This is a genomic window from Castellaniella sp., from assembly GCF_049650445.1.
Taxonomy (GTDB): Bacteria; Pseudomonadota; Gammaproteobacteria; order Burkholderiales; family Burkholderiaceae_B; genus Castellaniella.
The window spans coordinates 56,231-113,661 of the sequence record NZ_JBASAD010000017.1 but is presented as its reverse complement, the minus strand read 5'-3'; the positions used below and the strand labels follow the sequence as shown (position 1 = coordinate 113,661).

54 protein-coding genes and 1 tRNA gene (2 of these 55 running past the window's edge) are annotated in these 57,431 nt (G+C 65.8%); 37 read left to right on the top strand and 18 right to left on the bottom strand.

The genetic code is table 11. The annotated features are described in order from the left end of the window. The 5 genes in view from WA983_RS06140 to WA983_RS06120 are tightly spaced (at most 33 nt apart) and all read left to right on the top strand, a layout consistent with a single transcriptional unit that may run on beyond the window. Positions 1-502, top strand: partial view of a carboxymuconolactone decarboxylase family protein gene (locus WA983_RS06140; protein ID WP_424251195.1) — the 3' portion only. 41 nt of this gene lie to the left of the window's left edge; the window shows 502 of its 543 coding nt (coding positions 42-543); its start codon lies beyond the left edge, outside the window; its stop codon occupies positions 500-502. A 14-nt stretch (positions 503-516) separates the two neighbouring features. Next, positions 517-1,617, top strand: a complete 1,101-nt coding sequence (locus tag WA983_RS06135) for an acyl-CoA dehydrogenase family protein (RefSeq protein WP_424251197.1) — start codon at positions 517-519, stop codon at positions 1,615-1,617. 3 nt (positions 1,618-1,620) lie between these two features. Further along, positions 1,621-2,460, top strand: coding sequence for an ABC transporter ATP-binding protein (locus WA983_RS06130; protein ID WP_424311739.1), 840 nt, complete (start codon positions 1,621-1,623; stop codon positions 2,458-2,460). Continuing rightward, positions 2,457-3,677 carry an ABC transporter substrate-binding protein gene (locus WA983_RS06125; protein WP_424248224.1) on the top strand — a complete coding sequence of 407 codons (1,221 nt, stop codon included), beginning with the start codon at positions 2,457-2,459 and terminating at the stop codon, positions 3,675-3,677. Before WA983_RS06130 ends, WA983_RS06125 begins: the two co-directional genes overlap by 4 nt. A 33-nt stretch (positions 3,678-3,710) precedes the next feature. Then, entirely contained in the window at positions 3,711-4,487 is a 777-nt protein-coding gene (locus WA983_RS06120) for an ABC transporter permease (RefSeq protein WP_424248226.1), read from the top strand. A 33-nt stretch (positions 4,488-4,520) separates the two neighbouring features. Here the strand turns inward: WA983_RS06120 and WA983_RS06115 are convergent, their stop codons facing one another. The 5 genes from WA983_RS06115 to purN form a co-directional block, all read right to left on the bottom strand. Next, on the bottom strand, positions 4,521-5,090 hold the full coding sequence (locus tag WA983_RS06115; RefSeq protein ID WP_424248227.1) for a sterol desaturase family protein: 570 nt from the start codon (positions 5,088-5,090) through the stop codon (positions 4,521-4,523). Positions 5,091-5,214: 124 nt separating this feature from the next. After that, a complete protein-coding gene (locus WA983_RS06110; protein ID WP_424248229.1) occupies positions 5,215-7,512 on the bottom strand; it encodes a UvrD-helicase domain-containing protein in 2,298 nt (765 codons plus the stop codon). A gap of 8 nt (positions 7,513-7,520) precedes the next feature. Then, positions 7,521-8,720, bottom strand: a complete 1,200-nt coding sequence (locus WA983_RS06105; RefSeq protein WP_424248231.1) for a DesA family fatty acid desaturase — start codon at positions 8,718-8,720, stop codon at positions 7,521-7,523. A 109-nt stretch (positions 8,721-8,829) separates the two neighbouring features. Beyond that, on the bottom strand, positions 8,830-10,101 hold the full coding sequence (locus WA983_RS06100) for an RsmB/NOP family class I SAM-dependent RNA methyltransferase (protein WP_424311759.1): 1,272 nt from the start codon (positions 10,099-10,101) through the stop codon (positions 8,830-8,832). Positions 10,102-10,327: 226 nt separating this feature from the next. After that, positions 10,328-11,017 carry a phosphoribosylglycinamide formyltransferase gene (gene purN, locus WA983_RS06095; RefSeq protein ID WP_424250596.1) on the bottom strand — a complete coding sequence of 230 codons (690 nt, stop codon included), beginning with the start codon at positions 11,015-11,017 and terminating at the stop codon, positions 10,328-10,330. Positions 11,018-11,100: 83 nt separating this feature from the next. On the opposite strand from purN, the gene WA983_RS06090 reads away from it, so the two are divergent. The 12 genes from WA983_RS06090 (at position 11,101) to WA983_RS06035 (ending at position 26,195) form a co-directional block, all read left to right on the top strand. Further along, on the top strand, positions 11,101-12,066 hold the full coding sequence (locus WA983_RS06090) for a bifunctional riboflavin kinase/FAD synthetase (RefSeq protein WP_424250598.1): 966 nt from the start codon (positions 11,101-11,103) through the stop codon (positions 12,064-12,066). Beyond that, a complete protein-coding gene (gene ileS / locus WA983_RS06085) occupies positions 12,056-14,881 on the top strand; it encodes an isoleucine--tRNA ligase (RefSeq protein ID WP_424250600.1) in 2,826 nt (941 codons plus the stop codon). The genes WA983_RS06090 and ileS overlap by 11 nt, the downstream gene beginning before the upstream one ends. Beyond that, positions 14,874-15,437: a signal peptidase II gene (gene lspA / locus WA983_RS06080; protein ID WP_424311738.1), complete on the top strand. Its 564-nt coding sequence runs from the start codon at positions 14,874-14,876 to the stop codon at positions 15,435-15,437. Before ileS ends, lspA begins: the two co-directional genes overlap by 8 nt. Positions 15,438-15,448: 11 nt before the next feature. Beyond that, complete coding sequence (gene coaBC / locus WA983_RS06075; RefSeq protein ID WP_424248734.1) at positions 15,449-16,642, top strand: bifunctional phosphopantothenoylcysteine decarboxylase/phosphopantothenate--cysteine ligase CoaBC; 1,194 nt, start codon at positions 15,449-15,451, stop codon at positions 16,640-16,642. 122 nt (positions 16,643-16,764) lie between these two features. Next, positions 16,765-17,232, top strand: coding sequence for a dUTP diphosphatase (dut, locus tag WA983_RS06070; protein ID WP_424248688.1), 468 nt, complete (start codon positions 16,765-16,767; stop codon positions 17,230-17,232). Positions 17,233-17,625: 393 nt separating this feature from the next. Then, positions 17,626-18,771, top strand: a complete 1,146-nt coding sequence (locus tag WA983_RS06065; RefSeq protein ID WP_424248690.1) for a branched-chain amino acid ABC transporter substrate-binding protein — start codon at positions 17,626-17,628, stop codon at positions 18,769-18,771. A gap of 157 nt (positions 18,772-18,928) precedes the next feature. Further along, entirely contained in the window at positions 18,929-19,831 is a 903-nt protein-coding gene (locus WA983_RS06060) for a branched-chain amino acid ABC transporter permease (protein ID WP_424248692.1), read from the top strand. Between the two features lie 3 nt (positions 19,832-19,834). Further along, on the top strand, positions 19,835-20,833 hold the full coding sequence (locus WA983_RS06055; protein ID WP_424248694.1) for a branched-chain amino acid ABC transporter permease: 999 nt from the start codon (positions 19,835-19,837) through the stop codon (positions 20,831-20,833). Continuing rightward, positions 20,830-21,678 carry an ABC transporter ATP-binding protein gene (locus tag WA983_RS06050; RefSeq protein ID WP_424248695.1) on the top strand — a complete coding sequence of 283 codons (849 nt, stop codon included), beginning with the start codon at positions 20,830-20,832 and terminating at the stop codon, positions 21,676-21,678. Before WA983_RS06055 ends, WA983_RS06050 begins: the two co-directional genes overlap by 4 nt. Next, the gene (locus WA983_RS06045) at positions 21,675-22,385 is read left to right on the top strand and encodes an ABC transporter ATP-binding protein (RefSeq protein ID WP_424248697.1); all 711 of its coding nucleotides are present in this window, start codon (positions 21,675-21,677) and stop codon (positions 22,383-22,385) included. The genes WA983_RS06050 and WA983_RS06045 overlap by 4 nt, the downstream gene beginning before the upstream one ends. 55 nt (positions 22,386-22,440) lie before the next feature. Next, the gene (locus tag WA983_RS06040) at positions 22,441-24,828 is read left to right on the top strand and encodes a xylulose 5-phosphate 3-epimerase (RefSeq protein WP_424248699.1); all 2,388 of its coding nucleotides are present in this window, start codon (positions 22,441-22,443) and stop codon (positions 24,826-24,828) included. Positions 24,829-24,836: 8 nt separating this feature from the next. After that, complete coding sequence (locus tag WA983_RS06035; protein ID WP_424248701.1) at positions 24,837-26,195, top strand: MBL fold metallo-hydrolase RNA specificity domain-containing protein; 1,359 nt, start codon at positions 24,837-24,839, stop codon at positions 26,193-26,195. A 31-nt stretch (positions 26,196-26,226) separates the two neighbouring features. Here the strand turns inward: WA983_RS06035 and WA983_RS06030 are convergent, their stop codons facing one another. Next, positions 26,227-26,538 carry an AzlD family protein gene (locus WA983_RS06030; protein ID WP_424248703.1) on the bottom strand — a complete coding sequence of 104 codons (312 nt, stop codon included), beginning with the start codon at positions 26,536-26,538 and terminating at the stop codon, positions 26,227-26,229. Then, the gene (locus WA983_RS06025) at positions 26,535-27,245 is read right to left on the bottom strand and encodes an AzlC family ABC transporter permease (protein WP_424248705.1); all 711 of its coding nucleotides are present in this window, start codon (positions 27,243-27,245) and stop codon (positions 26,535-26,537) included. Before WA983_RS06025 ends, WA983_RS06030 begins: the two co-directional genes overlap by 4 nt. Before the next feature lie 134 nt (positions 27,246-27,379). On the opposite strand from WA983_RS06025, the gene WA983_RS06020 reads away from it, so the two are divergent. Beyond that, on the top strand, positions 27,380-27,661 hold the full coding sequence (locus WA983_RS06020; RefSeq protein WP_043682991.1) for a peptidylprolyl isomerase: 282 nt from the start codon (positions 27,380-27,382) through the stop codon (positions 27,659-27,661). A gap of 136 nt (positions 27,662-27,797) precedes the next feature. On the opposite strand, the gene putA is transcribed toward WA983_RS06020, so the two are convergent. The 6 genes from putA to clpS form a co-directional block, all read right to left on the bottom strand. Beyond that, complete coding sequence (gene putA / locus WA983_RS06015) at positions 27,798-31,586, bottom strand: trifunctional transcriptional regulator/proline dehydrogenase/L-glutamate gamma-semialdehyde dehydrogenase (RefSeq protein ID WP_424248708.1); 3,789 nt, start codon at positions 31,584-31,586, stop codon at positions 27,798-27,800. Between the two features lie 109 nt (positions 31,587-31,695). Further along, on the bottom strand, positions 31,696-32,337 hold the full coding sequence (locus WA983_RS06010) for a PqiC family protein (protein WP_424248710.1): 642 nt from the start codon (positions 32,335-32,337) through the stop codon (positions 31,696-31,698). A gap of 27 nt (positions 32,338-32,364) precedes the next feature. Next, positions 32,365-34,080: an intermembrane transport protein PqiB gene (locus tag WA983_RS06005; protein ID WP_424248712.1), complete on the bottom strand. Its 1,716-nt coding sequence runs from the start codon at positions 34,078-34,080 to the stop codon at positions 32,365-32,367. Then, positions 34,070-35,311 carry a paraquat-inducible protein A gene (locus tag WA983_RS06000; protein WP_424248714.1) on the bottom strand — a complete coding sequence of 414 codons (1,242 nt, stop codon included), beginning with the start codon at positions 35,309-35,311 and terminating at the stop codon, positions 34,070-34,072. Before WA983_RS06000 ends, WA983_RS06005 begins: the two co-directional genes overlap by 11 nt. Before the next feature lie 30 nt (positions 35,312-35,341). Beyond that, complete coding sequence (clpA, locus tag WA983_RS05995) at positions 35,342-37,660, bottom strand: ATP-dependent Clp protease ATP-binding subunit ClpA (protein WP_424248715.1); 2,319 nt, start codon at positions 37,658-37,660, stop codon at positions 35,342-35,344. A 169-nt stretch (positions 37,661-37,829) separates the two neighbouring features. Beyond that, positions 37,830-38,153, bottom strand: a complete 324-nt coding sequence (gene clpS / locus WA983_RS05990) for an ATP-dependent Clp protease adapter ClpS (protein ID WP_424248717.1) — start codon at positions 38,151-38,153, stop codon at positions 37,830-37,832. Positions 38,154-38,287: 134 nt separating this feature from the next. Here clpS and WA983_RS05985 point away from each other — a divergent pair, with 134 nt between their 5' ends. After that, complete coding sequence (locus tag WA983_RS05985) at positions 38,288-38,527, top strand: cold-shock protein (RefSeq protein ID WP_424248719.1); 240 nt, start codon at positions 38,288-38,290, stop codon at positions 38,525-38,527. A 260-nt stretch (positions 38,528-38,787) separates the two neighbouring features. Further along, positions 38,788-39,129: a DUF192 domain-containing protein gene (locus tag WA983_RS05980; RefSeq protein WP_424311737.1), complete on the top strand. Its 342-nt coding sequence runs from the start codon at positions 38,788-38,790 to the stop codon at positions 39,127-39,129. 52 nt (positions 39,130-39,181) lie between these two features. Here WA983_RS05980 and WA983_RS05975 read toward each other — a convergent pair whose 3' ends face one another. The 3 genes from WA983_RS05975 to xseA form a co-directional block, all read right to left on the bottom strand. Next, positions 39,182-40,417 (bottom strand): MFS transporter, encoded by a 1,236-nt coding sequence (locus WA983_RS05975; RefSeq protein ID WP_424248723.1) that lies wholly within the window; start codon positions 40,415-40,417, stop codon positions 39,182-39,184. Between the two features lie 272 nt (positions 40,418-40,689). Further along, entirely contained in the window at positions 40,690-41,268 is a 579-nt protein-coding gene (gene sodB / locus WA983_RS05970; RefSeq protein WP_424248725.1) for a superoxide dismutase [Fe], read from the bottom strand. Between the two features lie 10 nt (positions 41,269-41,278). Then, entirely contained in the window at positions 41,279-42,580 is a 1,302-nt protein-coding gene (xseA, locus tag WA983_RS05965; protein WP_424248727.1) for an exodeoxyribonuclease VII large subunit, read from the bottom strand. Between the two features lie 475 nt (positions 42,581-43,055). On the opposite strand from xseA, the gene WA983_RS05960 reads away from it, so the two are divergent. From WA983_RS05960 to rpsT, 9 genes are all read left to right on the top strand, one after another. After that, a complete protein-coding gene (locus WA983_RS05960; RefSeq protein WP_424248729.1) occupies positions 43,056-43,664 on the top strand; it encodes a MotA/TolQ/ExbB proton channel family protein in 609 nt (202 codons plus the stop codon). Continuing rightward, the gene (locus WA983_RS05955) at positions 43,661-44,074 is read left to right on the top strand and encodes an ExbD/TolR family protein (protein ID WP_424248731.1); all 414 of its coding nucleotides are present in this window, start codon (positions 43,661-43,663) and stop codon (positions 44,072-44,074) included. The genes WA983_RS05960 and WA983_RS05955 overlap by 4 nt, the downstream gene beginning before the upstream one ends. A 123-nt stretch (positions 44,075-44,197) precedes the next feature. Then, positions 44,198-45,283: a tetraacyldisaccharide 4'-kinase gene (gene lpxK / locus WA983_RS05950; RefSeq protein WP_424311758.1), complete on the top strand. Its 1,086-nt coding sequence runs from the start codon at positions 44,198-44,200 to the stop codon at positions 45,281-45,283. 102 nt (positions 45,284-45,385) lie between these two features. Further along, positions 45,386-45,565, top strand: coding sequence for a Trm112 family protein (locus tag WA983_RS05945; RefSeq protein WP_424251108.1), 180 nt, complete (start codon positions 45,386-45,388; stop codon positions 45,563-45,565). Between the two features lie 32 nt (positions 45,566-45,597). After that, positions 45,598-46,380 carry a 3-deoxy-manno-octulosonate cytidylyltransferase gene (kdsB, locus tag WA983_RS05940; RefSeq protein WP_424251106.1) on the top strand — a complete coding sequence of 261 codons (783 nt, stop codon included), beginning with the start codon at positions 45,598-45,600 and terminating at the stop codon, positions 46,378-46,380. A gap of 72 nt (positions 46,381-46,452) precedes the next feature. Then, positions 46,453-47,121: an adenylate kinase gene (gene adk, locus WA983_RS05935; RefSeq protein WP_424251104.1), complete on the top strand. Its 669-nt coding sequence runs from the start codon at positions 46,453-46,455 to the stop codon at positions 47,119-47,121. A gap of 25 nt (positions 47,122-47,146) precedes the next feature. After that, positions 47,147-47,905, top strand: coding sequence for a 3-hydroxyacyl-CoA dehydrogenase (locus WA983_RS05930; protein ID WP_424251102.1), 759 nt, complete (start codon positions 47,147-47,149; stop codon positions 47,903-47,905). Continuing rightward, complete coding sequence (gene murJ / locus WA983_RS05925; protein WP_424311736.1) at positions 47,906-49,462, top strand: murein biosynthesis integral membrane protein MurJ; 1,557 nt, start codon at positions 47,906-47,908, stop codon at positions 49,460-49,462. Between the two features lie 45 nt (positions 49,463-49,507). After that, a complete protein-coding gene (gene rpsT, locus WA983_RS05920; protein ID WP_424251098.1) occupies positions 49,508-49,771 on the top strand; it encodes a 30S ribosomal protein S20 in 264 nt (87 codons plus the stop codon). A 131-nt stretch (positions 49,772-49,902) separates the two neighbouring features. Here the strand turns inward: rpsT and argF are convergent, their stop codons facing one another. Next, positions 49,903-50,853: an ornithine carbamoyltransferase gene (gene argF, locus WA983_RS05915; protein WP_424251096.1), complete on the bottom strand. Its 951-nt coding sequence runs from the start codon at positions 50,851-50,853 to the stop codon at positions 49,903-49,905. Positions 50,854-51,043: 190 nt separating this feature from the next. Here argF and WA983_RS05910 point away from each other — a divergent pair, with 190 nt between their 5' ends. After that, the gene (locus tag WA983_RS05910; protein WP_424251094.1) at positions 51,044-51,379 is read left to right on the top strand and encodes a DUF3579 domain-containing protein; all 336 of its coding nucleotides are present in this window, start codon (positions 51,044-51,046) and stop codon (positions 51,377-51,379) included. 125 nt (positions 51,380-51,504) lie between these two features. Here WA983_RS05910 and argG read toward each other — a convergent pair whose 3' ends face one another. Next, positions 51,505-52,848 carry an argininosuccinate synthase gene (gene argG, locus WA983_RS05905; RefSeq protein ID WP_424311735.1) on the bottom strand — a complete coding sequence of 448 codons (1,344 nt, stop codon included), beginning with the start codon at positions 52,846-52,848 and terminating at the stop codon, positions 51,505-51,507. Between the two features lie 188 nt (positions 52,849-53,036). Between argG and WA983_RS05900 the strand changes: the two genes are divergently transcribed. The 7 genes from WA983_RS05900 to WA983_RS05870 form a co-directional block, all read left to right on the top strand. Continuing rightward, positions 53,037-53,112 (top strand) — tRNA-Ala (locus tag WA983_RS05900). Positions 53,113-53,275: 163 nt separating this feature from the next. Beyond that, complete coding sequence (locus tag WA983_RS05895; RefSeq protein ID WP_424248422.1) at positions 53,276-53,707, top strand: sugar dehydrogenase complex small subunit; 432 nt, start codon at positions 53,276-53,278, stop codon at positions 53,705-53,707. A gap of 34 nt (positions 53,708-53,741) precedes the next feature. Further along, on the top strand, positions 53,742-55,367 hold the full coding sequence (locus WA983_RS05890) for a GMC family oxidoreductase (RefSeq protein WP_424248420.1): 1,626 nt from the start codon (positions 53,742-53,744) through the stop codon (positions 55,365-55,367). A gap of 117 nt (positions 55,368-55,484) precedes the next feature. Continuing rightward, complete coding sequence (locus tag WA983_RS05885; protein WP_424248418.1) at positions 55,485-55,838, top strand: class I SAM-dependent methyltransferase; 354 nt, start codon at positions 55,485-55,487, stop codon at positions 55,836-55,838. A 67-nt stretch (positions 55,839-55,905) separates the two neighbouring features. Continuing rightward, positions 55,906-56,094 carry a hypothetical protein gene (locus WA983_RS05880; RefSeq protein ID WP_424248416.1) on the top strand — a complete coding sequence of 63 codons (189 nt, stop codon included), beginning with the start codon at positions 55,906-55,908 and terminating at the stop codon, positions 56,092-56,094. Further along, positions 56,028-56,345 (top strand): cupin domain-containing protein, encoded by a 318-nt coding sequence (locus WA983_RS05875; protein ID WP_424248414.1) that lies wholly within the window; start codon positions 56,028-56,030, stop codon positions 56,343-56,345. Before WA983_RS05880 ends, WA983_RS05875 begins: the two co-directional genes overlap by 67 nt. A gap of 205 nt (positions 56,346-56,550) precedes the next feature. Further along, a protein-coding gene (locus WA983_RS05870; RefSeq protein ID WP_424311734.1) for a methyl-accepting chemotaxis protein crosses the window boundary here: on the top strand, positions 56,551-57,431 show its 5' portion. Its footprint extends 1,165 nt past the window's final position; 881 of the gene's 2,046 nt are visible here — the first part of the coding sequence; the start codon lies at positions 56,551-56,553; the stop codon falls past the right edge of the window.

The following is a 57,431-nucleotide window of genomic DNA, read 5'->3' as shown; positions in this document are numbered from 1 at the left end:
CGAAGCCCAGGACCGCCTGCGGGCCGCTGCTCAGGCCAACGGCTTCCTGCCCAACCTGCTGGGCGTCCTGGCCAACGCACCCACGGCTCTGGAAACCTACCAGGTCGTCGGCGCCATCAACGGCCGCAACAGCCTTACCCCCACCGAACGCGAAGTCGTGCAGATCACCGCCGCCACCTACAACGGTTGCGGCTTCTGCGTCGCCGGCCACACCAAGCTTGCCTACAAGAAGCTGCAACTGCCCCAGGAACTCGTCGAGGCCTTGCGCGGCACCCAGGCCCTGGCCGATCCCAGACTGAACGCCCTGGCGCAATTCACCCTGCAGGTCCTGGAACATCGCGGCCAGGTGCCCGACGAGGCCCTGACCAGCCTGCGCGCGGCCGGCTACAGCGACGCTCAAGCGCTGGACGTGGTACTGGGCGTGAGTCTGGCCACGCTGTGCAACTACGCCAACAACCTGGCCCGCACCCCCATCAACCCGGAATTGCAGGCCTACGCCTGATCCTGGAGATCCGCATGTCCACCGATCTGCTGCCCGCCGTTCACGGTGATGGCATCGACGCCCTGATCCAAGAATCCCTCGCGCCCCTGGCGAACGCCATCGACCAGGGCCAGTATCCAGGCGACTTCATGCGTGCGCTGGGCAGCCTGAGCGGCTTCGGCGCCGCCCTGCCTGCCGAATCGGGCGGCCTGGGGCTGGATCTCGCGGCCCAGATCGACGTCATCGCCCGGGTCGGACGCGTCTGCGGCTCCACCGCCTTCCTGGCCTGGTGCCAGTCGGCCTGCGCCTGGTATCTGCAGCAGACGGACAACGCCACTGCACGCGCACGCTATCTGGCCCCCATCGCCCGAGGAGAAATCCTGGCCGGCACCGGCATGTCCAACTGCGTCAAGCATCTGGCCGGCATCGAACGCATCAATCTGCGCGCACGGCGCGAGGACGCCGGCTACCGCGTGAGCGGTGCCCTGCCCTGGGTTTCGAACCTGGGGTCCGGCCATCTGCTGATTGCCGCCGCAGCCGTGGAAGAAGGCGGCTACATCATGTTCGCCATCCCGCCGGGCTCGGACGCGCTGACGTTGCGCCCCTGCCCGGCCTTCGCCGGCATGGAAGGCACCGGCACCTACGGCGTTCACCTGAAAAACGCCTGGATTCCAGCGGAAGACGTACTGGCCGAACCTTCGGCCTTCGAAGACTACATCAGCCGCATCAAGCCTGGTTTCCTGCTGATGCAGATCGGCATGGGCCTGGGACTGACGCAAGCCAGCCTGGAGACCATCCGCGCAAGCAACCAGCGCCTGAGCCACGTCAACACCTTCCTGGACGACCAGGACGAGTCATTGGAACAGGACCTGCAGGCGCTGCAGGCGGAAACCGTACGCCTGGCTCGCCAGGGGCTAGACGCGCTGTTGCTGGACATCCTGCGTGCTCGCGCCCGGGCGTCCGAACTCAGCCTGCGAGCCACACAATCGGCCGCGCTGCATGCAGGCGCCGCCGGTTATCTGATGAGCCACCCCGCCCAGCGCCGCCTGCGCGAAGCCCTGTTCGTCGCCATCGTGACGCCCGCTCTGAAACATCTGCGCAAGGAAATCCATGCGCTCGAGCAACAGGCAGCGTAAGCAATGAGTCTCGCCACGGCGCTGTCCGATCCGGCTGTCGAATCCGCCCCCGCCGGGACCGGCGTGCTCAGCGCGGCGGGCGTCGCCCTGGGCTATGCACGGCCCGGGTCCGGCATCCATCGTATCCTGCAGGACTTTTCCCTGGAGCTGCAGGCCGGCGAGATCGTCGCCCTGCTGGGCCCCAGCGGCGTCGGCAAGTCCTCGCTGCTGCAAGTGCTGGCGGGTCTGCAGCGCCCCCTGGCCGGCCAGGTCCGCCTGCACGGCCGGCCTCTGGCCGGCCCCGCGCCCGACGTCGGCTTCGTCTTCCAGGACCCCTGCCTGCTGCCCTGGCTGACCCTGGAGGAGAACGTCGCCTTCGGCCTGGATTTCCGCCACCAGCCCCGGCTGAACGACGCACTGCGCCACCAGCGCGTCCAGCAGGCCATCGCCGAAGTCGGCCTGATGCACGCCCGGACGCGCTACCCGGACGAGCTGTCGGGCGGCATGGCCCAGCGCACCGCCCTGGCCCGCAGTCTGGCGCGCGCACCCGAAATCCTGTTGCTGGACGAGCCCTTCAGCGCCCTGGACGAAGTCACCCGCAGCGAGATGCAGACGCTGCTGCTGGAAGTCAGCGCGCGCCACCACGCCGCCGCGATCCTGGTGACCCACGACATCGACGAAGCCCTGCTGCTGGCCGACCGCATCCTGCTGCTGGGCGGCCAGCCGGGCCGCCTGATCGGCCAATGGCGACCCGACCGCCCCCACCCCCGCGACGAAACCGATCCCCACCTGACGACGCTGCGCGTCGAGATCCTGCAATCCCTGCGCGCGGCCCGCCCCCCGAAACAAAACGCCACACCATGACCCTGAAGCTCATCGACCCCTGCTGCGGCGCCGCCGCCAGCGCCCAGGCCGGCCGCCGGCAATTCCTGAAACTGTCCTCGCTGTTCACGATGGCCGGTGCCCTGCCGCTGCTGCAGGCCGGCCAGGCCGCGCGCGCCGCCGAACCCGACGCGCCGGTGCGCATCGGCTACCTGCCGATCACCGACGCTACGCCGCTGCTGGTGGCCCACCACAACGATCTGTTCAAAAAGCGCGGACTGCAGGTCGAGAAACCCCGGCGCTTCCGTAGCTGGTCGCAGATCGTCGAGGCCTTCCTGAGCGGCCAGGTGAACGTGGTCCACCTGCTCATGCCCATGACCATCTGGTCGCGCTATGGCAGCAAGTCCCCCGCCAAGGTGGTCGCCTGGAACCACATGGAAGGCTCCTGCCTGACCGTGCGGCCCGACATCAACAGCCTGGCCGATCTGGGCGGCACCACGGTCGCCATCCCCTTCTGGTATTCGGTGCACAACATCGTCCTGCAGGCCATGCTGCGCGAGGCCGGGCTGGAATTCATCAGCGATGGCGAACCGACGAAGCAGCAGGTCAAGCTGGTGGTCATGTCGCCCGGCGACATGCTGCCCGCACTGGGCACGAAACGGATTTCCGGCTACATCGTGGCCGAACCGTTCAACGCCAAGGCCGAAGAGCTGGGCGTGGGCAAGGTCTGGCGCTTCACCGGCGACGTCTGGCGCAACCATGCCTGCTGCGTGGTCACGATGCACGAACGCGACCTGCAGGAGCGCCCCGCATGGTCACAGAAGGTTGTGGACGCCATCGTCGAGGCCCAGGCCTGGACGCGCGGCCACCGCGAGGAAACCGTGAAGATCCTGGAACGCGGCAACCCCGCCGACTACACCCCGCACGAGCATTCGACCCTGGCGCGCGTGTTGCTGGCTTCGCCCGAACGCGATGCGGAATACGCCCGCAGCGGTGCCATCCGCCATGCCGACTGGAAAGAACAGCGCATCGATTTTCAGCCCTACCCCTTCCCCAGCTATACGGAAAAGCTGGTGGAGCTGCTGAAGACCACCTACGTGCTGGGCGAAAACGCCTTCCTCAAGGATCTGGATCCCGCCGAGGTCGCCCGCGACCTGGTGGACGAGCGCTACGTGCGCAAGGCCATCGAAGCCCAGGGTGGTCCGGCCGCTTTCGGCATTGAAGGCTATACGCGCACGGAAACTTTTTCGGTCGCCTGAGCGGTCGGTCCCGCCGCACGAGATCCCCCGATCATGAAAACACGCACCGCACCACTGCCCGCCCCCAGCCGCCTGGCCCTGAGCCTGGGCGGTCTGCTGATCCTGCTGCTGCTCTGGGCCGCCGGCATCGGTCTGATCGGCGAAGACACGGCCATGGCCGGTCTGTTCTCGCCGCTGAAGGCCCTGCCCAGCCTGGCTCACCTGGTCCTGGACAACCAGTTGACGGCGCACACCCTGGTCAGCCTGCGGCGCGTGGCCGTGGGCCTGTTCTGGGCAATGGTCTTCGGTATCCCCCTGGGACTGGCCATCGGCGCCTCGCAAAAACTGGAACTGGCCACCAGCGGTGCTTTCCAGTTCCTGCGCATGGTCTCGCCCCTGTCCTGGATGCCGGTCGCCGTGATGCTGTTCGGCATCGGCGACGCCCCCATCTACTTTCTGCTCAGCTTCGCCGCCGTCTGGCCCATCATCCTGAACACCAGCGCGGGCGTGCGACAACTGGACGCGCGCTGGCTGATGCTGGCGCGCAGCCTGAGCGCCACGCGCCGGGAAATCCTCTGGAAGATCGTGATTCCCGGCTCTCTGGGCCACATGCTGACCGGGCTGCGCCTGGCCATCGGCATCGTCTGGATCATTCTGGTGCCCTGCGAGATGCTGGGCGTCAGTTCCGGCCTGGGCTATTTCATCCTGGACACCCGCGACCGACTGGCCTATTCAGAACTGATGGCCGTGATCGTGCTGATCGGCGCACTGGGTTTCCTGCTGGATGCGACCGCACAGCGGCTGCACCGGCGCTGGGGGCGGGGGCGCTGATCGTTGGTCACTGATCACGCCCTGACGATGTGATTACGATCTGCCGGCGGACTCGCCGGCAGATTCATCCGTCCCGAACACACGATCCCAGAACGGGGTAGTGACGCCGTACCAGCCTTCGGCGCCCGGCCGATGGTGCCGGGCATGGTCGCGCTTGCGGGCCTGCATCCAGGAATCCGGCCGTGCCCGCCAGTGGTGGGTGGCGTGATGGACGACCACGTACAGCAGATAGCCGGCGGTCATGCCCAGCGTCGCCGCCAGGGCGATCCATGTTCCGACAACGGCGGACAGAGGCCAGAACACCAGCACGGCAAACGCCGTCATGCTGACCGGCGTAGACGAGCCGATCAACGCGAAAGGTCGTTCGTGATGCGTTTCGTGCCAGCTTTTGAACGGCGGCAAACCATGCAGCACGAAGCGGTGCAGCGCATATTCGACGAGGCTCCAGGACAGAAACCCCAAGGCTGCGGCGGCCAACAACACGCCGATCGAGCCGGATCCGTACTCGGTCAGCAGGATCGCTCCACCCACGATCACCAGTGGATACAGCACGAAGTCCGCAAAATACATCGCGGGGTGCTGCTCGAATTTGAACGATCCCATGGCCCATCCGCAGTCGAAGCACTACGGTCAGTATAGACCTCGCCCTGGGGATTTCCCTAGTGCCTGACATTCCGCCGGGGTCAGCCGCACCGCCGGCAGCCGCACGATCACTCGGGTTTCGGGTTCAGTCCAGGACGTCCAGCTTCGCTACACCCAAGGCCAGGGTCTTGGTACCGGCATCGCGAAACTCGATCCGTGCCTGGGCCTCGGTGCCGCTGCCGCTCAAGGCCACCACGGTGCCTTCGCCGAAGCGGCCATGGCGCACCCCCGTGCCGATCCGGAAGGATTGCTCGCCCACGGTGACGCCCGCCGCCTGCGTGCGCGGCGCGCGTGGCGCGAAGCTGCTGCCCTCATCCCGCAAGCCCCCCAGGCCGCGTCGGAAGGCGCCGCTCCAGGGCGGCGGGTCGGCAGCGGGACGCTGGCGCGGGGTGATCCATTTCAGGTGTTCTTCCGGGATCTCGTCCAGGAAGCGCGAGCGCAGGCCGTAACGCGTCTGGCCATGCAGCATGCGGCTTTGTGCCAGGGTCAGCGTCAGGCGCTCGCGCGCCCGCGTAATGGCCACGTACATCAGGCGACGCTCTTCTTCCAGCCCCCCCGGGTCCAGCAGGCTGTTCTCATGAGGGAACAGGCCTTCTTCCAGCCCGGTGATGAACACCGCATCGAATTCCAGGCCCTTGGCCGCGTGCACTGTCATGAGCTGCACGGCATCCTCGCCCGCCTGCGCCTGATTGTCGCCTGCTTCAAGCGAGGCGTGACTGAGGAAGGCACCCAGAGGCGACATCACGACAGGCGAAGGCTCCACGCCGTCGCCAAACGCCAGACCGGGATCGGCAGCCGCCGAAGCCGCGATGGCCGCACCCTCGGGAATCCGGCCGGAGGGCAAGCCCTGGAAGCCTTCCTCGGCCACGAAAGCAGCGGCGGCATTGACCAGTTCCTGCAAGTTTTCCAGGCGATCCTGGCCTTCACGATCGGCTCGGTAATGGGCTTCGAGACCGCTGTGATGCACCACATGGCCGATCAGTTCGGGCAGGTCCAGCGTGCGGGCCTCCTCGGCCAGTTCTCGGATCAGGGTGGCGAAACGGGCCAGGCTGGCGCCTGCCTTGCCCGGCACGAAGGCGACCGCCCCGGCCAGGCTGGTGCCCTGTTGCGCCGCCATGTCGGCCTGCTGTTCCAGGGTACGCGCGCCGATCCCGCGCGTGGGGAAGTTCACCACCCGCATCCAGGACGTGTCGTCGTTCGGATTGTCGATCAGGCGCAGATAGGCCAGGACGTGCTTGACCTCCTGGCGCTCGAAGAAGCGCTGGCCGCCGTAGACCCGGTACGGCACCCGGGCCGAGAACAGGGCATGTTCGATCGGGCGCGACTGGGCGTTACTGCGGTACAGGATGGCGATCTCGTGGGCCGGACGGCCTTCGCGGATCTGGGCGCGGATCTCGTCCACCAGCCACTGGGCTTCCATTGCGTCGGATGCCTGCTCGACCACGCGCAGGGGTTCACCCTCGCCCGCATCGGTCCACAGGTTTTTGCCCAGGCGGCGCGTATTGTGCGTAATCAGGGCGTTGGCCGAGTCCAGAATATGACCGTGCGAACGGTAGTTCTGTTCCAGACGGATGACACGTCCCTGGGCGTGGCGCTGTTCGAAGTCGGCCATATTGCCGACGTTGGCACCACGAAAGGCGTAGATGGACTGGTCGTCGTCACCCACCGCGAACACTGGCGTGTGCGCGCCGGCCAGCAGCATCAGCCAGCGGTACTGCAGGACGTTGGTGTCCTGGAATTCGTCGACCAGAATCTGCTGAAAACGGCGCTGATAGTGTTCTCGGATCGGCGCCTCGCGCTGCAGCAATTCGTAGGCGCGCAGCAGCAATTCGCCGAAATCGACCACGCCCTCGCGTTCGCACTGGTCCTGGTAGCGCTGATACAGATCAGCCAGCCGCCTGGCGTGCGGGTCGCGCGCGTCCAGGTCATGGGGCCGCAGGCCGTCTTCCTTGGCGCTGCCGATCATGCGCTGTACGTCGCGCGGCGGAAAGCGTTCGTCGTCGATGCCGGCGGCCTTCAGCATGCGCTTGATGGCCGAGAGCTGGTCGGCACTGTCCAGGATCTGAAAGGTCTGCGGCAGCCCGGCCTCGCGGTGATGCGCGCGCAGCAAGCGGTTGCACAGACCATGGAATGTCCCGACCCACATGCCCCGGGTATTGATGGGCAGCAGCGCCGACAGGCGCGTCAGCATTTCCCGCGCGGCCTTGTTGGTAAAGGTGACGGCCAGCAGACCGTGGGGGCTGACCTGCCCGGACTGGATCAGCCAGGCCATGCGGGTGGTCAGGACGCGGGTCTTGCCGCTGCCGGCGCCGGCCAGCACCAGCGCATGTTCCGCCGGCAAAGTGACGGCGGCCCGCTGCTCCGGGTTCAGGCCTTCCAACATCCCATCCATCATGCCGCGTAACGCCCCAGCCGCAAGGCGAATTCTTCCAGGCCTACGATGCCGCTGGCCTGGGCGCGCTGGCACCAGGCGCGCAGGTCGGTCAGCAATTGTTCACTACTGGCGCTGGAGGATTCCCATAGCGCGGTCAATTCGCGGCGCATCTGCACCAGGGTCGAGAGCGCGGGCGCCAGCGACAGGGCACGGTCCACCTGGGCCTGCTCCCCGGGCGCCAGCGCGGCGGCGTCGCGTACCAGCCATTTGCGGCAGCGCCGCAGCAACAGGCGTTCACCGCGCCGCTGGCGCAGTTTCAAGGCCTTGAGTTCGTGCGCCACAGCGGCCTTGATCACCCCGGAATACCGGGCCAGGACTTCGTAGCGGTGGGCGATGATGCCCTGGAGCTGGTCCGGCCCCAGCGTATCGGCGGCAACCGGCGTGCGCAGCCGCAGACGGGGCGCGACCCGGCGCACCTTGGCCAGGCCCAGCGCCTGCAGGACGCGGATGTAGGCCCAGCCCAGGTCGAACTCGTACCAGCGCGAGGAGAATTTCGCCGAGGTCCCGTAGGCATGATGGTTGTTGTGCAGCTCTTCCCCGCCGATCAGCAGGCCCCAGGGCACGACATTGGTGCTGTCGTCCGGGCAGGCAAAATTGCGATAGCCCCAGGCATGGCCCAGACCGTTGACCACGCCGGCCGCCCAGAACGGAATCCAGGCCATCTGCACCGCCCAGACCGTGAGGCCGATGACACCGAACAGGGCCAGATCCACGATCAGCATCAGGCTGATACCCAGCAGATTGTGACTGTACAGCGTGCGTTCGATCCAATCGTCGGGCGTGCCATGGCCGTAGCGTGCCAGGGTTTCGGCGTTGCGGGCCTCGTCGCGGTAGAGCTCGGCCCCCCGGAAGAAGACCTGAGCCAGGCCGAACACGGCGGGCGAATGCGGATCGCCTTCTCGTTCGCACTTGGCGTGGTGCTTGCGGTGGATGGCGACCCATTCGCGGGTCACCATGCCGGTGGTCAGCCACAGCCAAAAGCGGAAGAAATGCGCCACGACGGGGTGCAAGTCCACCCCCCGGTGCGCCTGGCTGCGGTGCAGGTACAGGGTCACCGCCGCGATGGTGACGTGAGTCAGCGCCAGGGTCACGCCGACCAGGGCCCAGGGGCCCAGGTTCAGCATGCCGCCCTGCAGAAAGGAGAGCCAGGTATTCATCGTGTCCGGGCCGGGCCCGCGTGATACTGAAGATATTCTCAGTGTAGCCCACACGGTTTGCCCGCGTCAGGGGGACAACCCCGACACGGGCGCTCCTCCCGGGCGAGGCTCAGGCGGGATCGTCGGTTTCGGCGGGCATGTCGGGCGCCGGCCGCTCGGCCTTGGCGCGCTGCATCACGGCGGCAAAAAAACCATCGGTGCCGTGCACGTCGGGTCGCAGCTTCAGGAAGGGCCCCTCCAGGGCCAGTTCGATGTTGCGGTCAGCCAGCACGGCGCTGGCATCCAGCAGGGAAAATTCCGGATGTTCAGCCAGGAAAGCCTCGACCTGCCGCTCGTTTTCCTCCGGCAGGATGCTGCAACTGGCATACACCAGCCGCCCACCCGGCATCACGCAGGCGGCCGCATCGCGCAGGATCGCTGCCTGGGTCTCGCGCAACTGGTCCAGCGACTCGGGGTGCTGACGCCATTTCAGATCGGGATTGCGGCGCAGCGTACCCAGGCCGCTGCACGGCGCGTCCACCAGCACGCGGTGGGCCTTGCCGCGCAGCCGCTTGACGCGCTGGTCATTGCGCTCTGCAATCACTACCGGCACGATGTTGGACAGGCCGCTGCGGGCAAAGCGCGGCTTGGCCCGGGCCAGGCGGGCGGCCGATACGTCAAACGCGTACAGCCGGCCGGTAGAACGCATCAGGGCGCCCAGCAGCAGGGTCTTGCCCCCCGCCCCGGCGCAGTAGTCGATGACCATCTCGCCGCGCTTGGGCCCCACCAGCGCCGCCAGCAACTGACTGCCCTCGTCCTGGACTTCGATTTCGCCGCGCTCGAAGGCGCGCCAGCGGTTGACGGGCGGGCGTCCCTGGATGCGGATGCCCCAGGGGGAATACGGCGTCGGCTGCGCCGCCCAGCGGGCCTCGGGGCCGGCCGCCCAGGCGGCCAGCAGGGCCTCGCGCTCGGCCTTGAGCGGGTTGATCCGCAGGTCCAGGGGCGCGACCGCATTCAGGGCCTGAAGCAGGGATTCGGCATCCGGCAGATCCGTCAGACGCTCGTCCAGCCAATCCGGCACGCTGTGACGCACCGCCCGAGGCAAGCCGGCGGCGGACAAGGACAGGACGTGATCCAGCCAGGCGCGCTCGGGCTCTTCCAGGCCGGTGTCCAGGGTCTCGCGCGGCCAGACCGACGCCAGGCCCAGCACCGCCAGGCGCCGCGTGCCCGAGCCTGCGCCGATTTCGGCAAACTGGCGGTAGCGCCGCAGATGGCGCAGTACGTCGAATACGGCTTCGGCGATTTCGCCCCGATCGCGCAGCCCGGCGTTGGTGTGGGCGCGGAACCAGTGCGACAGCACGGCGTCGGCCGGATATTTCCATTGCAGGACTTCACCCAGCACCTGGCGCACCTGCTCGATGCGCGCCGCCGCCATGACGTAGGGCCGCGCGGACTCGGTGGACGCGGCACTGCGGCCCGTGTCCTTGCCCCGAGGCGCCCGGGCCTCTCCGCCGCGCGCGGACTGACCGCCCCGCCCATGACGGGGGCGATCCGTCGGCGCGGCACGGCGGCCGTCTTCTGCGACGGCCGTGCGGCCCCGCGGTCGGGAACGGGAACCGTCCCGCGTGTCATTCCTGCTCATGATGTTCCTCTTGGAAAAGCGTCGTGCCGGCCCAGGCCCGGTGCGGCACGTCCGCGACCGCGACCCGACCGTCGGCTCCCAGCCGCACGCGGCCCTGCGCCAACCAGCGCAGGGTCTGGGTGTAGACCTGATGTTCGACCGGCAGCAGCCGTGCTGCCAGCGTGTCGGGGGTGTCATCGACCTGCACCGGAATGGCGCCCTGGGCGATGATCGGCCCATGGTCCAGCACCGGCGTGACGAAATGGACGGTGCAGCCGTGCCATTGCACGCCCTGGGCCAGGGCCTGTTCGTGGGTATGCAGACCGGGAAAGGCCGGCAGCAGCGAAGGATGGATATTGACGATGCGGCCGTCGAAATGATGCACGAAATCGGCGCCCAGCACCCGCATGAAGCCGGCCAGCAGAATGTAGTCGGGCGCCAGAGCGTCCAGCCGCGCCTGCAAGGCGGCGTCAAAGGCCTCGCGGCTGGCAAAATCGCGATGCGCCAGGACTTCGGCAGGCAGGCCGCGCGCACGCGCCCAGTCCAGCCCCGCCGCATCGGCACGGTTGGACAGCACGGTACAGATATCGACGGGCAGGCCTTCGGCCGCGACGGTCTCGGCCAGCGCCTGCATGTTCGAGCCGCGACCCGAAATCAGGATGGCCACCCGGATCGGCCGGTCGGGGGAATGCGGCATGCGCAGGGTCTCCAACGGATTAAAAGCTGTGGTCCGCCCAGCGAACGCTTTGGGCATAAACGTAAAATTGTAAACTCTCGCCTGTGAATACCGAACTTCGCCTCTATCGCCACCTGCCCCGGCACGATTCCACGGCCCCCAGCGCCGTGACCATCGGCAATTTCGATGGCGTGCACCGGGGCCATCAGGCCATCCTCGCCCAGGTCCGGGAACAGGCCGGCGTCCTCGGGCTCGTGCCCACGGTGATGACCTTCGCCCCCCACCCGCGCGCCTTCTTCGCCCACAAGGGGCAGCGCCCGGAACTGGTCCCCACGCAGATCAGCAGCCTGCGCGACAAGGTCGCCCTGCTGGCCGAGCAGGGCATGCGGCAGATCGTGATCCAGCGCTTCGACCAGCACCTGGCCGACATGGCCGCCGAGGACTTCATCCGTCACCTGCTGGTCCAGGGCCTGAACACCCGCTGGCTGCTGGTCGGCGAAGACTTCCGCTACGGCCACAAGCGCAGCGGCGACATCGATCTGCTGCGCCGCATGGGGCGCGAACACGGCTACCAGGTGCAGACCCTGGCCGACGTGGCCGACGAGCAGGGCCAGCGCATTTCCAGTTCCGCGCTGCGCACCGTCCTGGCGGTGGGCAATCTGGAACGCAGCAGCGAGCTGCTGGGCGCGCCCTACTGCATCGGCGGGCACGTCATCCACGGCCGCAAGCTGGGCCGCGACCTGGGTTTTCCGACCCTGAACCTGCGCGTGCCCGAACCCTGTGCGGCCCGCTCCGGCATCTACGTGGTGCGCGTGCACGGGCTGGACGCGCAGCCGCTGCCGGGCGTCGCCAGCCTGGGCGTACGCCCTACGATCACCCGTGACGGCGCGCTGTTGCTGGAGACGCACATCCTCGATCGACGGGTGGACGCCTACGGTAAACTGGTGTGCGTCGAATTCCTCGAATTCCTGCGCGACGAGGAATCCTTTCCCGACCTGACCACCCTGACCGCCGCCATCCGCCAGGATGCGCAAGGCGCTCGTGACTATTTTGCCTCCCATGGACTATAGAGACACCCTGAACCTGCCTGAATCCCCCTTCCCCATGCGCGGCGATCTGCCCAAGCGCGAACCGGGCTGGATCAAGGAGTGGGAGGAAAAAGGTCTGTACAAGCGGCTGCGCGACGCCCGCGAAGGTGCGCCGCTGTTCATCCTGCACGATGGCCCGCCCTACGCCAACGGCAAGATCCACATCGGCCACGCAGTCAACAAGATCCTCAAGGACATGATCGTCAAAAGCCGCCAGCTCGAAGGCTTCGACGCGGTGTACGTGCCGGGCTGGGACTGCCACGGCCTGCCGATCGAGAACGCCATCGAAAAGCTGCATGGCCGCAACCTGCCGCGTGACGAGATGCAGGCCAGGAGCCGCGCCTTCGCCACCGAACAGATCGCGCAGCAAATGGTGGACTTCAAGCGCCTGGGCGTGCTGGGCGACTGGGATCACCCCTACAAGACCATGAACCACGCCAACGAGGCGCTGGAACTGCGCGCGCTCAAGAAGGTGATGCAGCGCGGTTTCGTCTATCGTGGCCTCAAGCCCGTGTACTGGTGCTTCGACTGCGCCTCGTCGCTGGCTGAATTCGAGATCGAATACGCCGACAAGAAAAGCCAGACGCTGGACGTGATGTTCCCCGCCGCCGAGCCTGACCGGCTTGCTGCCGCCTTCGGCCTGAACACGCTCGACAAGCAGGCCTTCATCGTCATCTGGACGACCACGGCCTGGACCATCCCCGCCAACCAGGCGCTCAACGTCAACCCGGCCCTCGAGTACAGTCTGGTCGATACCGAGCGCGGCCTGCTCATCGTCGCCTCGGCGCTGGTCGACAAGTGCCTCGAACGCTGGAAACTGCAGGGCCATGTCATTGCCACGACCCTGGGTGAAAAGCTGGACCACATGCCCTTCAAGCACCCGCTGGCGCACGTGGACAAGGGCTACGACCGCATCTCGCCCGTCTACCTGGCCGACTACGCCACGGCCGAGGACGGCACGGGTATCGTGCACTCGTCGCCCGCCTATGGCCTGGACGACTTCAATTCCTGCCTGACCAACGGCCTGGCGTACGAAGACATCCTCAACCCGGTGCAGGGCCAGGGCGTGTACGCGGACGACCTGCCGCTGTTCGGCGGCCAGCACATCTGGAAGGCGGTGCCCGTCATCCTCGACACCCTGAAGGCTGCAGACCGTCTGCTGGACACCACGACCCTCACTCACAGCTACCCGCACTGCTGGCGCCACAAGACGCCGGTGATCTACCGCGCCGCCGCGCAGTGGTTCGTTCGCATGGACGAGGGTGAAGGCGTGTTCACCGACCCGGCCCAGAAACCCGCCAAGACGCTGCGCCAGATCGCGCTCGAAGCCATCGAGCAGACCAGTTTCTACCCTGAAAACGGCAAAATCCGCCTGCGCGACATGATCGCGGGGCGGCCCGACTGGTGCATCTCGCGCCAGCGCAGTTGGGGCGTGCCCATCCCGTTCTTCCTGCACGTGGACACGGGCGAACTGCACCCGCGCACGATGGAGATCATCGACCAGGCGGCCGACATGGTCGAACAGGGCGGCGTGGAAGCCTGGAGCCGTGTGACGGCCGAGGACATCCTGGGCGCCGAGGACGCGAAGCACTACACCAAGAGCACCGACATCCTGGAGGTCTGGTTCGATTCCGGCTCCACCTTCTGGCACGTGATGCGCGGCTCGCATCCGGCCATGCACCACGACAGCGGCCCCGAGGCCGACCTGTACCTCGAGGGCCATGACCAGCACCGCGGCTGGTTCCACAGTTCCTTGTTGCTGGCTTCAGCCATCTTCGGCCGCGCGCCCTATCGCGGGCTGCTCACCCACGGCTTCACCGTGGACGGCCAGGGCAAGAAGATGAGCAAGTCGCTGGGCAATACGGTGGCGCCGCAGGAAGTCAGCGGCAAGATGGGCGCCGAGATCATCCGCCTGTGGGTGGCCTCGACCGACTATTCGGGCGACCTGGGCATCGACGACAAGATCCTGGCTCGCGTGGTGGACGGCTACCGCCGCATCCGCAACACGCTGCGCTTCCTGCTGGCCAACACCAGCGATTTCGACGCGGCGACGGACGCCGTGGCCTACGAAGACCTGCTGGAGATCGACCGCTACGCCCTGGCGCGCACGGCCCAGTTGCAACAGGAAATCCTCGGCCACTATCAGGTCTATGAATTCCATCCCGTGGTCGCCAGGCTGCAACTGTTCTGCTCCGAGGACCTGGGCGGCTTCTACCTGGACGTGCTGAAGGACCGCCTCTATACCACGGCCCCCAAAAGCCTGGCGCGCCGCAGCGCCCAGACCGCACTGCACCAGATCACCCACGCGCTGCTGCGCTGGATGGCCCCGTTCCTGTCGTTCACGGCCGAGGAAGCCTGGAAGCTGATCGGCCACAGCGACAGCATCTTCCTGGAAACCTTCACCACTCTGCCCGAGGGAGACGAGGCGCTGCTGGCCAAATGGACGCGCATCCGCGAGATCCGCGATCAGGTCAACAAGGACATCGAGACCGTGCGCGCCGAAGGCAAGGTCGGTGCCTCGCTGCAGGCCGAAGTGACCGTGGCGGCCCAACCCGAAGACCTGGCTCTGCTGCACTCGCTGGAAGACGACCTGAAGTTCGTCTTCATCACCTCGGCGGCCCAGGCCGTGGCGGGCGACGGCGACCTGCACACCACGGTGCAGGCGACGACGCACGCCAAGTGCGGCCGCTGCTGGCACCACCGCGCCGACGTCGGACGGGATCCGGCACACCCGGAACTGTGCGGTCGCTGCGTAGACAATCTGTACGGCGATGGCGAAGCCCGCGCCCATGCCTGATCCGGCGCCGGACCAGAACCCCCGTCTGCCGGGCGCAAGTCCGGCAGACGCGTCAGCCGGGCTGCGCGCATCCCGCCTGCGGCCGTTGGCCGCCTGGCTGGCCTGGGCGCTGGTGCTGGTGCTGCTGGACCAGGCGACCAAGGTCTGGGTGTCGGGCGCGCTGGGCTACGCGCAGCGCATCCCCGTGCTGCCCGTCTTTGACCTGACCCTGCTGTACAACACCGGCGCGGCCTTCAGCTTCCTGGCCGATGGCGGCGGCGCTCAGCGCTGGCTGTTCACCGGCATCGCCGCAGTCGCAGCGGTCCTGATCCTGCGCTGGCTCTATACCCACGCCACGGATCGCCTGCTCTGCGCGGCCCTGGCCAGCATCCTGGGTGGTGCCCTGGGCAATGCCATCGACCGCCTGCTGCACGGCCACGTCGTGGACTTCCTGCTGTTCTACTGGCGCGACTGGTATTTTCCGGCCTTCAATCTGGCCGACGTGGCCATCACCTGCGGGGCCGCACTCTTGATCCTGGACGAAATCCTGCGCGCCCGCCGCGCGCGCCCATCCTGAAGGAGGCCCCCATGGACCTGTCGGGCAAACGCATCATCCTGGGGCTGACGGGCGGCATCGCCTGCTACAAATCGGCCGAACTGCTGCGCCGCATGCAAGACCAGGGCGCCACGGTGGACGTGGTGATGACCGAGGCCGCCACCCGCTTCATCACGCCGGCCACCCTGCAAGCCCTGTCCGGCCGCCCCGTCTGGGTGGACGCCTGGGACGAACGCATGGACAACCGCATGGCGCACATCAATCTGACGCGCGGCGCCGACGCGGTCCTGGTGGCGCCGGCCAGTACCGATTTCCTGGCCCGCACCGCCCACGGCCTGGCCGACGATCTGCTGACCACCTTGTGCGTGGCGCGCGGCGCCGTGCCGCTGCTGGTCGCCCCCGCCATGAATCACGAAATGTGGACACACCCGGCCACCCAGCGCAACGCGGCGCAGTTGCGCGCCGACGGCGTCGCGCTGATCGGCCCGGACGCGGGCCCCCAAGCGTGCGGCGAGACCGGCTCGGGCCGCATGATGGAACCCGACCAGATCCTGCGCGCCCTGATCGCCTTCTTCCAGCCCAAGGTGCTGGCGGGCCGCCGAGTGCTGCTCACCGCCGGCCCCACCAGCGAAACCATCGACCCGGTGCGCGTGCTGACGAACCGCTCGTCCGGCCGCATGGGCTATGCCCTGGCCCGCGCAGCAGCCGAGGCCGGTGCCGAAGTCACCCTGGTGTCCGGCCCCGTCGCGCTGCCCTGCCCGGACGGCGTCGAGCGCATCGCCGTACGCAGCGCCGCCGACATGCATGCCGCCGTGATGGCGCACGCCGGCACGGCCGACCTGTTCATCGCCGTCGCGGCCGTCGCCGACTGGGGCATCGCCAACCCTTCGGCGATCAAACTCAAAAAACAGCCCGGCGGCCAACCGCCGCAATTGGACTTCGTCCAGAACCCCGACATTCTGGCCGCAGTCGCCGCTCTGCCGGGCGGCCCCTGGTGCGTGGGTTTTGCCGCCGAGACCGACCACCTGGCCGAACACGCCCAGGCCAAGCGCGCACGCAAGGGCATCCCCGCCATCATCGGCAATCTGGCCCAGGACGCCATGGACGCCGAAGACACCGCACTGGTGATCTTCGACGACGCAGGCGCCCATCCCCTGGCCCGCCAGCCCAAGCTGCACGCCGCACGCCAATTGATCACCTGGATTGCCGGGCGTCTGCCCGGCTGAAAACCCGAACGGCTGAAAACCGGCCAGGCAACCGGCATCGCCGCCATTCGCCGGCCTCATCCGACAAACCACGCGGCCCTCCCGGGGCCGCGCCCCGCCCTTTCACCACGGATCACCTCACCATGCAACGACGACTCATCCAGGCCCGCATCGTCAACCCCCTGCTGGGCACCGACGCGCTTCCCTTGCCTGACTACGCCACCGGCGGCTCCGCCGCCCTGGATCTGCGCGCCTGCCTGGAAGCGCCCCAAACCCTGGCCCCCGGCGCACGCCTGCCGGTGCCGACCGGCCTGGCCCTGAACATGATGGACCCCGGCCTGGTGGCCATCGTGGCCTCGCGCTCGGGCCTGTCGTTGAAGCACGGCATCCGCGTCGCCCAAGGCATCGGTGTCATCGACGCCGACTATCACGGGGAAATCAAGGTCCTGCTGACCAATGACAGCAACGTCCCCTACGACATCCAGCCCGGCGAACGGATCGCGCAACTGCTGTTCCAGCCGGTCGTGCAGGTTGGCCTGCACGTGGTCGACGCCTTCGACACCGTCACCGAGCGCGGTGAAGGCGGCTTCGGCAGCACCGGCCGGCATTGAGCAGGGTTTATCCCAGTTCTTATGGAAAATATTATCAATATATTATTGAGCCGATTCAGAATGACTGAATGAAACTGAGAGAATCCGCGATTCCAGGAAGATTCAAGAGGGATGCAACTAAGCGATTTCCCTGGTTGCACTCGCGGATTTCAGATAGTTATACTTCGCCCATCTTTCGGGTTGCTCCTTTTGCATCCAGCAAAGGTTTACCCGATTGACGGGGTTAACCAAACTCCTCGCACGGCCTTGCCGCCCCACCGGCAGCAGGACCCGAGAGGCCCCGATCCTCTTTCCTCCGAGACAAGGGTATCCCCCGGAAAGAGGTTGATTGCATCGCACGCGCTCTACCCGACCTACCACGCGATTGGATCCGTCACAAAGGAGAATCCAGACATGAGCAGCCTGACCAAACTTTCCACCCTCACCGCAGCGATCCTGATGGCGACCGGCGCCGGGACGGCGATGGCCGCCGACGGTCCGATCAAGATCGGCGTGCAGGCCCCCATCACCGGCGAATACGCCGCCGAGGGCCAGGGCATCGAAAACGGCGTGCAACTGCTGGTCAAGCAGCAGAACGCCGCCGGCGGCCTGCTGGGCCGCCAGATCCAGGTCATCGTGTGCGACGACGAAGGCAAGGCTTCGCAAGCCGCCATCTGCGGCCGCAAGCTGGTGAACGACGGCGTGATCGCGGTGATCGGCACCTACACCAGCGGCGCCGCCCTGGCCGCCGCCCCGATCTATTCCGCCGCCAACGTCATCCAGACCTCCGACGGCACCAGCGACGAACTGACGCAGAAAGGCTGGAAGACCTTCTTCCGCAACGCGCCGCCCAACAGCGACGAAGCCGAATTCGTCGCCAACTACTTCGTCAAGGTCAAGCAATACAAGCGCATCGCCGTGCTGAGCGACCACTCCAGCTACGCGACCGGGCTGGCCAAGGCCACGACCGAAGCCCTCAAGAAAGTGGGTGGCAACCTCGTGGGCGAGGACTTCATCAACGCCGGCACCCAGGACTACAGCGCCGTGCTGACCAAGCTGAAGTCCAAGAACCCGGACGTGCTGTTCTTCTCCGGCTACTACACCGACGGCGGCCTGATCCGTGCCCAGATGAAGCAGCTCGGCATGGAGACCGTGTTCGTGGGCGGCGATGCCAACCAGAACGAAAACTTCGCCAAGATCGCCGGCAATGCCGCCGCGGGCGCTGTGATCGTCAACGTGCCGGCGCCGGAAAATCTCCCCTACCCGGAAGCCAAGCAGTTCCTGGCTGACTACACCAAGGCCTTCGGTGCGCCGCCCCCCAGCATCTACACCTTCACCAATGCGGACGGCCTGCGCGCAGTCTTTGCCGCCATCGAAGCCACCAAGAGCACGGACACCGCCAAGCTCATCCCCTGGCTGCATGACATGAAGCAGCCCTTCAACGGTCTGACCGGCCCCTTCACCTGGGATGACAAGGGCGAACGCATCGGCAGTCCGATGTCGGCCTTCGAAGTCCAGGCCAACGGCGGCTACAAGACGCTCTACCCGGAAGCCCAATAAGCCCCCGGGAACCTGACGCCGGTCCGGCTTCGCCGCCGGCGTCGTGCTTTCGCTTTTGACCGCGCCCGGGGCCATTCGGCCCCGGGGTCGCGGCTACCACGCGGCACGGGCCGCCTCTCAGCCTCGGCGCCTCGCGAACCACCACGGAAACCGATCGATGGACTTTATCCTCCAGCAATTCATCAACGGGGTCACGGTCGGAGGCATCTATGCCCTGATCGCCCTGGGCTACACGATGGTCTACGGGGTGCTGAAGATGATCAACTTCGCCCACGGCGACTTGTGCATCCTGGGTGCCTTCATCGGCCTGACCACCCTGACCTCGGGCGTCTTCGCCGGCCTGCCCACCCCGCTGCTGCTGGTCCTGGCCTTCCTGATCGCCATGATTCTCGTGGCGGTCGTCGGTACGCTGCTGGACCAGTTCGCCTACAAGCCCCTGCGCAAGGCGCACCGCCTGTCGGCCGTGGTCTCGGCCCTGGGCGCCTCGATGCTGATCGAAAACGGCATCATGCTGATCTGGTCCCCCAACGTGCAGGTCTTCCCCAACAACCTGTTGCCCAACATCACCTGGCAGATCGGCGGCGCGTACCTCAGCTTCGTCCAGTTGCTGATCATCTTCTGCGCCTTCCTGCTGATGGCCAGCCTGTATTTCTTCGTGCACCACACACGCCTGGGCACCGCCATCCGTGCCACGGCCATCGACCAGGACGCCGCCCGCCTGATGGGCATCAACGTCAACCGCGTGATCGCCATGGTGTTCATCATCGGCCCGGTGCTGGGCGCCATCGGCGGCCTGTTCGTCGGCCTGTACTATCGCCAGACCTTTTTCACCATGGGCTGGTCCTACGGGCTCAACGCCTTCATCGCCGCCATCATCGGCGGGATCGGCAACATCCCCGGCGCGATGCTGGGCGGCCTGGTGCTGGGATTGTTCAACGCCTTCGCGGCGGGCTACATCTCCAGTTCCTGGCAGGACGCCATCACCTTTGCGCTGCTGATCGGCATTCTGCTGGTACGCCCCTCGGGCCTGCTGGGCGAACGCGTTGCCGAAAAGGTCTAAGCCATGACTCAATCCAAGCAAACCTCTGCTGAAATGTCCGCCGCCATTCCCGCCAGCGCGGCACCGCCCGCCAGCGCCAGCACCCGGTTCCTGCGCGTGCTGGGGCCCGTCCTGTGGATCATCGGCCTGGCCATCCCGTCCGTCATGTCACCCGCCTGGATCACGATCGGCGGCATCTTCGCCATCTATTCGATCGTCGCCCTGTCACAGGACATCGTTCTGGGGCGCGCCGGCATGTACGACATGGGCCATGCCGTGTTCTTCGGCATCGGCGCCTACACCAGCGCCATCCTGTCCCTGTCCTTCAACTGGCCGATCCTCTGGACCATCCCCGTGGCCATCGTGATGTCGGCAGCGCTGGGGGCGATCCTGTCGGCCCCCATCGTCAAGCTGCGCGGCGACTACCTGCTGGTGGTCACCATCGGCTTCAATGCCATTTTCGTGCTGGCCATGAAGAACAATCTGTTCGGTCTCACGGGCGGGGCCGACGGCCTGTTCGGCGTCAGCGGCCCGACGGTCTTCGGCCATATGTTCGGCACGCAAAGCGATCTGTTCTACCTGAACTGGGTGGTCCTGGCCATCGTGCTGTGGCTGATGCGCAATCTCGACCGCTCAGCGCTGGGGCGCACCTTCCGCTACATCAAATACGACGAGCTGGCCGCCACCACGCTGGGGGTCAACGCCCGCAACTACAAGGTCGCCGCCTTCGCCCTGTCGGCCGGCATCGCGGGCCTGGCAGGCACCCTGTTTGCCATGCAGCTCTCGGCCGTCAGCCCGGGTTCCTTCCAGTTCACGGACTCGGTCGTGCTGTTCGCCATCGTGCTGGTGGGCGGCCAGGCCTCGGTGCCCGGCGTGCTGCTGGGCACGGCCATGATGTTCGTGGTTCCGCAGATCTTCACGGAATTCGCCCAGTACCGCTATCTGGTCTTTGGCATCGCCATGATCCTGGTCATGATTCTGCGTCCGCAGGGCATCTGGCCCGCACGCAAGGGAGCCCTATGAGTTCGCCTCTGTCCCCTACCCCGTCCTCCGACGTCCTGCTTGAACTGGACCGGATCGGCATCAGTTTTGGCGGCCTGCGGGCAGTCGATGACCTCAGCTTCCAGGTCCGGCGCGGCGAGATCGTCGGCCTGATCGGCCCCAACGGCGCCGGCAAGACGACAGTCTTCAACATGATCACCGGCGTCTACCGGCCTACGGACGGCCACATCCGCTGGCATGGCCGCGACGTGACCGGCCTGGCCCCCCACCGGGTCGCCGAAGCCGGCATCCGCCGCACCTTCCAGACCATCCGCCTGTTCACCGACATGACGGTGCTGGAAAACGTCATCGCCGGCCAGCATCTGCAGATGAAGCAATCCTGGTGGCAGGGCCTGCTGCGCACGCCGGCCCAGCGCCGCGAGGAACACACCCTGGTCGAGCGGGCCATGGCCGTGCTGGAACAACTGGACCTGGCCGACGTCGCCCAGGAAATCGCCACATCCCTGCCCTATGGCGCCCAGCGCCGCGTCGAAATGGCGCGCACCCTGGTGGCACAGCCCGAACTCATCATCCTGGACGAACCGGCCGCCGGCCTGAACGAGCAGGAATCCGCCGGGCTGAACGACACCATCCGCGCCATCCGGGACCAGGGCATCACCGTCATCCTGGTCGAACACGACATGAGCGTGGTGATGAACGTCACCGACAACATCGTCGTCATCAACTTCGGCAAGAAGATCGCCGAGGGCAAGCCCGCGGACATCCGCACCAATCCGCTGGTGATCGAGGCCTACCTGGGCCAGGACGATGACGACGAAGACGATCCCCTGATGAACGCCATCCACGAAGAACAGGCCCAGTCATGACTGCTCTGCTTGAAATCGAAGACCTGCGCGTCAACTACGGGCACATCCAGGCCCTGAAGGGCATCTCGCTGCAAGTCCGGGAAAAGGAAGTCGTCGCCATCCTGGGGGCCAACGGCGCGGGCAAGACCACGCTGATGCGCACCTTGAGCGGCCTGCTGACCCCGCATTCCGGCAAAATCACCTTTGCCGGCCAGGACACCACCCGCATGGGCGCCGACCGCATCGTGCGCCTGGGCATCGGCCAATCCCCCGAAGGCCGGCGCGTCTTCGGCACGCTGTCGGTGGCGGAAAACCTGCGCATGGGCGGCTTCACCCGCCCGCCGGCGGAAATCACCGAAAGCTGCGAACACGTCTACAAGATTTTCCCACGCCTGTACGAGCGCCGCGCCCAGTTGGCCGGCACGCTGTCGGGCGGCGAACAGCAGATGCTGGCGATCGGCCGCGCTCTGGTCACCAAACCTCGCCTGCTGCTGCTGGACGAACCCAGCCTGGGCCTGGCCCCGATCATCGTACGCAACATCTTCCAGGTGCTGCGCGACGTGCGCGACACCGGCGTCACCATCCTGATCGTGGAACAGAACGCCCGCATGGCGCTGAAGCTGGCCGACCGGGGTTACGTGCTGGAAGTCGGCAAGCTGTCACACGAGGGCTCCTCGCGCGAACTGCTGTCCTCGCCGGAAATCCAGGCGGCCTATCTGGGGCATTGACCGGCGTCATATCTCCGGGGCCTTGACCGGCGTCAGATGCTGCTAAGCTTCTCCCATGCAGAACAGCACAGTGAAGAAGCTCCACGAGCATTGGCGAGCCGGATACGGTCCCATCCGGCATCGCGACGATACGATCACCCGCATGGACGCGCTGGTGGACCGCCTGGCGGCCGACGGCCGCATCGCCAGCGCCGACGATGCCTACGCCATGCTGGCCGCAGCCGACCGGCTCAGTTGCGCGGCCATGCGGGTGGTGGCGCACATGACCTATGCCCGGCGCATCGATCCGGCCGGCGCGCCGCTGGCCGCCGGGGACTTCAAACCCGATCCCGAAGGCCATACGGGCGGATCGCTGAACATGGTGCCCGCCTTCGTCGCCTACCTGCTGGCCAACGCGCTGACGGGCAAGACCCGTGGCTGGCTGATGGGCCAGGGCCATTGCGTGGCCGCCATCGAAGCCGTCAACACACTGACCGGGGATGTCTCTGCGGCACAGCGCGGGCGTTACGACCGCAGCGAAGCCGGGCTCGGGCGTCTCGTCATGGACTTCTACTCCTACGCCATGGACGGCCGGGGGCTGCCCGCCGTTCCGCTGGGCAGCCACGCGGGCCCCAACACGGCCGGCGCCGTCTCGGAAGGCGGGTATCTGGGCTTCGCCGACCTGCAGTACGTGCACATGCCACTGCCCGGCGAAAACCTGGTGGCGTTCCTGAGCGACGGCGCCTTTGAAGAACAGCGCGGCGCCGACTGGGCGACGCGCTGGTGGCGGGCCGAGGACTGCGGCCAGGCCGTGCCCGTCATGATCCTCAACGGCCGGCGCATCGAACAGCGTACGCAGATCATCCAGGAAGGTGGCGCGCATTGGCTGGCCGAGGATCTGCGGCACAACGGCTTCGATCCGATCATCGTCGACGGCCGCGATCCCTCGGCCATCGCCTGGGCCATCCTCGCGTCCGAGGAACGACTGGCCGCCAGCCTGGCGGCGGCGGATTTCCATTATCCCGCCCGCTTGCCCTACGTCATCGCCGAAACCGAAAAGGGCTTCGGCTTCCCCGGGGCCGGCACCAATGCCGCGCACAACCTGCCGCTGAACGGCAATCCGAGTATCGACCGCGCAGCCCGCGACGCCTTCAACGAGAGCGCTCGCGCCTTGTTCGTGCCCGGGCTGGAACTGGATGCCGCCATCGCCACGCTCGTCAATCACCACGACCAGGAACGGCCCCTCGAAAGCGAGCATCCCATGGCGCACCGCCGTCCCGGCCCGCCCGCGCTGCCCGCGCCCGCCTGGGAAACCGTCGGTAGCCAGGGCAGCGCCATGACCACGCTGGATCGCTGGTTCGTGGCGCTGGTCCGGGCCAACCCGCAACTGCGCGTACGCATCGGCAACCCGGACGAACTGGCCAGCAACAAGATGGGCGGCACGCTGGCCCTGCTCAAACATCGCGTCAACCGTCCGGAAGCCGGCGTTCCCGAGGATCTGCTGGGTTCCGTCATCACGGCCTTGAACGAAGAAGCCGTGGCCGCCGCCGCGCTCGCGAACAAAGCCGGCCTGAACCTCATCGTCAGCTACGAGGCCTTCGCGGTCAAGATGCTCGGCCTGCTGCGCCAGGAGATCATCTTCGCGCGCCGCCAGAAGGAACTCGGGCAGCCGCCGGGATGGCTGTCGGTGCCGCTCGTGGTCACTTCCCACACCTGGGAAAACGCCAAGAATGAACAATCGCACCAGGACCCCACCATCGGCGAAGCCTTGCTGGGCGAGATGGCCGATACGTCCCGCGTGCTCTTTCCGGTGGATGGCAACAGCGCCGTGGCCGCCCTGCGCGCCGTCTACGCACAACGCGGCCAACTGGCCTGCGCGGTGGTCTCCAAACGGGATGGCGTGCATCACTTCGATGCGCAAGCCGCCGAGGCTCTCGTCGAACAGGGCGCGGCGCATCTCGCAGGTGATCCGTCGACCAGCGCGCTGCAGTTCATCGCCATCGGCGCCTATCAACTCGAAGAGGCCCTGAAAGCACGTGCCCATCTGGCTCGCCTTGGGCACGAATGCTGCGTTTCCGTGGTACTCGAACCCGGCCGCCTGCGCATCCCACGCGACAGCCTCGAAGCCGCTTTCGTCCTGTCCGATGCCGCCGTGCACGCCCTCTTTCCACCAGGCCTGCCGCGTGTGCTGCTGTGCCATACGCGCCCCGAACCCATGCTGGGCGTCTTGCGCCGGCTGGACGACGGCCCGGCCCGGACACGGGCGCTGGGCTATATCAGCCGAGGCGGCACACTGAACGTGTCCGGCATGCTTTTCGCCAACCGCTGCACCTGGGCACACGCGGTCGATGCGGCCGCCGCCACGACGGGCTGGCGTCGCGAAGACGTCCTCGACCCATCCCTGCTGCGCGCCATCGACGGCCTGGGCGACCCCGCCGATCTGCTCGTTTCTCAAGATCGATGATACCCACCATGCTCTCACTGACCTGCCTCGGCGGCGCCGGTACCGTCACCGGATCCAAACATCTCCTGAGTCACGGCGATACCCGCCTGCTGATCGACTGCGGCCTGTTCCAGGGCCTGAAGAACCTGCGAGAACTCAATTGGCAGCGCCTGCCGCTTTCGCCATCCGACATCGACGCGGTGGTGCTGACCCACGCCCATCTCGACCACTGCGGTTACCTGCCGCGATTGGTGGCCGATGGGTTCAAGGGCAAGATCCACGCCACGCCCGCCACCCGCGACATCGCCAGGCTGATCTTGCTGGACAGCGCCGGTCTGCAGGAGAAGGACGCGGATTTTGCCAATCGCAAAGGCTTTTCCAAACACCAGCCCGCCTTGCCACTCTATCGCGTCGTCGATGCCGAACGCGCGCTGACGCACTTTTCAAACACCGCTTTGCATCAGGAAACCGCCTTGCCAGGCGGTGCGACGCTGACGCTGCGCCGGGCGGGCCACATCCTGGGTGCGGCAACGGCACAGATCGAGATCGGCGGCCGGCGTATCGTGTTTTCCGGTGATCTGGGGCGTTACGACGATCCCGTGATGCACGATCCCGAGCCGGTGCCGCAGGCCGATTACGTTGTCATCGAGTCCACCTATGGCAACCGGCACCATGACGCAGCCGACCCTGTCGAAGCGCTGGGCAACATCATCGAACGCACCGTACAGCGCGGCGGCACGGTCGTCATCCCCGCCTTTGCCGTAGGCCGGGCGCAGACCTTGATCAATCACCTCTGGAGACTGCGCCAGGCGGGCCGCCTGCAAAACGTGCCGGTGTACCTCGATAGCCCGATGGCGACCAGCGCCACCGAATTGCTGCACCGGCATGCCAGCGAACACAAGCTGCCCGCGCACGAATGCGAAGCCGCCTGCGCGGCGGTGACGTATGTCCGCGAAGTCGAAGAATCCAAGGCTTTGTCGGCCAATCGCTATCCCAAGGTCATTATTTCAGCCAGCGGCATGGCCACCGGCGGACGCGTGCTGCATCACATCGCCGCCTTCGGCGACGATCACCGCAATACCCTGCTCTTTTCGGGATTCCAGGCCGCCGGCACGCGCGGCCGCAAGCTGCTGGAAGGCGCGACCGAAACCAAGATCTACGGGCAGTGGATGCCCATCAAGGCAGAAGTCGCCGAACTGCCGATGCTGTCGGCGCACGCCGACAGCGATGAACTCATGCGCTGGCTATCCGGCTTCCGGCACGCGCCGCAGCGGATCTTCATCGTCCACGGCGAGCCCTCGGCCTCCGAAGCCCTGCGCGAACGCATCCTGCGCGAACTCGGCTGGCAGGTCACCGTGCCGCTGCAAGGGCAGGTGCACGAGCTGTGATCCCATGCCCCGCAGCATCCCGGCAATCAGCCTAGAAAAAATGCCGGGATAGCGCCGCCACCGCGATGCCGGCGGCGATCGCAGGCAGCGGTTTCTTCAGCAGCAGCATGACGATCGCCGTGCTCAGCAGCGCCAGCCGCGCGCCATGATCGCCATTGACCGCCAGCGGTGCCAGCAAGGCCACCAGCACCGAGCCGGACATGGCGCTGATGAAGCGGCGCACCCCCCGCCCGATGGGCACGAAGGACATGACGAAAATCCCGCCCCAGCGGGTGACCAGCGTCACCACCGCCATGATCAGGATGATGGCCAGGGTACCGAGCGCGGATGTGTCGATGCTCATGATTTTTCCTCTGTCCAGCATGCCCCCAGAATACCGCCTGCCAGGGCGCCCACGACGACATGGCTGTTTTCCGGCAGATAGCGGTAAGCCAGCAGCGATGCGCCGGCCGCGACGGTCCAGATGACGAACATGCGCGTATTCTTCTGCCCGCTCACCACCATCGCCAACAAGAAGCAGCCCATCACCATGTCCAGCCCCCAACTCACGGGATCGTGGATCGCGCCGCCAAAGTAGAGGCCCAGCCAGGAGCCCAGGATCCAGGTGGACCACAGCGCAAGACCGCCGCCCAGCAGCAGGCCCAGGCCCGACTCGCCCCGCTCGAAGGCCTGCATGGCCATGGCCCAGTTGGCATCGGAGACGACGAGCATCACACCGTAGCGCTGGCCGGGCGGCAGATGGCGCAACCACGGATAGAGCGTGGCCCCCATCAGCAGGTGGCGGGCGTTGACGGCGAAGACCGTGACGACCAGAGGAATCAGGGGCACCTGAGCGCCCCACAGATCCAGCACGGCAAACTGCGACGCACCGCCAAAGACCAGGGCGCTCGCGAGCACGATCGAAATGCCATCCAGCCCGGACTGCACGGCGGCCAGTCCGAACGCCAGGCCAAAAATCACGACAAAAAGAGAAATGGGCAGCAACTGTTTGAAGCCAAGCCACACGTCGCGTCGATCGAGGCGGTATGCCGTTACAGGGGTGTTCGTCACAGCGCAGTCTCCTTGATGCGCGCCTGCCGCAATCCGCCAGTCGGTGTCGGACGGCCGGATGTTCGAGTCAAGCTTCGGGTTAAGCTATGAGGCTTGCTTTTCAAGCATCACCCTTTCATACACAGGAAAATCTCATGACCCAAGCCTCCGCCCGCCACATCCTGGTCGACAGCGAAGAACAGTGCCTGAAGCTGAAGGCTGACATCGAAGGCGGCGCCGACTTCGCGGCGGTCGCCCGCGAACACTCGAGCTGCCCGTCCAGCCGCGACGGCGGCAATCTGGGCACCTTTGGCCGCGGCCAGATGGTACGTGAATTCGACGAAGTCGTGTTCAGCGCGCCGGTGGGCGTGGTCCAGGGGCCGGTCCGCACCCAGTTCGGCTATCACCTGGTGGAAGTGACCGATCGGCAGGATTGACGATATCGATCGAACGGCATGCACAAGGGGCCCCATCGGGGCCCCTTGCATTTTGGGCTCATCCACCGCGCGGCCTGCGGGCCGCTTGGATTCGACAGGCTGGGAATGGTCCTCAGGGACCATTCCCAGTCCAGTTTCACCCTACCATCATCAGGCTTGCATTGCCGCCAGCGGCGGCGGTATTGATGCAGACCGAGACTTCGCGGACCAGCATTTCCAGCGGATAGGCATGGCCGGTGGACAGTTCGTCGGCGCGACGGGCCAGCACCGGGACGATCGGGCCGGGACGGCCGACGATCTCGCGGGACAAGGCCTGCAGGCCGTCGCTGTCGCCCTCGTAGAGCACCGCCTGGAAGTCGGCCGTGACGGCGGCATCCGCCGCCACCCAACGCACGGCCGTGCCTGCAGGATGCGCCGCGTGGAATGCGCGCACCTCCGGATGATCCACCCACAGCATCTCATTGCCCGTACGCTGGCAAGCGTCCAGTTGCGCCTGCGCGCCGGCTGCGCTGGCCGCATGGCACAACACCGTACCGCGCGGCTTCAGGTGGTACTGGTTGGTCTCGCCGGTGGGGCCGGGCAGCGTCAGCGGCCGGGCGCCCTTGCCCACCACGCCCTCGACCGGCAAGGCACTGGGGGCGGCCGACAGCAGACGCTGCAGGTACAGGGGGCCGCCGGCCTTCGGGCCCGTGCCCGACAGACCCTCGCCGCCGAAGGGCTGCACACCCACGGTTGCGCCGACGATGTTGCGGTTCACGTAGATATTGCCCACCTGGATGCGCTCGGTGACGTGACGCACGGTCTCGTCCAGGCGGGTATGGACGCCGAAGGTCAGGCCGTAGCCCCGGCCATTGATGGCATCGATCACGGCATCGAGATCTTCGCGGCGGTAGCGCAGCACGTGCAGGACGGGGCCGAAGACCTCGCGCTCCAGTTCGGCGATGTCGGAGATTTCGATCAGGGTCGGCGCCACGAAGGTGCCCTGACGCGTCTGCTCCTCGTCCATCGGATGCCGATCGACGGCGTGGCCCGCAGCCCGCATGGTCTGGACGTGACGCTCGATCACGGTCTGGGCTTCGGTGTCGATCACCGGACCGATGTCGGTGGACAGCAGTTCGGGACGTCCGACACGCAATTCATTCATGGCACCGCGCAGCATCGCCAGGGTGCGGTCGGCGCAGTCCTCTTGAACGCACAGCACGCGCAACGCGGAACAGCGCTGGCCCGCCGAGTCGAAGGCCGAACTGAGCACGTCGAAGACGACCTGTTCGGTCAGCGCCGAGGAATCCACGATCAGGGCATTCTGCCCACCGGTCTCGGCGATCAGGGGGACGGGATGACCCGTGCCGTCCAGGCGGTCCGCCAGAGTGGCGGCGATCAGCCGGGCGACCTCGGTCGAGCCGGTGAACATGACACCACGCACCGCCGGGCTGGCGACCAGGGCTGCGCCAACGGTCTCGCCCCGGCCCGGCAGCAACTGGATCGCATCGGCCGGGACACCGGCGCGATGCAGCACCGACACGCCGTAGGCGGCGATCAGCGCAGTCTGCTCGGCCGGCTTGGCCAGCACGACGTTGCCGGCAGCCAGCGCGGCGGCCACCTGACCGGTGAAGATGGCCAGGGGGAAGTTCCAGGGGCTGATGCACAGCACCGGACCCAGCGGCCGGTGGCTGTCGTTGGAGAAGGATTCCTCGATGCGCACGGCGTAGTAGCGCAGGAAATCGACGGCCTCGCGGACTTCGGCGATGGCGTTGGGGAAGGATTTGCCGGCTTCGCGCACGATCAGACCGATGGCCGACTGCATTTCGTCTTCCATCAACTGCGCGGCATGCCGCAGGCACTGTGCCCGTTCGGCGGCCGGCGTGGCCTGCCAGATCGGCGCCGCGTATTCGGCCCGCTTCAGGGCGGCCTGGACGTCCGCCTCGTCGGCCTCGATCACCTGGCCTACCACGTCGCGGCGGTCCGCCGGATTGAGGACGGCGCAAGCACGCTCGTCCTGCCATTGGAGGCCGGCCGGTGCGGCGCGCCAGGTCTGGGCTGCGCCGCCCAGCAGCGCGGCCGCCAGCGAACCCAGGCGATGTTCGTTGCTGAGGTCCAGACCGGCCGAGTTGGCACGGTCTTCGTGCGCCCGGTACAGATCGCGCGGCAACGGAATGCGGTCGTGCGGCGCTCCCAGGGGGTGGAGCGCGCGGGCCTTGCGGACCGGGTCTGCGATCAGCGTATCGATGGGCAGATCGCGGTCGCCGATCTGGTTGACGAATGATGTGTTCGCGCCGTTTTCCAGCAGGCGGCGCACCAGATAGGCCAGCAGGGTTTCGTGGGTGCCCACAGGCGCGTAAACACGGCAGGGTCGGTTCAGGCGGCCCTTGGAAACCGGACCCACGACCTCTTCGTACAACGGCTCGCCCATGCCATGCAGGCACTGGAATTCATATTGCCCGGGATAGTAGTTCTCGCCCGCCATGTGATAGATGGAAGCCAGCGTCTGGGCGTTGTGGGTGGCGAACTGGGGAAAGACAGCCTCCGGGGCGGACAGCAGCTTGTGCGCGCAGGCCAGATAGGACACGTCGGTGTGAATCTTGCGCGTGTAGACCGGATAGCCTTCCAGGCCATCGACCTGGGCGCGCTTGATCTCGGAATCCCAGTAGGCGCCCTTGACCAGACGGACCATCAGGCGATGCTTGCTGCGGCGCGCCAGATCGATCACGAAATCGATCACGAAGGGCGCACGCTTCTGGTAAGCCTGAATGACGAAGCCGATGCCGTTCCAGCCGCGCAGGCGTTCGTCGAAGCACAGGGCTTCCAGCAAGTCCAGAGACAGTTCCAGGCGGTCGGCTTCCTCGGCGTCGATGTTCAGACCGATATCGTAGCGGCGCGCCAGCGCGGCCAGTTCGACCATGCGCGGCAGCAGTTCATCCATGACACGGTCGCGCTGGGCGCGCGAATAGCGCGGATGCAGCGCCGAGAGCTTGATCGAAATGCCAGGGCCTTCGTAGATGCCGCGCCCCTGCGAGGCCTTGCCGATGGCGTGAATGGCCTGCTCGTAGGACTGATAGTAGCGATCCGCGTCCTGCGCCGTGGTGGCGGCCTCGCCCAGCATGTCGTAGGAATAGCGGAAGCCGATGTCCTCGAACTTGCGGCTGTTCGCCAAGGCCGACGAAATCGTCTGGCCGGTGACGAACTGTTCGCCCATCAGGCGCATCGCCATGTTCACGCCACGCCGGATCAGTGGCTCGCCACCCTTGGCGATCAGGCGCGTCAGCGCCTGAGACAGATTCTGTTCGCTGTTGACGCTGACCAGCTTGCCTGTAACCAGCAGGCCCCAGGTGGCCGCGTTGACGAACAGCGAGCGGGATTCGCCCACGTGCGCCCGCCAGTCGCCATGGCTGATCTTGTCGCGGATCAGGGCATCGCGCGTGGCCTGGTCGGGAATCCGCAGCAGCGCCTCGGCCAGGCACATCAGGGCCACGCCTTCCTGGCTGGAGAGCGAAAATTCCTGGATCAGCCCCTCGACCCCACCTCCGGTGCGTTTGTCGCGCAGGGTCTGCACCAGGCGGCGCGCCAGGGCCTCGACCTGATCGGGCTGCGCCGATTCGGCCTGGTCCACCAGCATGGCCACGCACTCGGGCTCCGGGCGGCGGTAGGCGGCGGTGATTGCGGCGCGCAACACGGACTGCGGCAAGACTTCCTGGGCGAATTCGTGAAACGGTGCCGAAGGTTCGGATTCCACCGGAGCGTCTGCGGAATCGGCATCCGCACGCCGGTCGATCTCGGCGGGCACCTGGCCGCGCTCAATGGCTTCGATATAGCTGAGCAGGGCCTGTTTGTGCAGCCAGTGCGGCGTGCAGCCCAATGAATCCGCCAGGGTCCTCAGGCGCTCACGCAGCGCCTCATCGACCTTTACACCCAAAGTAACAGTAGCCATGTTCGGGGTCATTCCACGTTGATCGTGCCGGCTGGAGAACCCTGCCTGCATCAGGCGAAATGCTAAAAGGTTGCACCTGTTTTCGCCATAATGGTTAACCCCAAATTGACTAGGTGCAACCAGACTCCGACAGGGTTGAACCACCTTGTAAATCGGCTGGGGAGTCCGAGGCCTCAGCCGCGATCAGCGCTGCCAGGTGGTCCAGCGCCTGGCGCTGGGCCTCGACCAGCGCCGCCACGCTTGCGGTGGCAGGCAGGCGCACCGAAGCCCGACACAGGCGAGGCCCGTCAGCCCCGGGCGCACGATCCGTCCAGTCCGCATCCAGCGCGACAAAGCGCCCCCAGACCAGATCGAAACGGTCGATCCGCACCTCGATGCGCCGCACGGACCGGGTTTGTGCATCAGACAGCCGGCGCGCATCCACGGCCCCCAGCCGGCGACCAAGCCCTTCGGCCAGGACAGCGTGAATCTGGTCGCCCAGCGGTGCCGCCCAAAGTGAATCGTTCAGTACCTGCACCGCCGGGTCCCGGGCCGGATCACGCACCACCAGTTGAGGACGCTCGGCCTCAGCCGGAATCTGCGTCACCACGAGCGACAGGCCTGCCTGTACTGCAGTGCCGGCCACACTGGACACGGGCTGGTCCGTCGCGGGTGCCGCCAGGCTGTAATACCGGATCGGCGCCGCCGCGCACCCCCCCAGCAGCCCGACCAGACCCAACTGACACACCCAGGTCGATAGCGTCCGTCTCATGGCGTGGTCCTCATGCTTGTCTTCTCATCAACGTATCGCATCGGGTGCCCGCCCCCGGATCAGGGCGTCGGGCCGGGCCTGCAAAGTATCGGCCAGCAGACGCAGGGCCCGCGCCGCCCGGTCCAGTTCGCCCAGGGTATCCCGCAGCCCGCCCAGCAAGGGTGCGTCGGGGGCCAGCACCTCGCCGATGCGGTCCAGCGACGTGGTGGCCGAGGACAGCGCCCGACTGGCCTGAGGCGCCACCTGAGTGTCCAGACGCCGCAACAGACGGTTCAGGGCCGACAGGCTGTCGCCCAGATCCCGGCCGATCGTCTCGATCGGCAGCTTGTCCAGCTTGGTGACGATATTGCCGAGTTGCCCCTGCAGCCGGTCGAAATCCCCTTGCACCGTGGGTACCAGATAGCCCGTGGCGCTGCCCGGATCTCCCAGCATCACCAGGGGCTTGTTCACCTCGCCGGCAAAGAAATCCAGCGCCACGTACTGCTGACCGGTCAACAGGCTGGCGGTGCGCAACTGGGCCCGAAGGCCACGCTTGATCAATGGCTGCAGCAGGGCCTCGCCCCCGAGACCGCCAGCCGCGTCCATGAGCCGCTGATAGGCTTTGTTGAAGCGCATCGGATAGAGCTGAGCCCGCACTCGGGAATAGAAGCGCTTGTGCTCGTCGTCGAACTCGAGATCGATATCGATCACCTTGCCAATCGCAATGCCACGGAAATCGACGCCAGCCCCCACGCTCAAGCCCCGGATCGACTGGTCGAAACGCAATTCGATGGGTACGGGGTCGCCATCCGGGTCAGCCAGCGCATCGGCACGCGTACCGAACAAGCGATACGCACTGCCGGCAGCGGCCGGTGCGGAATCCACGGCTCCCTCGTAAGCGGTGGACTCGTCCGCCTGGGCAAAGGCAATACCGCCGTCCAGAATCGCCGACAGGCCGCTGGTGCGCACCTGGACACCCTCCGGCGATACCGACATATCCACGCCGCTGTCGTTCCAGAAACGCGTGTCCGGCGTCACATAGCGGTCATAGGGCGCTTCGACGAAGATGTGCAGATTGACCGAACGGCCGTCCGGCGTCATCTCGTAGCTGACGACACGACCAACCTCGATGCGGCGGTAATGGATGCGCGATCCGACCCGCAACGAGCCCAGCGTATCCGAGTGCAACACGAAACGAGTGCCGACCTGACCACTGAGCACCTCCGGTGAATTGCTCAGGCCCTGGAATTTGCGGACTGGATCACCCGTGGGCAGCACGGTGGGCGCGTCCACGCTGAGATAGACCCCCGACAGCAGCGTGTCCAGGCCGGAAACTCCCGCCAGGCTGACCTGGGGACGGACGATCCAGAACTTGGAGTCCTTCTGCGTGATGTATTCGGCCCCCTCGCGGCGCAGTTGCACGTCCACCTGTACGTGCTGGCGGTCTCCGGCCACCCGCACGTCCGCCACCTCGCCCACCACCACGTCGCGGTAGCGCAGTTTGGTCTGGCCGACCTCGACGCCGGCCGCCGACAGAAAATCGATGGTGATCACCGGCCCGTTGCGGACCCAGACCGAAGCCAGCAAGGACAGCCCCACCGCCAGCGCCAGCAACGGCACCAGCCAGACCCAGGACCAGTGCAGCGACCGACCGGGCCGGATCACGGGCGCCGCGGCGCCCTGAGAGGAACGCGTGTCCTCGTTGGGGCGCACGGCACCGACCGGATCGTTCGGGGCTTGAGCGGGCGTGTCCTCAGTGTCCATGGGGTTCCTTTGCCAGCCAGGTGTCCCGCAGGACATCCCAGCCTCGACGCGGATCATAGCGCATCGCCGCCACCATCGTGAGCACGACCACGGCACCGAAATTCAAGGCGGCAGGCCCGGCGCTGATCTGCGACAGGCCTGGGAAATTCGCCATGCCCGCCATGAGCACGACGACAAAAACGTCCAGCATGGACCACTGTCCGATGAATTCGACCACCTCGTACAGGCGCGTGCGCTGTCGCTGGACGCGCGCGCCCATGGGACGATCGCGCAGCAGCAAAAAAGCCAGTGCGAACAGCTTGGTCACCGGCACCAGGACGCTGGCCACGAAGACGATGACGGCCAGATCCCAGGAGCCATAACGCCACAGCTCGATCACCCCGCCCAGAATGGTGTGATCGCTGCGGCCCAGCGCCGTCCGGACCTCCATGATCGGCAGCGCATTCGCGGGAATGTAGAAAATGGCCGCCGCCAGGACCAGGGCCCAGACTTGCGCCACACTGCCGTGACGGGCGTGACCCATGTCCGCGCCGCAGCGCAGGCAGTGGCCGGATGCGGGATGGGGCTGGACGCAGCCGCAGGCGTCGCACACCCGCCCCCGCCCCTGCGCGCCGGACACCGGCACCAGACCGGCGTCCTCCGCCTGACGCCACAAGGCGTGAGCGTCCCAGCGACCCAATCCGGTCAGCAGGAAGCACAGTGCGAGAAAACCCAGCATGCCGGGTTCCACCTGCAGGCGCGCCAGGCTGGCGACCTTGACGACCGACACCAGGATGGCCAGGATCAGCACCGTCGCCATCGACCAGGGCGCCAGCCGCCCCAGCAGGCGCAACACACGCCCCAGGTCGGGCGGCGGACGCCGCGCCGCGATCGCCTGCATCACCCACAGCGTCAGAGCGATCTGCAACAGCGGGAACCAGAATCCGGCCAGCCCCGTCATCAGCGAGACCCCGTAATAGCCGCGATCCCAGCACAGACGCAGCGCCTGCCAGTAAGTCAGGCTGAGGTCCAGCCCCTGGATCGACAGGCGAACGATGGGAAACCACTGAGCGATGGCGAACACCACCAGGCAGGTCCAGCCCAGCGCCACCCATTGAGCCAGTGACAGCCAGCCGCGTCGGTAGAGTTCGGTGCCGCAACAGCGGCATTCGGCCCGACCGCGCACGCCCGGATCGAGCCGGACGTGCAGCGTGTCGCAATGCGGACAGGCGATCAGGGGCCCGCGCGGCATCAGGGCCTGTTCACGTGCATCGGCCCGGCCCTAGTCCACGAGCTCGGGCTCGGGCCGGGAAGGCTCGGGCACGACCCCCGTGCCCTGGTCACCCTCGGGGAAGACCAGCACGACCTGCTCGTTGGCGTCCAGATCGACCTCGACCCGCCCGCCGTGCACCAGACGACCGAACAACAGTTCATCGGCCAGGGCCCGACGGATGGTGTCCTGGATCAGGCGCTGCATGGGCCGTGCGCCCATCGCCGGATCGAAGCCTGCCCGGGCCAGATGGTCGCGCAGCGCCTGCGTGAACAGGACATCGACGTGCTTGTCGTGAAGCTGGTCCTCGAGCTGCATGAGGAACTTGTCCACGACCTGGAGGATGACCTCGCGCGGCAGCGACTCGAAGCCGATGATCGCATCCAGCCGGTTGCGGAACTCGGGCGTGAACTGGCGCTTGATTTCGGCCATCTCGTCGCCCGTGCGCTGCGGCGCGGCGAAGCCGATGGCGTTGCGGTTCAGCGTGTCGGCGCCCGCATTGGTGGTCATCACCAGGATCACGTTGCGGAAGTCGGCCTTGCGGCCATTGTTGTCGGTCAGCGTGCCGTGGTCCATGACCTGCAGCAGGATGTTGTAGACGTCCGGGTGTGCTTTTTCGATTTCGTCGAGCAGCAGCACGCAATGCGGCTGCTTGGTCACGGCCTCGGTCAGCAGGCCGCCCTGGTCGAAACCGACGTAGCCCGGCGGCGCGCCGATCAGGCGCGACACGGTGTGGCGTTCCATGTATTCGGACATGTCGAAGCGCAGCAACTCGATGCCCAGGACGAAGGCCAGCTGGCGCGCGACCTCGGTCTTGCCCACGCCCGTCGGGCCGGAAAACAGGAAGCAGCCGATCGGCTTGTCAGGGCGGCCCAAGCCCGAGCGCGCCATCTTGATCGAGGCAGCCAGCGCAGAAATGGCCTGATCCTGACCGAACACGACAGCCTTCAGGTCGCGTTCCAGCGTGGCGAGCTTGTTGCGGTCGTCCGTGGACACGTTCTGCGGCGGGATGCGGGCGATGCGCGCCACCGTGGTCTGAATCTCGGCACGGCCGATGAGTTTTTTCTGGCGCGACTTGGGCAGCAGGCGCTGGGCGGCGCCGGCCTCGTCGATCACGTCGATGGCCTTGTCCGGCAGGAAGCGGTCGCTGATGTGGCGCGCGGCCAGTTCCGCCGCCGCCGTGATCGCCGCCCCCGAATAGCGCACCTGGTGGTGGGCCTCGAAGCGCGCCTTCAGGCCACGCAGGATGCGGATGGTCTGCTCGACGGTCGGCTCGGGGATGTCGATCTTCTGGAAGCGCCGCGCCAGCGCATGATCCTTTTCGAAGACGCCGCGGTATTCGGTGTAGGTGGTCGCTCCGATGCACTTCAGGTAGCCGGAGGACAGCGCCGGCTTGAGCAGGTTGGAGGCGTCCAGCGTGCCGCCCGATGCGGAGCCCGCGCCGATCAGCGTGTGAATTTCATCGATGAACAGCACCGCATGGCGGTTGTCCTTCAGGGCCTTGAGCACCAGCTTCAGGCGCTGTTCGAAGTCGCCCCGGTACTTGGTGCCCGCCAGCAGCGCGCCCATGTCCAGCGCGTAGACCTGGGTCTCGTTCAGGACTTCGGGCACGTCGCCCTGGGTGATGCGCCAGGCCAGGCCCTCGGCAATGGCGGTCTTGCCGACTCCGGCCTCACCCACCAGCAGAGGATTGTTCTTGCGCCGGCGGCACAGCACCTGGATGACGCGCTCGACCTCGTCCTCGCGACCGATCAGCGGATCGATGCGGCCCTTGAGGGCCTCGGCATTGAGGTCCGTGGCATAGGTTTCCAGGGGCGACTTCTGCTGCTCGGCCTTCGGGTCGGCGGCAGGCGGCTCCAGACGCGGATTTTCCGCCGCCGGAGGTTCCTCGGAGACCTTGGTGATGCCGTGGGACAGGTAATTGACCACATCCAGCCGGGACACCCCCTGCTGCACCAGGAAATACACCGCGTGCGAGTCCTTTTCGCCATACATGGCGACCAGCACGTTGGCACCGGTCACGGCGTTCTTGCTGGACCCGTTGGAGGACACGTGCATGATGGCGCGCTGGATCACGCGCTGGAAACCCAGCGTGGGTTGCGTGTCGACGTCGCCCTCGCCGGGGAAGACCGGCGTGTTCTCGACGATGAACTTGCGCAAGTCCTGACGCAGCAATTCGACGTCCGCCGCGCAGGCGCGCAGGACTTCGACGGCTGAAGCATTGTCCAGCAGGGACAGCAGCAAATGCTCCACGGTGATGAATTCGTGTCGAGCGGCGCGGGCCTCGACAAACGCCATGTGCAGGCTGACTTCGAGTTCTTCGGAAATCACGCTTCCTCCATTGCATATCGGAGCGGATCAAGCAATCCGTTATGCCTATTCTATGACTAAAACAGCCCGCCGTTTGGCGCACGGGAACTCGGGATCGTCCCTAGGACTGGTTCTCGGGTCTTTCAAAGCGCACGTGGGCACTGAGCCGGGGAGAGGAAAAGGCCCGGCGTCAAAAAAATGGCACTGGTTCCATCAGGCATTGCAGGGGATGCTGGTCGGCATGGGCCAGATGCAGTACGGCATCGACCCGGGTGGCGGCCACGTCACGCGTGTAGATGCCGCAGACGCCCCGACCCTGGTGGTGGACCTGCAGCATGATCCGCTCGGCTTCCTCGCCGCCCTTGTGAAAGACCCGCTGCAACACGTGGACCACGAAATCCATCGGTGTGTAGTCGTCGTTCAGCAACACGACCTGATACATCGGCGGCGGCGCGAGGCGCACCGGCGCGGCTTCACGCACCAGTTGCTGCTGATTTTGAATATCGGTCGGCATGTGAATCAGAACCTAGTGGTTTCCATAGTTGACTGAACGATGCGGAATTCAGCATGATCGTCGTGTCCCGCAGGCCACCCTATGGGTAGCCGGGGTCCGTTCAAACCCTACACTATAGTCGAGAGGCAGTTTGCATGTCGGAATCCATCGAAAACGCCGGAGAGTCACAAAAGCTGACTGGAACGGTCAAATGGTTCAATGACGCCAAGGGCTTTGGCTTCATTACCCCCGACAACGGGGGCGAAGACCTTTTCGCACATTTTTCATCCATTCAGATGAACGGCTTCAAGACCCTGAAAGAAGGGCAGAAGGTCGTTTTCGATATCGCGCAGGGTCCGAAAGGCAAACAGGCCTTGAACATCTCCGCCGCCTGAAACACAGGGTCGGAATACTCTCTTTCATTTTAACGCGATGCGGGGATGAGGCGGGACATAGGGCATTCCAGACGGACTGTCCTATGTCAGACGAATCCGAGCGGCATGCAGGCCGCGGTGGGTGCAAGCCGAGGGCGCAGCGAAGCGCCCTATTTTTTTGCCTGTAATATGGCTTAATGAAGAGAACCCCAGCCACCGTTTTACTGCTGACAGGCCTACTGGCCATCTGTTCAGCGACCGCACAGCCGCCGCTGCCGACCGTGACGCTGCAGGTGGGCGGTCATGCCATTCAAGCGGAATACGCCGCCACGCCCGAGGCACTGAGCGAAGGGCTGATGCACCGGAGCACGATGGCGGCCGACGCCGGCATGCTGTTCGAACTGGGCGAGCCGGACATCCATTGCTTCTGGATGAAGAACACCCTCATCCCCCTGTCCATCGCCTTCATCGACCGGGACGGGCGCATCATCGACATCCAGGACATGCAGCCACGCAGCCTGGACCCACATTGCCCGCCGGGCCCCATCACCCAGACCCTGGAAATGAACCGGGGCTGGTTCGCCCGTGCCGGCGTCCGGGTGGGCGACCGTGTGACGCGCTGAAGCACCGTATCGCCCCGCGCCGCAGGACGGCACCGCCCCGGGTCCCCGAGGATCAGGACGCTGTGTTCTCCTGCTGCTCAAGGTCGGAGTCCTTGCGCCCGGCCATCATGGCCAGCGCGGCGAAGGCCAGCACGAGCGGCGCAAAGGACACCCACAACACCACATCCCAGCCATAGGCGGCGAGCAGCCCGCCCGACGAGAACGAACCGATCGCCATCAGGCCGAACACGATGAAATCGTTGAGCGACTGGACCCGGGTCTTTTCCTCGGGCCTGTGGCATTCGAGCACCAGCGCGGATGCGCCCAGGAAACCGAAGTTCCAGCCCAGCCCCAGCAGAATCAGCGTCACCCAAAAATGCGACACGTCCACGCCACCCAAGCCGACCGCAGCGGACAAGCCGGTCAGCACCAGGCCTGCCGCCACCACGCGGTTGGCACCCCAGCGCGTGATCAGGCTGCCCGTGAAAAAACTGGGTCCGTACATGGCGATCACATGCCATTGCAGGCCCCAGTTGGCGGATTCCTGGGAATGCCCGCTCATGTGCATCGCCAGCGGGGCGGAGGTCATCAGAAAATTCATCAGCAGATAAGTCACCGCCCCGCACGTCGCCGCAGCAATGAAACGCGGCTGGCGCGCGATGAATCCCAAAGGCCGCCCACCGGCGATTTCCTGAGCAGTGGGCAGGGGCAGCTTCACCCCCAGCAGGATCAGGGCGGACAGTGCCGCCACGACAGCCTGCATCAGATACGTGGCCGTGAAGCGATGCGGCGGCCACCAATCCATCGTGTAGGTGACCAGTTGCGGCCCGACGACCCCTGCCGCGACGCCTCCGGCCATGACCAGCGAAAGCGCGCGGGCACGCCGGCCCGGCGCGACGCCGTCGGTGGCCGCAAAGCGAAACGACAGCACCACGGCGGCATAGCCGCCACCGAAAAAGGTCGACAGGCAAAATAGCCAGAACGATCCCAGCAACACGGCGCACATGGCCAGCAGACCGGCCAGCACACCGGCACCGGTCCCGGCCAGGAAGGCTGCAAGCCGCCCATGCCGTCGGGCAAGCGCGCCCGCAGGCAGAATGCAGGCCGCCATCCCCACCACGAAAATCGAAATAGGCAGCGTCGCCAGCACCGGCGAAGGCGCCAACTGGTCGCCGACGATGGCACCCGTGGCGTAGACCACCACCGCGTTCGCGCCGGCCAGCGCCTGGGCAATCGACAAGCGCCAGATATTTTCGTTCTGAATCTTTTCCGGCAACAGATCGGGGGCGTCAGCGTGAGCGTGCGTCATCATTGGTTCCATACATAGAACAGGCCCCCACGCTGCACAGGCTTCGCCTGCTTGCTGCCCCCCGAGGGGGTGCCTTTTACCTTGGGGCGGCCCTGCGGTAAAAAAACGGCGGACGCAGTGTCGCGTTCGCCGTTTTTGCGGAGGTGATCCACACCTGGATTCGTCAGGCTGGAGCCACTTCCAAATTGTGGCATCCCCCCACGTCGCGCCTTGCAAGGCGCTCCGATTCGATAGGCATGAAATGGTCCGCAGGGACCATTTCATGCCCGATCTCATCCGAGGTTGGCCGCCGCGAAGTCCCAGTTCACCAGGTTCCAGAAATTTTCCAGGTACTTGGGACGGGCGTTGCGATAGTCGATGTAATAGGCGTGTTCCCACACGTCACAGGTCAGCAGGGCCTTGTCGGCAGTGTTGACGACGGTGCCGGCGTTGCTGGTGTTGACGATGTCCAGGCTGCCATCGGTCTTCTTGACCAACCAGGTCCAGCCGGAACCGAAGTTGCCGGCGGCGGATTGGGTGAAGGCCGTCTTGAAGGCATCCACACTGCCCCACTTGGCTTCAATGGCCTGGCGCAGCGCACCGGCAGGCTCACCGCCGCCCTTGGGCGACAGGCTGTTCCAGTAGAAGGTGTGGTTCCAGACCTGGGCCGCGTTGTTGAACACGCCGCCGCTGGACTTGCGGATCACGTCTTCCAGGCTCAGGGAGGCCATATCAGTCCCTTCGACCGCCTTGTTCAGGTTCGTGACGTAGGCCTGATGATGCTTGCCGTAGTGGTATTCCAGCGTTTCTTGGGAAATATGGGGCGCCAGAGCGTCCATTGCATAAGGCAGCGGCGGCAGAGTAAAAGCCATGACAGTTCCTTCAAAGAAAATCAGTTCGGGTGACCTCGGCCTGGGCACGGCCCTGGCCAAACTCGATCTCGATGGGCTCATGAATCTTCAAGTCTAACGCATTTTTGACGATCGTCCCGTCGACCTGGCGAACCAGTGCATAGCCACGCCCCAGCACCCGATGCGGGTCCAGCGCACCCAAGGCGGCCAGGACCGCATCCAACCGCCGATGGCGGCGCTGCAACAGACCATCCAGGCCCGAAGACAGACGCTCCAGCGCGACCGGCGGGCGCTGGCGGCGTTCCCGCAGCAGGCGATCCAGACCCGCCTGCAACCGCCGTGCGGCGAGTTCCAGGCGCTGACGCCGCAATTGCAGACGCTGGGCCGGGGACACGAGTTGGGCACGCGCCCGGTCCAGGCGGATGGCCGCGTGTTCCAGACGGCGCTGCTGGCCCCGGATCAGCAGATCGCGCGCGGCCCGCAGGCGGCCCAGAACCTGCGTACGATCCTCGCAGCACAGTTCGGCCGCCGCCGTCGGCGTGGGCGCACGCAGGTCGGCCACGAAATCGGCGATGGTGAAATCCGTTTCGTGTCCTACCCCGCTGACGACCGGCACCGGACTGGCGGCAATGCGGCGCGCCAGCGCCTCGTCATTGAAGCACCACAAGTCTTCCAGACTGCCGCCGCCACGCACCAGCAGCAAGGTGTCGATCTCGGCCCGCTCGGCGGCCCGGTCCAGTGCCGCGCACAGTTGTGGCGCAGCGTCGCGCCCCTGGACCTGAGCCGGATAGATGATGACGCGCACGTGCGGCGCACGCCGCGCCATGACGGCCAGCACATCGCGCAGGGCCGCCGCCGACAGCGAGGTCACGACCCCCACCGTCCGGGGCAGGACCGGCAACGGTCGCCGCCGCGCCGGATCGATCAGGCCCTCGTCCGTGAGCCGGTCGCGCAGGCGCAGGAACGCCTCGTGCAGATCACCCCGCCCCGCCTGACGCAGGGAATCGACCTGCACCTGGTAATCGCCCCGGGGCTCGTACAGCGAGACCTGAACACGGAACTCGTAGCGTCCACCGATCTCGGGGACGAATCCCACCGCCTGGGCGCGCCCGCGAAACATCACCGCACGCACAGCGGCAGCCTCGTCCTTGATGGAGAAATACCAGTGTCCGGAAGCCGCCCGGGTGAAGTTGGAAATCTCGCCTGCCACCCAAAGACGCGGCACGCCGTCCTCCAGCAATTGCGCCACCCGGCGATTGAGCTGCGACACGGTCAAAACCGTGTCACCTCCCGAAACACCGCGCTCCACAGGCCTTGAAGCCGAAAAACTCATTGAAACCTATCCACAGAAAGCCTCGGTTTGTCAAACTCGCCTGTTTTCGGGCGTATCAAGATGACTCATCAATATTCACTTCAAAAAATCAACCTAAGTCATTGATTTTTAATTAATTGAAAATTTATCGCCAGGTGTGCAAAAAATAACCAATCTAGTTCGAAGGGCCATGAAACGTGCGCCTCCGGGCTCTTGTGCACAGAATTATCCACAGGAACTGTGGATACCGGCGGGAAAGCCGCGCCCTGATTCAAGTTCAGGCTTTAAAAAGCCCCCCACGCTGCACCTTCGGCTTGCTGCCCCCCCCCAAGAGGGCGCTTTTTACCTTGGGGCGGCCCAGCGGTAAAATGCCTCCACGCTGCGCCTTCCGGCGCGTGCGTCCACCTTGCGGCTTGCACGCCGCTCGGATTCTCCAGGCATGTGCCAGTCCACTGGGACTGGCACATGTCCGGGCTCATCCCTAAGGATCAGGACTGTGCTGGACATCATTCACGCGGCCGGCTGGCCGATCTGGCTGCTCGTTGCCACCTCGGTCATCACGCTGGCAATCATCATAGAACGATTCCTGGCCCTGCGCGCCCGCCAGGTCATGCCTGCCGGCCTGCCCGAACAGGTGCTCGAACTGGTGCGCCGGCAGCAGGACGATCCCGACGCCGTGCTGCGCCTCGCACGCGGCAGCCCCATGGGCCGCATCCTTGCCGAGATCGCCGCCCATCGGCATCAGGACGACGCCTGGCGGCTGGCCGCCGTCGAGGCCGTCGGTCGCGACGTGTCCTGGCGACTGAACCGCTACCTGCCCGCCCTGGCGACGATTTCCGTCATCGCCCCGCTGCTGGGCCTGTTTGGCACCGTGATCGGCATGATCGAGATCTTCGGCGCCTACGACCCCGCCGGCGGCGACCCGGCCCAACTGGCCCGGGGCATCTCCATCGCTCTGTACAACACGGGCTTCGGCATCCTGATCGCCATCCCCGCGCTGGCCTTTCACCGCTATTTCCGTTCCCGCGTCGAATATTTCCTGCACACCATGGAACGCGAGGCCGAAACCTTGAACCGCCTGATCAGCCGGCGCGCCGCGACATGAACTTTCACCACCGCCGCGCCCACGACGAGCCCGAGATCAACCTGATCCCGCTGATCGACGTGCTGCTGGTGATCCTGATTTTCCTGGCAGCCTCGACGTCCTTCACCCGCCACCGCCAGTTGCAGGTCGCCCTGCCCCAGGCCCAGGCCGAAGCGCCGGACACCTCGCCCTTCCTGGAACTGGCCATCAGCCGCGACGGCCTGTATGCACTGGACGGCCATTTCGTCGATGCGACGAACGACATCGCCCTGGCCGACGCCCTGCGCCAGGCAGCGGCGGACAAGCCTGACCTCGCCCTGCGCATCGACGCCGACGGCCAGGCCACGCACGCCGCCGTAGTCCGCGCTCTGGAAGCCGCCCGCCTCGCGCACATCGGCAAGGTCCATTTCCTGACCCAGGCGAGGCCGTGAGCGCGCCGGGCCGCCCCAAGCGCGAACTCCCCCCAGGGGGGATGGCGCGCAGCGCCAAGGGGGTACGATGAGCGCGCCGGGCCGCCCCAAGGAGGCCATGTGAGCCGCCAGCTCGAAGACTGCATGCTGGCGGTCTGGCGCCGGCGCGGCGTGACAAGCACCCTGCTCCTGCCTCTGGCCTGGCTCTATGGCCGGCTGTCGGCACGACGCCTGCGCGCCCAGGCCCGGACCGCCTGGCAGGCCCCGGTGCCGGTCCTGGTCGTGGGCAACATCCTGGTCGGCGGGACCGGCAAGACACCGGTCACCATCGCCGTCTGCCAGGCCCTGCAAGCACGCGGCTGGCATCCCGGCATCGTCAGCCGAGGCTACGGTGTCACTGTGGGCCCCGAACCCCGTCTGAGCGATGCGGGCGGCGACGCCCCCCGACTGGGCGACGAACCTGCGCTGATCCACACGGCCACCGGAGCGCCGGTCGCCGTTCATCCCCGACGCGCCCGGGCGGCAGCGACCCTGCTGGCCGCCCATCCGGAAGTGGATGTACTGATCGCCGACGACGGCCTGCAACACACAGCGCTGGCACGCGATCTGGAACTCATCGTCCAGGACGGGCGCGGCGTGGGCAATGGACGCCTGCTGCCGGCCGGCCCTCTGCGAGAACCGCCGCCCCGGCTGACACAGGCCGACTGGCTCATCACCCATCTGGCGGCTGACGAGCCCGTGCCGCCGCCCGTGTCTGCGGCGAGCACGGGCGGCGGCACGGACACCCATACGAGCACGCATGCGGACATCGGACACGCGCCGCGCGCCGTCCTCATGCGCCTGGAACCAGAAGGCGCCACCCATCTGGCCAGCGGTCGCGACCTGCCCTGGACAGACTGGCACGCCGAACACGGCACGCTCCCCTGCAGCGCGGCAGCGGGCATCGGCCAACCCGAACGCTTCTTCGCCATGCTGCGCGCCGCCGGCGTCACCCTGTCACGTACCCTGCGCATTCCCGACCATCAGGCCATTCCGCCTGGTGTACTCCGTGATCTGCCACCTGGTCCGATCCTGATCACCCCCAAGGACGCCGTGAAATGCGTCCCGCCGCACGATCCCCGCCTGTGGACCGTGCGGGCGGCCCCGGTGTTCTCCGACCCCAATTGGCTGGACGAGGTCGACCGGGCGCTGCAGGCCGTCGCCGCGCACAGGCGGGCCCGCGCCCCATGAGTCGGCGCGCGGACGTCCCATGCTCCGCGCATCCGCATCGCACAAGCGCGGCGGCAGGCATTACACTCTAGGCTTCCCCTCTTTCCGGATATCCACGCTCTCATGGAAACCCGCCTGCTGCAAATCCTGGTCTGCCCCGTCTGCAAGAGCACACTGCGCCACGACCGCGAACGCCAGGAACTGGTCTGCGCGGCCGACCGCCTGGCCTTCCCCATCCGCGACGGTGTGCCCATCATGCTGCCCACCGAGGCCCGCTCGCTGGACGTGGCGCCGTCGGAATGACCGCACCAAGCCGACCCACACACAAAGACTGCATGAATTTCACCGTCGTCATCCCGGCGCGCGCCGCGTCCACCCGCTTGCCCGGCAAGCCGCTGCTGGACCTGGGCGGCCTGCCGATGGTGGTACGCACTGCGCGCCAGGCCGCCCGTTCAGGCGCTGGCCGGGTCCTGATCGCCACCGACCACGCCGACATCGCCCGTGCGGCGGCTGAACATGGCATCGAAGCCCTGATGACGCGCGTCGATCACCCCACGGGCACCGACCGGCTGGCCGAGGTCGCCACGACGCTGGGCCTGGATGACGACGCCATCGTGGTCAACGTTCAGGGCGACGAGCCGCTGATCGAGCCCGCCCTGATCGATGCCGTGGCCATCCTGTTGGCGCAGCGTCCCGACGCCGCCATCGCCACCTGTGCAGCGCCCATCCTCGACGCCGAGACCCTGTTCAATCCGAACGCGGTCAAGGTCGTCTGCGGCGCCGACGCCCGCGCCCTGTATTTTTCCCGCGCCCCCATTCCCTGGGCCCGAGACGCGCTGGCCGACGGCCGGCAGCACCTGGCCCCGGGGCTGCCGGCCTGGCTGCACATCGGCCTGTATGCCTACCGTGCCGGTTTCCTGCGGCAATTCCCGACACTGCCCCCGGGCCGGCTCGAACGCGTCGAGGCCCTGGAGCAACTGCGCGCCCTGGAACAGGGCTTTTCCATCCTGGTCCACACCGCCGATGCCATTCCGGCGCGCGGGGTGGACACCCCTGAAGATCTGGCCCGAGTGCGCGCCCTGTTCGACCACGGCGGCTCCCCGCCCGCGTTGACCTGAATCGATGCAGGATTTGCTGCATTGCGGCATAATCGGAAAAATTTGAAGAAAAGTGATTAATCGGAGGACATCATGCGTTTGATTCTGCTCGGCCCCCCCGGGGCGGGAAAAGGCACCCAGGCGGCCTACATCACCGAAACATTCGGCATTCCGCAGATTTCGACCGGCGACATGCTGCGCGCAGCAGTCAAGGCGCAGACCCCGCTGGGCCTGGAAGCCAAGAAAATCATGGACAGCGGTGGCCTGGTCTCCGACGACATCATCATTGGCCTGGTCCGTGACCGCCTGCAACAGCCCGACTGCAAGGCCGGCTACCTGTTCGACGGCTTCCCGCGCACCATTCCCCAGGCCGACGCGCTGAAGAACGCCCATGTACCGCTGGACTACGTGATCGAGATCACCGTCCCCGAGGAAAACATCATCGAGCGCATGAGCGGCCGGCGTGTGCACGTGGCCAGCGGCCGCACCTATCATCTCAAATTCAACCCGCCCAAACGCGCAGGACTGGATGACGAGACTGGTGAACCCCTGATCCAGCGCGACGATGACCGCGAGGACACCGTGCGTCACCGCCTGTCGGTCTACCGCGATCAGACCCGCCCGCTGGTGGACTACTACTCCGGCTGGGCCGCCACCGGCGCCGTCGAAGCGCCCCGCTATGCTCAGATCTCGGGTGTGGGCTCGGTCGACGAGATCCGCAACCGCATCCTCGACATCCTGCGCGCGCACCACGCCGCCTGACCCGCGACCGGAACCGGACATCGCCATGGACATCCGCAATCAAGTCATCCTCATCACCGGCGGTGCCTCGGGCCTGGGCGCCGGCACGGCCCGCGCCCTGACCGCCCAGGGCGCCCGCGTGGTCCTGGCCGACGTCCAGGACGAAGCCGGACAGGCCCTCGCCGCTGAACTCGGCCAGACCTATATCCATTGCGACGTCACCGCCGAAGCCGACGCACAGGCGGCCGTCGACGCCGCCCTGGCGCAAGGCACGCTGCGCGGCCTGGTCAATTGCGCCGGCATCGCGCCTGCTTCGCGCATCGTCGGCAAAAACGGTCCGCACGAACTGTCTCTGTTTCGCCGCGTGATCGACATCAACCTGATCGGCTCCTTCAATATGGCCCGGCTGGCCGCCCAGGCCATGTCGGCCAACGAACCGCAGGCCACGGGCGAGCGCGGCGTGCTCGTCAACACCGCCTCGGTCGCCGCCTACGACGGCCAGATCGGCCAATCCGCCTACGCGGCCTCCAAGGCCGGCATCGTCGGCATGACCCTGGCCATCGCCCGCGACCTGTCGCGCCTGGGCATCCGCTGCATGACCATCGCCCCGGGCATCTTCGGCACGCCCATGATATTCGGCATGCCCCAGGAAGTGCAGGACTCCCTGGCGGCCAGCGTGCCCTTCCCTCCGCGCCTGGGCCGTCCCGAGGACTACGCCAAGCTGGTGCTCTCGATCTTCGAGAACGACATGCTCAACGGCGAAACGATCCGTCTGGACGGCGCCATCCGCATGGCACCGAAATAATTGAGCCTTTTGCGTTCGGCCGCGACGATCAGCGGCCTGACTCTGTTTTCCCGGGTCACCGGCATGTTGCGCGATGTGCTCATCGCGTCGATGTATGGCGCGGGGCCGCTGACGGACGCGTTCTGGGTTGCTTTCCGCATCCCCAATCTGCTGCGCCGCCTGTTCGCCGAAGGCGCATTTTCCCAGGCATTCGTCCCTATCCTGGGAGAAGTCCGCCAGCGCGGCGACCATGAAACCCTGCGCCGTCTGCTGGATCGGGTAGCCCTGCTGTTGTTCGTCGCCCTGTGCGGCGTCACGCTCGTCGGCATGCTCGGCGCGACCTGGGTCGTCACCGCCATGGCCAGCGGCATGCGCAACGCCGATCGCGCCCACGAATTCGGCGAGGCCGTCTGGATGACCCGGTTGATGTTCCCCTACATCATCTGCATGTCGCTGGTGGCTTTCGCCTCGGGCGTCCTCAACACCTTCAGCCGCTTTGCCGTCCCGGCCTTTACCCCGGTCCTGCTGAACCTGTCGATGATCGGCGCCAGCCTGCTGCTGGCCGACCGCATGGCCGAACCCATCCACGCCCTGGCGGCGGGCGTCATGATCGGCGGCGTGCTGCAACTGGCCGTGCAGTGGGTCGCATTGGGCCGCTTGGGCCTGCTGCCGCGCTGGGGTCTGGGCCTGCGGGCGGCCTGGGGCGATCCGACGGTGCGCCGCATCCTGCGGCAGATGCTGCCGGCCACTCTGGGGGTGTCGGTCGCCCAGTTATCCTTGCTGATCAACACCAATATCGCCACCTGGCTTGCGCCGGGCAGCGTCACCTGGCTGTCCTTCGCCGACCGTCTGATGGAATTCCCCACCGCCCTGCTGGGCGTCGCCCTGGGCACGGTGCTGCTGCCCAGTCTGTCGGCGGCCCATGGGCGCCAGGATCACGCGGCCTACAACGCCCTGCTGGACTGGGGCCTGCGCCTGGTGCTGCTGCTGGGCCTGCCGGCCGCCCTGGGCATGGCGCTGCTGTCCGACGGCCTGGTGGCCGTTCTGTTCAACTATGGCGCCTTCTCTCCTGCCGACGTGGCCCAGACCCAACTGGCCGTCATGGCCTACGCCGTCGGCCTGCTCGGCCTGTTGGCGATCAAGATCCTGGCCCCGGGCTTCTACGCCAAGCAGGACATCCGCACCCCGGTGCGCATCGCCATCGCCGTGCTGGTGTTTACCCAGTTGCTGAATCTGGCCCTGGTGCCCTGGCTGGCCCATGCGGGACTGGCCTTGTCCATCGGCCTGGGCGCCAGCGCCAACGCCCTGACTCTGGTGATCCTGCTGCGTCGCCGGGGGCTCTACACCCCCCTGCCCGGCTGGCCCCGCTTCTGCCTGCGCCTGCTGCCTGCCTTGGCTGTCCTGGCCGCCGTGCTGCTGGCCGCCGACCGCCACCTGGACTGGATCGCCCTGGGTGCCCATCCGGGCATCCGGGCCGCCTGGCTGACGGCCGTGCTGGCCCTGGCCGTCCTGGGCTATTTCAGCGCCTTGTTTTTATTCGGTTTTCGTCCGAAAGACTTTACACGCCGGCGTTCATAGGCTAAAATCGCTGTCTTTGACGCAACCCCGAATACAAATACTTTTATGGCTAATTCCGCTCAAGCTCGCAAGCGCGCCCGCCAGGCCGTCGCTCATAACAAACACAACGCCAGCATGCGTTCGATGCTGCGCACCGCCATCAAGCGCGTGCGCCAGGCCATCGAAGCGGGCGATCAGACCGCCGCCAACGAAGTCTTCCGCAAGGCCAGCGCTGTCATCGACCGCGTGGCTGACAAGCAGATCATCCACAAGAACAAGGCAGCTCGCCACAAGAGCCGCCTGTCGATCGCGATCAAGGCTCTGGCCTGATCCAGGCCCCCGGGGCTTGCGCCAGAAAAAAGGACGCTGCGGCGTCCTTTTTCATTTTGTGCGCAGCGCCGGCGAGACCGGACCGCCGGAAGACGGTCCTGCTCTCTGACCGAGGCCTCGGCCCCGAGATATCAAGAAGCCCCTGCTCCCAGACGCCCCAGCAGCAGGAACTCCATCAGCGCTTTCTGGACATGCAGGCGATTTTCCGCCTCGTCCCAGACGACGCTCTGAGGCCCGTCGATGACGTCACCGGTGACCTCTTCGCCCCGGTGCGCCGGCAGGCAGTGCATGAACACGGCGTCGACATTGGCGACCGCCATCATGCGGTCATCCACGCACCAATCGGCAAAGGCCAGACGACGAGCCTCGTTTTCGGCCTCGTAGCCCATGCTGGTCCAGACGTCCGTCGTGACCAGATCGGCTCCCTTGCAGGCCTCGATCGGATCGTCGAATTCGCGCAGGATGGAGACCGGCTGGCTGCCCACCCGGAGCGGATCCAGACGGTAACCGGCCGGTGCCGACACGTGCAGGGTGAAGCCCAGCAGTTCGGCCGCCTGCAGCCAGGTGTAGGACATATTGTTGGCATCACCGATCCAGGCGACCGTCTTGCCCCGGATCGAGCCGCGATGCTCGATGAAGGTCAGGATGTCGGCCAGGATCTGGCAGGGGTGGTATTCGTTGGTCAGCCCGTTGATGACCGGCACCCGCGAATGAGCGGCAAAACGCTCGATGCGCGTCTGCTCGAAGGTGCGGATCATCACCAGGTCGACCATGCGCGAGATCACGCGGGCGGTGTCCTCGATGGGTTCGGAGCGGCCCAGTTGAGAGCCTTCGGTGGTCAGGTAGATGACCGAGCCGCCCAACTGATACATGCCGGCCTCGAACGACACCCGGGTGCGGGTACTGGCCTTTTCGAACACCATGGCCAGGTTGCGGTCATGCAAGGTATGGTGCGGCAGATAGCGTTTGAACTTGTCCTTGATGAGGCGCGCCCGGTCAATCACGTAAAGGATTTCATCCTCGGAAAAATCACGCAATTGCAGAAAATGACGCAAAGGCCCGGTCGGATTGGCGGCAGACATGTCAAACCTTGAGTAAAACGACCATCTTACCGTGTGCCCGGAACGCATGCAAAGCTTTGCCCCCCTCGATCGGATACAATGCCCGGCGAAGGGGATGTCACCCGTCCTTGACCTCGTACGCCATCCGGCCCGCGATACTCGCCAAACCCCTGGCGCCTCAGGACGTGTGTCCCATCTTTGGAACCACCACATGAGCGACCCTGTCCAGCACCTGATCATCCACGGCAAGACCCTGGAGGGCCAGCGGTTTCGACCCAGCGACTGGGCCGAGCGTCTGGCGGGGGTCCTGTCCCAGTTCCGCCCGGCCGGTTCCATCGCCAATCCCCTGTCCTACTCCCCCTACGCCATGCCGCGCACCCTGGATGGCCTGCCCTGCGTGATGATCGACCATCGCCTGCGCCAGCTTGAACCCCTGGCCTGGAAATTCGCCTGCGATTTCGCCGACAACAATCATCTGCAGACCACCGACACGGCCGAATGCACCAACTCCGGGGATGCTCCCCCATCGGTCTCATCGGCAGCCTGAAGCGCCTGCCTCGCAGCCCTGCCACGGCAGGCAAGGACCGACGCCGAAGCCGGATATGAACGGGGCTCCCCGCAGGGAGCCCCAATATCACGCCATGGGCGAGAGGCGCATGCGCCCCGCCCGGATTACTTCACCGGCGTATCCTGCTTCAGTTGCGGAATGTCCGACTGGCTGGTCTTGGTCAGCAGGCCCGTCTGAGTGTATGTGAACAGCTTGGCACGCGTATCCACGATGTCCAGATTGCGCATCGTCAACTGGCCGATGCGGTCCAGCGGCGAGAACACGGATTCGCCCTTTTCCATCGTCAGGCGGTCTGGGTGATAGGTCAGGTTGGGCGAACGCGTATCCAGGATGGAATAGTCATTGCCCCGGCGCAGTTCCAGCGCAACCTCGCCGGTGATGGCGCGCGCCACCCAGCGCTGGGCGGTCTCGCGCAGCATGATGGCCTGGGGATCGAACCAGCGCCCCTGATACAGCAGACGGCCCAGACGCAGGCCATTGATGCGGTACTGCTCGATCGTGTCCTCGTTGTGAATCCCGGTCACCAGGCGCTCGTAGGCGATGTGCAGCAGCGCCATGCCCGGGGCCTCGTAGATGCCGCGGCTCTTGGCCTCGATGATGCGGTTCTCGATCTGGTCGCTCATGCCCAGGCCGTGACGCCCACCGATGCGGTTGGCCTCCAGCATCAGTTCGACCGGGTCGGCGTATTCGACCCCATTCAGGGCCACCGGCTGGCCCTGCTCGAAGCGCACCGTGACTTCCTCGGCCTTGACCTCGACCTCGGGCTTCCAGAACGCCACACCCATGATGGGCTGGACGATGCGGATGCCGGAATTCAGGTGTTCCAGATCCTTGGCCTCGTGCGTGGCGCCCAGCATGTTGGAGTCTGTGGAATAGGCCTTTTCCGCCGACATCTTGTAGTCGAAGCCGTTTTCCTGCATGTACTGGGACATCTCGGCGCGGCCGCCCAGCTCATCGATGAACTGCTGGTCCAGCCAGGGCTTGTAGATCTTCAGGTCCGGATTGGTCAACAGGCCGTAGCGATAGAAACGCTCGATGTCGTTGCCCTTGAACGTGCTGCCGTCGCCCCAGATGTGGACATCGTCTTCGCGCATGGCCGACACCAACATCGTGCCCGTGACCGCACGGCCGATCGGCGTGGTGTTGAAGTACGTCACCCCGCCGGTGGAAATATGAAAGGCGCTGCATTGCAGGGCGGCGATGCCCTCGGCCACCAGTTGCGCACGGCAATCGACCAGGCGCGCGCCCTGAGCGCCGTAGCGCAGGGCCTTGCGGGGGATTTCGTCGTAATCCGGCTCGTCGGGCTGCCCCAGGTTCGCCGTATAGGAGAACGGCAGCGCGCCCTTGTTCTTCATCCACAGCAGCGCGGCGCTGGTATCCAGCCCGCCCGAAAAGGCGATGCCGACCTTCTGCCCGATCGGCAGGTTTTCAAGAATGGTTGTGCTCATGGGGGATCCGGATAAGCCTGAAATTGAAATCAATCCGCCATTATATCGTCGCCGCATGGCCCGAACGGCCTGTACTGCGTAGTCGCCCATGGCGCCATCCTGCGCATCCGCACCCGCCCCCCTCTGATGGACGACGGCTGCCCAAGGACCCGCTCTCCGTTTTTTCTGTGCTAGAATTCACGTCTTTCGGGGACGTAGCTCAGCTGGGAGAGCGTCGCGTTCGCAATGCGAAGGTCGGGAGTTCGATCCTCCTCGTCTCCACCAAGAAAACAAACCACTTGATTTTTCAGGTGGTTTTTTTTCGTCCGTTGTTCCCGATTGGCAGCAGATTTGCCAGCAAATCGTGCGTTTTTTGATAAATCCCCAATCCGTTATGATGATTCATCAGCCTGGCGCCTGCAGGCTGTCATCCGACCGGAGGACTTGCATGGACACTCAACGCCGTTCCCTGATGCTGGGCGCCGTTTCCACGCTGGCCCTTGGCCTGCCCGCGCCGGGCTGGGCGCAGAGCCCTCCCCTCACGCTCGATGCATTCATCCAGCTCAGCGCCACACTCTGCCATCGCCCTGCAGCGACGCTGGACCGCAGCATGGCGCAACGCATTCTGCAGGCATTCCAGACCCAGGGAAAATCTTCCAGGCTGCAGGCACTGCAGCAGGATGCTCAAGCCGACGCCTCTCTGGCCAGTGAATTGCGATCGATCTGGTTTTCCGGCCTGATGGATACCGGCACAGGCGCTGTCGTCGTGGGATTCACGCAGGCCCTGACCTGGAGCAGCGCCCCGTTCCTGCACGCACCGGGCAGTTGCGGGGGGCCCACCGGTTACTGGTCAGACCCGCCGTCCGGGCACACCGCCTGAACGATCCTCCTGCAGCACAATCCACAGGAATCCCATGACTCAATCCTTGCAAGCCGACATCGTCGTTGTCGGCTCCGGCGTCGCAGGTGCCCTGGCGGCCGCCCGCCTGGCCAAGGCCGGCCTGCGTGTCCTCATTCTCGAGGCGGGCAAGCCCGTGGACCGCGCCCAGGCAGTGCAGAATTTCTGGAACGCCGCCATCAAGGTCCCCGAATGCGCTTACCCCATCCAGCCTGAAGCCATGCATCCCACCACGGATCGCCTGGATGACTGGTACCAACAGGAAGGTCCGGATTTCTTCAAGAGCACCTATCTGAAAGTGGTAGGAGGCACCACCTGGCACTGGCTGGGCACCTGTCTGCGCCTGCTGCCTGCCGATTTCCAGATGCAGACCCTGCATGGTCGGGGTGTGGACTGGCCCATCCGCTATTCCGATCTAGAGCCTTACTATCTGCAGGCCGAGCATGCGTTAGGGGTTTCCGGGGACTCTGATCACGATCTGGGCTCGCCGCGCAGCGGGCCGTTTCTGCTGCCCGCCATCCCGCAAACCTATCTGGATCGCACGCTGACACAGGCCCTGCAACACACGCAGTTCCAGGTTCAGGCCACCCCTCAAGCACGCAATTCGGTCGTGCATGACCAAAGGCCGCCGTGCTGTGGCAGCTCCAGTTGCATTCCGGTCTGTCCGGTACAAGCCAAGTACGACGCCACCGTCCATCTGAAACAGGCCCAGGCCGCCGGGGCCACGCTGCTGGACCAAAGCACGGTGGTGCAACTGATCCCCGATGAGCAGGGCCGGATCCGCTCGGCCCGATTCCGTCGATGGGATCAATCCGAAGGGCAGGTCCAGGCGGCGATATTCATTCTGGCCTGTCATGCCATCGAAACGCCCCGCCTGCTGCTGGCCTCGCGCACCGAGGCCTGGCCCGGCGGGCTGGCCAACCGTTCGGACCAGGTGGGCAGGAACCTGATGGATCATCCTGTACAGCTTTCGTGGGCACTCAGCCAGGATCCTGTCTATCCCTACCGAGGCCCCCTGTCCACGTCGGGCATCGAGAATCTGCGTGATGGCGGCTTTCGCAGCAGCCGCAGCGCCTACCGTATCGAAATCGGCAATGACGGCTGGAACTGGCCGACGGGGGCGCCACTGACATCGGCCGCCCAACTGGCCAGTCGCGGTCTGTCCGCCACCGACCTGAATCGGACGCTGGCCCACGAAACATCCCGCCATCTGCGCTTGACCGCCCTGACCGAGCAATTGCCCGAGGCCGACAACCGGGTGACACTGGATCCCGCAAAACGGGACCACTATGGGATTCCCCTGCCGCGCATCCACTATCGCATTGATGATTATGTCCAGCAAGGCATGCAGCAGGCCAGGAAGGACCATACTGAAATCTTTGGGCGGCTGCAGGCCAGCGCCATCCAACATGCGACGGATTTCTTTGGGGCAGGACACATCATGGGCACGTGTCGCATGGGCACCGCCCCCCGCGATTCAGTGGTGGATGCGCAACTGCGCAGCCACGATCATCAGAACCTGTTCATCCTGGGTTCCAGCGTGTTCCCTACAGGCGGGACCGCCAACCCCAGCCTGACCATCGCCGCCCTGAGCCTGCGAGCGGCCGATGCCATCGAGCGGCAATTCCGGACACCGGCCTGAACTCTGCTGACGGGCAGCAAACAGGTCGGACGGCTCATGCCAACGGTGCATTGAAGAAACAATGGAAACGCCGATCAGCGGCGATTATCATTGTCATGACGAAGCTTACCCCTCAGCGTGTCAGGCGCTGGCACTGGATGCCGCACGAGCGCAGGGCCTGCCGGCCATGTGCTGGCAACCGACATTTCTGCGGCAATCCTGGAGTTCGCCGCAGCCAACGCGCAACAGGCCGGATTGAACAACATAGAGACCAGGATGGCTGACGCCGAGAGCCTCAACCTGCCGTCCGCCAAAGCATATCTGGACTTCATCCGTTGCTCGGCCTCGCCCATCATCCGAATCCTGAGCGCACTCAATGAACCGGTAAAGGACGCCGCCTGGGACGAGATGGAAGAGCGGCTCGAGACCTTTCAAACACCCACGGGATGGAAGGGACCCAACGAGTTGCTATTGACGGTGGGAAGCAAATAATCGGACTGCATCGAAAAACGGCTGTTCACATCGCCCTGGATTTTGAGGAAGTTCCATTTCTCATATCTTGCCGTCCATCAAGGTCCGATACGACCCGATGAGCGTCTTTCACATGAACCAGAACATCCGGCCGCAACCCCAAGCGCCCGTCCACAATGTCAGACAGCTCACTCGGAATACACAGTCAATATGCTCAAGAATCTCTTTGCCGCCATACCCGTTGACACAAGCCGTGAAGCATTCGACGATCTGCTGAACGTCCCCGGGCTGCGCATCGAACGCATTGTGTCTCACGGGCAGAAAAGCCCACCCGGCTTCTGGTACGAACAGGACGAAGATGAATGGGTCATCGTTTTGCAGGGCTCGGCCACGCTTCAGCTTGAAGGCCGCGACACCCTTGTCTCGCTGGAACCGGGCGACCACTACTGGATACCTGCGGGTCTCAGGCATCGTGTAGATGCGACGGCTCCCGGTCGCCCTACGATCTGGCTGGCCGTCCACCGCTGATGGTTTGAGTGTGGTGCCAAAGACTCAAGTCACGGCAATCTTCGTTAAAAACATTGATTCAGGTTAAAGCCTGCACACTCTTCCCGCTTACTCCGGTCCGATCAGGGTTTTTCCCACTGGCTCAACTTTACAATTATTAAACTTAAACCATTGAGCCACCGTCGGCCCCCACTTCCCAGGGTGCCGTACCGACAGGAACGCCCACATGACACACAGCACCATCGATACTGCCCTGAACCGGCTCCGCCTCTGGCAAAAATTCGCCGTGCTGGCGCTCTTCGGCGTGGTGCTGGTCGCCGCGCCCTTCATCCTGTACGTGCTCGAGTCCGGCAAGACGATCGACGCCACACGGCTCGAACTGCGCGGCCTGCAGCCCATGCACCAGATGATGAAGGTCCTGCAACTGACGCAGCAGCATCGCGGCCTGTCCATGATCACCCTGAACGGCGACACGTCGGCCGAATCCCGGCGCGCGGCCTTGCAAACCGACACCGACCGCGTCTTCGAGGCGCTGGACGCCGATCTGCGCCAGGACGTCCGCGATCCGGCCGTGCTCGGTGTCTGGCAAGAAGCCCTGCAAGGCTGGAAAACGCTGGAAGACCAAGTCGCCCGCAAGGCGATCAAACCCGCCGACAACTTTCAGGCCCACGTCGATCTGATTGCCCAGTTGCTGCGGGCCAAATCCCTGCTGCTGCAGCACTACGGGCTGAGCTTCGACCCGCAGGCCCAGGGCTATTACCTGGTGGACATGGCTCTGAACCAGGTGCCCATGCTGACTGAAATGTTCGGCCAGACCCGCGGCATGGGGGCCGGTCTGCTGGCCCGCCACGAAGCCTCCGACGCCGAACGGCTGCGGGTCATGGTGCTGATCAATCGTGCCGAAGAACACTACATCAGCCTGAACGACGCACTGGAAAGCGCCGCTCGGCAATTTCCCGAGCTGGGTGCCCGTCTGGCCGAACCCGGCCGGACGGCGCTCCAGGAAGCCCGCCAGGCCATTGAACTGGCCCAGAAAGAAATCCTCCAGACTCAAACCCTGCAGTTCCCGGCCACCGATTTCTTCACCCACTATACGCGGGCCATCGA

Coding starts and splice junctions, on each gene's coding strand:
- rpsT (WP_424251098.1), top strand. CDS start 49,508: ATGGCTAATTCCGCTCAAGCTCGCAAGCGCGCCCGCCAGGCCGTCGCT.
- adk (WP_424251104.1), top strand. CDS start 46,453: ATGCGTTTGATTCTGCTCGGCCCCCCCGGGGCGGGAAAAGGCACCCAG.
- WA983_RS06125 (WP_424248224.1), top strand. CDS start 2,457: ATGACCCTGAAGCTCATCGACCCCTGCTGCGGCGCCGCCGCCAGCGCC.
- WA983_RS06065 (WP_424248690.1), top strand. CDS start 17,626: ATGAGCAGCCTGACCAAACTTTCCACCCTCACCGCAGCGATCCTGATG.
- WA983_RS06020 (WP_043682991.1), top strand. CDS start 27,380: ATGACCCAAGCCTCCGCCCGCCACATCCTGGTCGACAGCGAAGAACAG.
- WA983_RS06050 (WP_424248695.1), top strand. CDS start 20,830: ATGAGTTCGCCTCTGTCCCCTACCCCGTCCTCCGACGTCCTGCTTGAA.
- WA983_RS06105 (WP_424248231.1), bottom strand. CDS start 8,720: ATGAATACCTGGCTCTCCTTTCTGCAGGGCGGCATGCTGAACCTGGGC.
- WA983_RS05910 (WP_424251094.1), top strand. CDS start 51,044: ATGAGCGACCCTGTCCAGCACCTGATCATCCACGGCAAGACCCTGGAG.
- WA983_RS06000 (WP_424248714.1), bottom strand. CDS start 35,311: ATGCCGCGCGGGCCCCTGATCGCCTGTCCGCATTGCGACACGCTGCAC.
- WA983_RS06060 (WP_424248692.1), top strand. CDS start 18,929: ATGGACTTTATCCTCCAGCAATTCATCAACGGGGTCACGGTCGGAGGC.
- purN (WP_424250596.1), bottom strand. CDS start 11,017: ATGCCGCATTCCCCCGACCGGCCGATCCGGGTGGCCATCCTGATTTCG.
- WA983_RS05890 (WP_424248420.1), top strand. CDS start 53,742: ATGACTCAATCCTTGCAAGCCGACATCGTCGTTGTCGGCTCCGGCGTC.
- WA983_RS06120 (WP_424248226.1), top strand. CDS start 3,711: ATGAAAACACGCACCGCACCACTGCCCGCCCCCAGCCGCCTGGCCCTG.
- WA983_RS05955 (WP_424248731.1), top strand. CDS start 43,661: ATGAACTTTCACCACCGCCGCGCCCACGACGAGCCCGAGATCAACCTG.
- WA983_RS06035 (WP_424248701.1), top strand. CDS start 24,837: ATGCTCTCACTGACCTGCCTCGGCGGCGCCGGTACCGTCACCGGATCC.
- WA983_RS05930 (WP_424251102.1), top strand. CDS start 47,147: ATGGACATCCGCAATCAAGTCATCCTCATCACCGGCGGTGCCTCGGGC.
- WA983_RS06130 (WP_424311739.1), top strand. CDS start 1,621: ATGAGTCTCGCCACGGCGCTGTCCGATCCGGCTGTCGAATCCGCCCCC.
- xseA (WP_424248727.1), bottom strand. CDS start 42,580: ATGAGTTTTTCGGCTTCAAGGCCTGTGGAGCGCGGTGTTTCGGGAGGT.
- dut (WP_424248688.1), top strand. CDS start 16,765: ATGCAACGACGACTCATCCAGGCCCGCATCGTCAACCCCCTGCTGGGC.
- WA983_RS06005 (WP_424248712.1), bottom strand. CDS start 34,080: ATGGACACTGAGGACACGCCCGCTCAAGCCCCGAACGATCCGGTCGGT.
- WA983_RS05945 (WP_424251108.1), top strand. CDS start 45,386: ATGGAAACCCGCCTGCTGCAAATCCTGGTCTGCCCCGTCTGCAAGAGC.
- coaBC (WP_424248734.1), top strand. CDS start 15,449: ATGGACCTGTCGGGCAAACGCATCATCCTGGGGCTGACGGGCGGCATC.
- lpxK (WP_424311758.1), top strand. CDS start 44,198: ATGCTGGCGGTCTGGCGCCGGCGCGGCGTGACAAGCACCCTGCTCCTG.
- lspA (WP_424311738.1), top strand. CDS start 14,874: ATGCCTGATCCGGCGCCGGACCAGAACCCCCGTCTGCCGGGCGCAAGT.
- argF (WP_424251096.1), bottom strand. CDS start 50,853: ATGTCTGCCGCCAATCCGACCGGGCCTTTGCGTCATTTTCTGCAATTG.
- WA983_RS06115 (WP_424248227.1), bottom strand. CDS start 5,090: ATGGGATCGTTCAAATTCGAGCAGCACCCCGCGATGTATTTTGCGGAC.
- ileS (WP_424250600.1), top strand. CDS start 12,056: ATGGACTATAGAGACACCCTGAACCTGCCTGAATCCCCCTTCCCCATG.
- WA983_RS05975 (WP_424248723.1), bottom strand. CDS start 40,417: ATGACGCACGCTCACGCTGACGCCCCCGATCTGTTGCCGGAAAAGATT.
- clpS (WP_424248717.1), bottom strand. CDS start 38,153: ATGCCGACCGATATTCAAAATCAGCAGCAACTGGTGCGTGAAGCCGCG.
- WA983_RS05875 (WP_424248414.1), top strand. CDS start 56,028: ATGCTCAAGAATCTCTTTGCCGCCATACCCGTTGACACAAGCCGTGAA.
- WA983_RS06135 (WP_424251197.1), top strand. CDS start 517: ATGTCCACCGATCTGCTGCCCGCCGTTCACGGTGATGGCATCGACGCC.
- kdsB (WP_424251106.1), top strand. CDS start 45,598: ATGAATTTCACCGTCGTCATCCCGGCGCGCGCCGCGTCCACCCGCTTG.
- WA983_RS06110 (WP_424248229.1), bottom strand. CDS start 7,512: ATGTTGGAAGGCCTGAACCCGGAGCAGCGGGCCGCCGTCACTTTGCCG.
- WA983_RS06040 (WP_424248699.1), top strand. CDS start 22,441: ATGCAGAACAGCACAGTGAAGAAGCTCCACGAGCATTGGCGAGCCGGA.
- WA983_RS06010 (WP_424248710.1), bottom strand. CDS start 32,337: ATGAGACGGACGCTATCGACCTGGGTGTGTCAGTTGGGTCTGGTCGGG.
- WA983_RS05985 (WP_424248719.1), top strand. CDS start 38,288: ATGTCGGAATCCATCGAAAACGCCGGAGAGTCACAAAAGCTGACTGGA.
- WA983_RS06055 (WP_424248694.1), top strand. CDS start 19,835: ATGACTCAATCCAAGCAAACCTCTGCTGAAATGTCCGCCGCCATTCCC.
- putA (WP_424248708.1), bottom strand. CDS start 31,586: ATGGCTACTGTTACTTTGGGTGTAAAGGTCGATGAGGCGCTGCGTGAG.
- WA983_RS06045 (WP_424248697.1), top strand. CDS start 21,675: ATGACTGCTCTGCTTGAAATCGAAGACCTGCGCGTCAACTACGGGCAC.
- WA983_RS05895 (WP_424248422.1), top strand. CDS start 53,276: ATGGACACTCAACGCCGTTCCCTGATGCTGGGCGCCGTTTCCACGCTG.
- sodB (WP_424248725.1), bottom strand. CDS start 41,268: ATGGCTTTTACTCTGCCGCCGCTGCCTTATGCAATGGACGCTCTGGCG.
- argG (WP_424311735.1), bottom strand. CDS start 52,848: ATGAGCACAACCATTCTTGAAAACCTGCCGATCGGGCAGAAGGTCGGC.
- WA983_RS06030 (WP_424248703.1), bottom strand. CDS start 26,538: ATGAGCATCGACACATCCGCGCTCGGTACCCTGGCCATCATCCTGATC.